56 protein-coding genes and 3 pseudogenes (2 of these 59 cut by a window edge) are annotated in these 55279 nt (G+C 71.0%); 29 read left to right on the forward strand and 30 right to left on the reverse strand.

The genetic code is table 11. The features are described 5' to 3' along the window. Positions 1-865, reverse strand: partial view of a metallophosphoesterase family protein gene (locus ACWC0C_RS09440; RefSeq protein WP_450862865.1) — the 5' portion only. 35 nt of this gene lie to the left of the window's left edge; 865 of the gene's 900 nt are visible here — the first part of the coding sequence; the start codon lies at positions 863-865; its stop codon lies off the left edge, out of view. A gap of 69 nt (positions 866-934) precedes the next feature. Next, positions 935-1246 (reverse strand): hypothetical protein, encoded by a 312-nt coding sequence (locus tag ACWC0C_RS09445; protein WP_449196524.1) that lies wholly within the window; start codon positions 1244-1246, stop codon positions 935-937. A 119-nt stretch (positions 1247-1365) separates the two neighbouring features. Between ACWC0C_RS09445 and ACWC0C_RS09450 the strand changes: the two genes are divergently transcribed. Further along, positions 1366-2319, forward strand: coding sequence for a GlxA family transcriptional regulator (locus tag ACWC0C_RS09450; protein WP_449196523.1), 954 nt, complete (start codon positions 1366-1368; stop codon positions 2317-2319). 43 nt (positions 2320-2362) lie between these two features. After that, entirely contained in the window at positions 2363-2914 is a 552-nt protein-coding gene (locus tag ACWC0C_RS09455; protein WP_450862868.1) for a mycothiol transferase, read from the forward strand. Between the two features lie 273 nt (positions 2915-3187). Here ACWC0C_RS09455 and ACWC0C_RS09460 read toward each other — a convergent pair whose 3' ends face one another. Next, complete coding sequence (locus tag ACWC0C_RS09460; protein WP_450863179.1) at positions 3188-4612, reverse strand: MFS transporter; 1425 nt, start codon at positions 4610-4612, stop codon at positions 3188-3190. Between the two features lie 286 nt (positions 4613-4898). Then, positions 4899-5849: a DMT family transporter gene (locus tag ACWC0C_RS09465; RefSeq protein WP_450862870.1), complete on the reverse strand. Its 951-nt coding sequence runs from the start codon at positions 5847-5849 to the stop codon at positions 4899-4901. A gap of 124 nt (positions 5850-5973) precedes the next feature. On the opposite strand from ACWC0C_RS09465, the gene ACWC0C_RS09470 reads away from it, so the two are divergent. Continuing rightward, the gene (locus tag ACWC0C_RS09470) at positions 5974-6276 is read left to right on the forward strand and encodes a hypothetical protein (protein WP_450862872.1); all 303 of its coding nucleotides are present in this window, start codon (positions 5974-5976) and stop codon (positions 6274-6276) included. Between the two features lie 251 nt (positions 6277-6527). Continuing rightward, the gene (locus ACWC0C_RS09475) at positions 6528-7676 is read left to right on the forward strand and encodes a hypothetical protein (RefSeq protein ID WP_450862874.1); all 1149 of its coding nucleotides are present in this window, start codon (positions 6528-6530) and stop codon (positions 7674-7676) included. Between the two features lie 899 nt (positions 7677-8575). Here ACWC0C_RS09475 and ACWC0C_RS09480 read toward each other — a convergent pair. Together ACWC0C_RS09480 and ACWC0C_RS09485 are read right to left on the reverse strand one after the other, a co-directional pair. Beyond that, positions 8576-8716 carry a hypothetical protein gene (locus ACWC0C_RS09480; RefSeq protein WP_450862876.1) on the reverse strand — a complete coding sequence of 47 codons (141 nt, stop codon included), beginning with the start codon at positions 8714-8716 and terminating at the stop codon, positions 8576-8578. 136 nt (positions 8717-8852) lie between these two features. Next, positions 8853-10073 carry an amidohydrolase family protein gene (locus ACWC0C_RS09485; protein WP_450862878.1) on the reverse strand — a complete coding sequence of 407 codons (1221 nt, stop codon included), beginning with the start codon at positions 10071-10073 and terminating at the stop codon, positions 8853-8855. A 67-nt stretch (positions 10074-10140) separates the two neighbouring features. Here ACWC0C_RS09485 and ACWC0C_RS09490 point away from each other — a divergent pair, with 67 nt between their 5' ends. Both ACWC0C_RS09490 and ACWC0C_RS09495 read left to right on the forward strand, forming a co-directional pair. Continuing rightward, the gene (locus ACWC0C_RS09490) at positions 10141-10761 is read left to right on the forward strand and encodes a TetR/AcrR family transcriptional regulator (protein ID WP_450862880.1); all 621 of its coding nucleotides are present in this window, start codon (positions 10141-10143) and stop codon (positions 10759-10761) included. 115 nt (positions 10762-10876) lie between these two features. Continuing rightward, on the forward strand, positions 10877-11119 hold the full coding sequence (locus ACWC0C_RS09495) for a hypothetical protein (protein ID WP_449196516.1): 243 nt from the start codon (positions 10877-10879) through the stop codon (positions 11117-11119). A gap of 140 nt (positions 11120-11259) precedes the next feature. Here the strand turns inward: ACWC0C_RS09495 and ACWC0C_RS09500 are convergent, their stop codons facing one another. From ACWC0C_RS09500 to ACWC0C_RS09520, 5 genes are all read right to left on the reverse strand, one after another. Then, complete coding sequence (locus ACWC0C_RS09500) at positions 11260-11493, reverse strand: hypothetical protein (RefSeq protein WP_449196515.1); 234 nt, start codon at positions 11491-11493, stop codon at positions 11260-11262. Positions 11494-11798: 305 nt separating this feature from the next. Next, entirely contained in the window at positions 11799-12011 is a 213-nt protein-coding gene (locus ACWC0C_RS09505) for a hypothetical protein (protein WP_450862883.1), read from the reverse strand. Between the two features lie 85 nt (positions 12012-12096). Further along, positions 12097-12417 carry a terpene synthase family protein gene (locus ACWC0C_RS09510; protein WP_450862885.1) on the reverse strand — a complete coding sequence of 107 codons (321 nt, stop codon included), beginning with the start codon at positions 12415-12417 and terminating at the stop codon, positions 12097-12099. Next, positions 12384-12536, reverse strand: coding sequence for a hypothetical protein (locus ACWC0C_RS09515; protein WP_450862887.1), 153 nt, complete (start codon positions 12534-12536; stop codon positions 12384-12386). Before ACWC0C_RS09515 ends, ACWC0C_RS09510 begins: the two co-directional genes overlap by 34 nt. A 66-nt stretch (positions 12537-12602) precedes the next feature. After that, positions 12603-12848 (reverse strand): Smr/MutS family protein, encoded by a 246-nt coding sequence (locus tag ACWC0C_RS09520; protein ID WP_449196511.1) that lies wholly within the window; start codon positions 12846-12848, stop codon positions 12603-12605. Positions 12849-13028: 180 nt separating this feature from the next. Here ACWC0C_RS09520 and ACWC0C_RS09525 point away from each other — a divergent pair, with 180 nt between their 5' ends. Continuing rightward, the gene (locus ACWC0C_RS09525) at positions 13029-14165 is read left to right on the forward strand and encodes an urea transporter (protein WP_450862889.1); all 1137 of its coding nucleotides are present in this window, start codon (positions 13029-13031) and stop codon (positions 14163-14165) included. A gap of 24 nt (positions 14166-14189) precedes the next feature. Here ACWC0C_RS09525 and ACWC0C_RS09530 read toward each other — a convergent pair whose 3' ends face one another. Beyond that, positions 14190-14669 (reverse strand): hypothetical protein, encoded by a 480-nt coding sequence (locus tag ACWC0C_RS09530; protein ID WP_449196509.1) that lies wholly within the window; start codon positions 14667-14669, stop codon positions 14190-14192. Between the two features lie 478 nt (positions 14670-15147). Further along, positions 15148-15630 carry a hypothetical protein gene (locus ACWC0C_RS09535; RefSeq protein WP_449196508.1) on the reverse strand — a complete coding sequence of 161 codons (483 nt, stop codon included), beginning with the start codon at positions 15628-15630 and terminating at the stop codon, positions 15148-15150. Positions 15631-16483: 853 nt separating this feature from the next. On the opposite strand from ACWC0C_RS09535, the gene ACWC0C_RS09540 reads away from it, so the two are divergent. Further along, on the forward strand, positions 16484-17182 hold the full coding sequence (locus ACWC0C_RS09540; protein ID WP_449196507.1) for a DUF899 domain-containing protein: 699 nt from the start codon (positions 16484-16486) through the stop codon (positions 17180-17182). Positions 17183-17267: 85 nt separating this feature from the next. Here the strand turns inward: ACWC0C_RS09540 and ACWC0C_RS09545 are convergent, their stop codons facing one another. Further along, entirely contained in the window at positions 17268-18566 is a 1299-nt protein-coding gene (locus ACWC0C_RS09545) for a phosphatase PAP2 family protein (RefSeq protein ID WP_450862892.1), read from the reverse strand. Between the two features lie 353 nt (positions 18567-18919). Here ACWC0C_RS09545 and ACWC0C_RS09550 point away from each other — a divergent pair, with 353 nt between their 5' ends. After that, positions 18920-21172, forward strand: a complete 2253-nt coding sequence (locus tag ACWC0C_RS09550) for an FG-GAP repeat domain-containing protein (protein ID WP_450862894.1) — start codon at positions 18920-18922, stop codon at positions 21170-21172. A 184-nt stretch (positions 21173-21356) separates the two neighbouring features. Here ACWC0C_RS09550 and ACWC0C_RS09555 read toward each other — a convergent pair whose 3' ends face one another. From ACWC0C_RS09555 to ACWC0C_RS09570, 4 genes are all read right to left on the reverse strand, one after another. Beyond that, positions 21357-22583: an MFS transporter gene (locus ACWC0C_RS09555; protein WP_450862896.1), complete on the reverse strand. Its 1227-nt coding sequence runs from the start codon at positions 22581-22583 to the stop codon at positions 21357-21359. A gap of 348 nt (positions 22584-22931) precedes the next feature. Next, positions 22932-23357, reverse strand: coding sequence for a hypothetical protein (locus tag ACWC0C_RS09560; protein ID WP_450862898.1), 426 nt, complete (start codon positions 23355-23357; stop codon positions 22932-22934). A gap of 109 nt (positions 23358-23466) precedes the next feature. After that, positions 23467-23937 (reverse strand): N-acetyltransferase family protein, encoded by a 471-nt coding sequence (locus ACWC0C_RS09565; protein ID WP_450862899.1) that lies wholly within the window; start codon positions 23935-23937, stop codon positions 23467-23469. Continuing rightward, the gene (locus tag ACWC0C_RS09570) at positions 23934-24467 is read right to left on the reverse strand and encodes a hypothetical protein (protein WP_450862900.1); all 534 of its coding nucleotides are present in this window, start codon (positions 24465-24467) and stop codon (positions 23934-23936) included. The genes ACWC0C_RS09565 and ACWC0C_RS09570 overlap by 4 nt, the downstream gene beginning before the upstream one ends. A 141-nt stretch (positions 24468-24608) precedes the next feature. On the opposite strand from ACWC0C_RS09570, the gene ACWC0C_RS09575 reads away from it, so the two are divergent. From ACWC0C_RS09575 to ACWC0C_RS09595, 5 genes are all read left to right on the forward strand, one after another. Continuing rightward, on the forward strand, positions 24609-25361 hold the full coding sequence (locus tag ACWC0C_RS09575; protein ID WP_450862902.1) for a phytanoyl-CoA dioxygenase family protein: 753 nt from the start codon (positions 24609-24611) through the stop codon (positions 25359-25361). 334 nt (positions 25362-25695) lie between these two features. Continuing rightward, positions 25696-27030: an alpha/beta hydrolase gene (locus ACWC0C_RS09580; RefSeq protein WP_450862904.1), complete on the forward strand. Its 1335-nt coding sequence runs from the start codon at positions 25696-25698 to the stop codon at positions 27028-27030. A 631-nt stretch (positions 27031-27661) separates the two neighbouring features. Further along, positions 27662-29584, forward strand: a complete 1923-nt coding sequence (locus ACWC0C_RS09585) for an ArnT family glycosyltransferase (protein ID WP_450862906.1) — start codon at positions 27662-27664, stop codon at positions 29582-29584. A gap of 103 nt (positions 29585-29687) precedes the next feature. After that, positions 29688-30107, forward strand: a complete 420-nt coding sequence (locus ACWC0C_RS09590) for a YciI family protein (RefSeq protein ID WP_449196497.1) — start codon at positions 29688-29690, stop codon at positions 30105-30107. Between the two features lie 8 nt (positions 30108-30115). After that, complete coding sequence (locus tag ACWC0C_RS09595; RefSeq protein WP_450863181.1) at positions 30116-31261, forward strand: RNA polymerase sigma factor; 1146 nt, start codon at positions 30116-30118, stop codon at positions 31259-31261. An 84-nt stretch (positions 31262-31345) separates the two neighbouring features. On the opposite strand, the gene ACWC0C_RS09600 is transcribed toward ACWC0C_RS09595, so the two are convergent. Continuing rightward, the gene (locus tag ACWC0C_RS09600) at positions 31346-32275 is read right to left on the reverse strand and encodes a LysR family transcriptional regulator (RefSeq protein WP_450862908.1); all 930 of its coding nucleotides are present in this window, start codon (positions 32273-32275) and stop codon (positions 31346-31348) included. A gap of 108 nt (positions 32276-32383) precedes the next feature. Between ACWC0C_RS09600 and ACWC0C_RS09605 the strand changes: the two genes are divergently transcribed. Both ACWC0C_RS09605 and ACWC0C_RS09610 read left to right on the forward strand, forming a co-directional pair. Next, complete coding sequence (locus tag ACWC0C_RS09605) at positions 32384-32686, forward strand: muconolactone Delta-isomerase family protein (RefSeq protein WP_450862910.1); 303 nt, start codon at positions 32384-32386, stop codon at positions 32684-32686. Further along, complete coding sequence (locus ACWC0C_RS09610) at positions 32683-34026, forward strand: YbfB/YjiJ family MFS transporter (protein WP_450862911.1); 1344 nt, start codon at positions 32683-32685, stop codon at positions 34024-34026. Before ACWC0C_RS09605 ends, ACWC0C_RS09610 begins: the two co-directional genes overlap by 4 nt. Here the strand turns inward: ACWC0C_RS09610 and ACWC0C_RS09615 are convergent. Together ACWC0C_RS09615 and ACWC0C_RS09620 are read right to left on the reverse strand one after the other, a co-directional pair. Beyond that, positions 33939-34304: pseudogene (locus ACWC0C_RS09615) on the reverse strand (GNAT family N-acetyltransferase); the annotation flags it as partial. The gene ACWC0C_RS09610 and the pseudogene ACWC0C_RS09615 sit on opposite strands and share 88 nt — an antisense overlap. A 16-nt stretch (positions 34305-34320) precedes the next feature. Continuing rightward, positions 34321-35400, reverse strand: coding sequence for a S1 family peptidase (locus ACWC0C_RS09620; protein WP_450862913.1), 1080 nt, complete (start codon positions 35398-35400; stop codon positions 34321-34323). A 474-nt stretch (positions 35401-35874) separates the two neighbouring features. Here ACWC0C_RS09620 and ACWC0C_RS09625 point away from each other — a divergent pair, with 474 nt between their 5' ends. Beyond that, positions 35875-37077, forward strand: a complete 1203-nt coding sequence (locus tag ACWC0C_RS09625; protein WP_450862915.1) for a permease — start codon at positions 35875-35877, stop codon at positions 37075-37077. 7 nt (positions 37078-37084) lie between these two features. Here ACWC0C_RS09625 and ACWC0C_RS09630 read toward each other — a convergent pair whose 3' ends face one another. Then, positions 37085-37561: an AAA family ATPase gene (locus tag ACWC0C_RS09630; RefSeq protein WP_449196493.1), complete on the reverse strand. Its 477-nt coding sequence runs from the start codon at positions 37559-37561 to the stop codon at positions 37085-37087. Positions 37562-37695: 134 nt separating this feature from the next. Between ACWC0C_RS09630 and ACWC0C_RS09635 the strand changes: the two genes are divergently transcribed. The 5 genes from ACWC0C_RS09635 (at position 37696) to ACWC0C_RS09655 (ending at position 42923) form a co-directional block, all read left to right on the forward strand. Further along, a complete protein-coding gene (locus ACWC0C_RS09635) occupies positions 37696-38868 on the forward strand; it encodes a polysaccharide pyruvyl transferase family protein (protein WP_450862916.1) in 1173 nt (390 codons plus the stop codon). Between the two features lie 33 nt (positions 38869-38901). Continuing rightward, on the forward strand, positions 38902-40311 hold the full coding sequence (locus ACWC0C_RS09640; RefSeq protein ID WP_449196491.1) for an FAD-dependent oxidoreductase: 1410 nt from the start codon (positions 38902-38904) through the stop codon (positions 40309-40311). Between the two features lie 123 nt (positions 40312-40434). Beyond that, complete coding sequence (locus tag ACWC0C_RS09645; RefSeq protein ID WP_450862918.1) at positions 40435-41454, forward strand: sigma-70 family RNA polymerase sigma factor; 1020 nt, start codon at positions 40435-40437, stop codon at positions 41452-41454. A gap of 50 nt (positions 41455-41504) precedes the next feature. Beyond that, complete coding sequence (locus ACWC0C_RS09650) at positions 41505-41957, forward strand: YbhB/YbcL family Raf kinase inhibitor-like protein (RefSeq protein WP_449196489.1); 453 nt, start codon at positions 41505-41507, stop codon at positions 41955-41957. 75 nt (positions 41958-42032) lie between these two features. Then, on the forward strand, positions 42033-42923 hold the full coding sequence (locus ACWC0C_RS09655) for a universal stress protein (RefSeq protein ID WP_450862921.1): 891 nt from the start codon (positions 42033-42035) through the stop codon (positions 42921-42923). Here the strand turns inward: ACWC0C_RS09655 and ACWC0C_RS09660 are convergent. From ACWC0C_RS09660 to ACWC0C_RS09675, 4 genes are all read right to left on the reverse strand, one after another. After that, complete coding sequence (locus tag ACWC0C_RS09660; protein ID WP_450862922.1) at positions 42908-44065, reverse strand: site-2 protease family protein; 1158 nt, start codon at positions 44063-44065, stop codon at positions 42908-42910. The genes ACWC0C_RS09655 and ACWC0C_RS09660 overlap by 16 nt on opposite strands. Before the next feature lie 102 nt (positions 44066-44167). Next, positions 44168-45499, reverse strand: a complete 1332-nt coding sequence (locus ACWC0C_RS09665) for an erythromycin esterase family protein (RefSeq protein ID WP_450862924.1) — start codon at positions 45497-45499, stop codon at positions 44168-44170. A 74-nt stretch (positions 45500-45573) separates the two neighbouring features. Further along, positions 45574-45786, reverse strand: coding sequence for a hypothetical protein (locus ACWC0C_RS09670; RefSeq protein WP_449196485.1), 213 nt, complete (start codon positions 45784-45786; stop codon positions 45574-45576). Between the two features lie 109 nt (positions 45787-45895). Then, positions 45896-47044 (reverse strand): carboxylate-amine ligase, encoded by a 1149-nt coding sequence (locus tag ACWC0C_RS09675; protein ID WP_449196484.1) that lies wholly within the window; start codon positions 47042-47044, stop codon positions 45896-45898. 260 nt (positions 47045-47304) lie between these two features. Between ACWC0C_RS09675 and ACWC0C_RS09680 the strand changes: the two genes are divergently transcribed. Further along, a complete protein-coding gene (locus ACWC0C_RS09680; RefSeq protein WP_450862926.1) occupies positions 47305-48549 on the forward strand; it encodes an LmeA family phospholipid-binding protein in 1245 nt (414 codons plus the stop codon). Between the two features lie 97 nt (positions 48550-48646). On the opposite strand, the pseudogene ACWC0C_RS09685 reads toward ACWC0C_RS09680, so the two are convergent. Continuing rightward, positions 48647-48934: pseudogene (locus tag ACWC0C_RS09685) on the reverse strand (HAD family hydrolase); the annotation flags it as partial. Between the two features lie 156 nt (positions 48935-49090). Here ACWC0C_RS09685 and ACWC0C_RS09690 point away from each other — a divergent pair. After that, complete coding sequence (locus ACWC0C_RS09690) at positions 49091-51268, forward strand: hypothetical protein (RefSeq protein WP_450862928.1); 2178 nt, start codon at positions 49091-49093, stop codon at positions 51266-51268. 203 nt (positions 51269-51471) lie between these two features. After that, entirely contained in the window at positions 51472-51900 is a 429-nt protein-coding gene (locus ACWC0C_RS09695) for a hypothetical protein (protein WP_449196481.1), read from the forward strand. A 379-nt stretch (positions 51901-52279) separates the two neighbouring features. Here the strand turns inward: ACWC0C_RS09695 and ACWC0C_RS09700 are convergent, their stop codons facing one another. Further along, positions 52280-52585 (reverse strand): hypothetical protein, encoded by a 306-nt coding sequence (locus tag ACWC0C_RS09700; RefSeq protein WP_450863202.1) that lies wholly within the window; start codon positions 52583-52585, stop codon positions 52280-52282. A 4-nt stretch (positions 52586-52589) separates the two neighbouring features. Next, positions 52590-52901 (reverse strand): annotated as a pseudogene (locus ACWC0C_RS09705) (methyltransferase domain-containing protein); the annotation flags it as partial. Between the two features lie 23 nt (positions 52902-52924). Between ACWC0C_RS09705 and ACWC0C_RS09710 the strand changes: the two are divergent. Next, positions 52925-53200, forward strand: a complete 276-nt coding sequence (locus ACWC0C_RS09710) for an SbtR family transcriptional regulator (RefSeq protein ID WP_450863183.1) — start codon at positions 52925-52927, stop codon at positions 53198-53200. 162 nt (positions 53201-53362) lie between these two features. Then, positions 53363-53575 carry a hypothetical protein gene (locus ACWC0C_RS09715; protein ID WP_449196480.1) on the forward strand — a complete coding sequence of 71 codons (213 nt, stop codon included), beginning with the start codon at positions 53363-53365 and terminating at the stop codon, positions 53573-53575. A 32-nt stretch (positions 53576-53607) separates the two neighbouring features. Here the strand turns inward: ACWC0C_RS09715 and ACWC0C_RS09720 are convergent, their stop codons facing one another. Beyond that, on the reverse strand, positions 53608-54429 hold the full coding sequence (locus ACWC0C_RS09720; RefSeq protein WP_450862930.1) for a class I SAM-dependent methyltransferase: 822 nt from the start codon (positions 54427-54429) through the stop codon (positions 53608-53610). Positions 54430-54501: 72 nt separating this feature from the next. Here ACWC0C_RS09720 and ACWC0C_RS09725 point away from each other — a divergent pair, with 72 nt between their 5' ends. Together ACWC0C_RS09725 and ACWC0C_RS09730 are read left to right on the forward strand one after the other, a co-directional pair. Further along, complete coding sequence (locus ACWC0C_RS09725; RefSeq protein ID WP_450862932.1) at positions 54502-55092, forward strand: TetR/AcrR family transcriptional regulator; 591 nt, start codon at positions 54502-54504, stop codon at positions 55090-55092. Positions 55093-55221: 129 nt separating this feature from the next. Beyond that, on the forward strand, positions 55222-55279 hold the beginning of the coding sequence (locus tag ACWC0C_RS09730) for an MFS transporter (RefSeq protein WP_450862934.1). 1454 nt of this gene lie beyond the right edge of the window; the window shows 58 of its 1512 coding nt (coding positions 1-58); it begins with the start codon at positions 55222-55224; its stop codon lies beyond the right edge, outside the window.

Raw genomic sequence — 55279 nt, forward strand, 5'->3', positions numbered from 1 at the left:
CCAGGTAGGGGCCGAGCTTGTCGATGACCTCCCGCATCTCGTTCTCGTCGGCTTCATAGACGGTCTGGCCCATTCGGGGATCACGGGCGTGGAGGGTGTGAATGAGCGGGCCGTGCGGTGTGCCGAGCTGGATCAAGGAGGCGGAGGGACCGTGCACCGCGCGCTCGGTGCCGGGGCGAGCCGTGAGGTCGATACGGCTGACGACGCCGGGGGTGACCCAGACCGTGGCCTGCTCCAGATGACCGAGGAGCTGGAGGTGGAAGTGGCCGCAGAGGATGAGCTGCACATCGCTCCCGCGGATCACCGCCGCCAGCTCTTGGGCGTTGCGGAGCCCGAGCGCCCGCTGCACCTCGACGTCCAGCGTGACCGGTGGATGATGGAAAGCCAGCACGGTGCCACGCGGCGCGGGGGTTGCCACCATCTCGCTCAGCCAGTCGAGCTGAGACCGGCTGAGCCGGCCGTAGCCCTTGCCGGGCACCAAGGAGTCAAGCGTCACCAGTCGCCAACCGTCGACCGTGCTGGCAGCGGCCCGCTCATCCTCGGCTCCCTCGTACACCGCCTCAGGGTGGTCATGGCCGACGCCCAGGACCTGGGCGAACGCGCCGCGTTCGTCATGGTTGCCGGTCGTGTAGAAGACGGACGCGCCTCGCTCCCGCGCGTAGCCGCCCAGAATGTCGTGGGCCCGCGCGTACGCCTCGCGGGAACCGTCGTCGGCGACGTCCCCGGTGACGACGACAGCGTCCAGGTCGCGCAGATGGCTCACGTCGGCGAGCATGCGTCGCAGGGCGGCAGTGCCGTCAGCCCCGTCGGCGTCCGGGCCGCCAGCGCGATCGAGGTGCGTATCGGACAGATGCAGGATCCTCATGGGGCCAACTTAGCCGCCCACCAGGTGAGTTGATCAGTAGTCGCTTGCCCCGGATCCGCAGATGCCCTGTCACGCACTGTCCTTGCGTTCCACGACAAGGATGCGGGCCTGCGGCCTGGGGTGGGCCACATGGGCGTCGCCGGGCTCGACACAGCACACCCGGCCGGGCACCAGCCGTTCAACGCGTTCGACACCGTCTACGCGGTAGTGCATGTCGACGGCACCGTCGAGGACCACGAAGACCTCGGGCCCGTCGTTGACGTGCCAGACGTACGGCTGGTCGGTCCAGTGCAGACGGACCGTCGCCGTATCGAGTTCAGCCAGCTCAAGGGCGCCCCAGGGGCGGTCGGCGGTGTGGGACGCGGCGTCAAGGAAACGCATCGGTGTGCTCCTGAACAGGGGGTCAGTACGTCACGGGGTGTCCCGGGACCGCTCCACCATCTCCCGGCGCCGGACCCCACACCAGCGGCAGTAATGCCTGTGTCCGCAAGATTACTGCCATGCATCATGTGGTGGCGCTCGCCCTCCCCCGCGTGGTCGCCTTCGACCTCGCCATACCGGCCCAGATCTTCGGTGATCCAGGCGGGCCGGGCGCCTACCGGTTCACGCTGTGCGCCGCCGCGTCCGGGCCGGTGCCGAGCACCACGGGATTCGACCTCGTGGCGCCCCACGGCCTGGAGGCGCTCGCCGAGGCCGACACCGTGGTCGTCCCCGGCTTCCATCCGCTGACCGCGCCCCCGCCACCCGTCCTCGACGCGTTGCGCTCCGCGGCGGCACGCGGCGCACGCATGGTTTCGGTGTGCACCGGCGCGTTCGCTCTCGCTGCGGCTGGGCTGCTGGACGGCCGGCGTGCTACGACACACTGGATGGACGCAGACGAACTCGCCCGTCGCCACCCGAAGGTCGACGTCGACGCCGACCTCCTCTACACCGCTGAGGAACCCGTCCTGACCAGCGCCGGTTTCGCCGCCGGGATCGACCTGTGCCTGCACCTGGTACGCGAGGACCACGGCGCCCAGGCCGCGGCAGACCTCGCCCGCCGACTCGTCGTCCCGGCTCACCGGGACGGCGGACAGGCCCAGTACCTGACCCGCCCCATGCCCACCGAAGGCACCAGCATGGCTTCCGTGTGCGCCTGGGCCGTCCGGCACCTCGACCGGCCGCTGACCGTCGCCGACCTCGCCCGGCAGGCGGCCGTCTCCCCGCGTACCTTTGCCCGCCGCTTCACCACCGAGACCGGCACGACACCCCTGAGATGGCTCAACGCGCAGCGCCTGCAGGAAGCCCGCCGTCTTCTGGAAGCCACCGACCTGCCCGTCGAGGAGATCGCCCGCCGCTGCGGCCTGGGCACCGCGACCAACCTCCGGCTCCACATGGCCAGGGACGCCGCCACGACTCCCACAGGCTACCGACGCACCTTCCGCGCCCGTGCCACGCCACCGTCCCAGAAATGATCGCGGGTTCCGGGGGCGGTCCCCCTGAGCCCATGATGTGGGCATGCAGATTCCCGACCGACGGATCGAACTGTTCAACGGCACCGGCAGCGAGCACCGGTTCAGCGGCCCCGCGACCGGTGACGAGCGGAGCATGCTCGTGGCTGTGCTGGACGCCCAGCGAGCCACCCTGAAGCTGAAGTGCTCCGGGCTGGGGCCGGAGTTGGCCCTGCGGTCCGTGTCACCGTCCTCGCTCTCCCTGCTTGGCCTTGTCCGCCACCTCGCCGACGTGGAACGCCGCTGGTTCCGGGCCGTGCTCGCCGGGCACGACGTCGAACTGCGTTTCTCCGCCCCGGACATCCCCGAGGGCGACTTCGACGGTGCCAGCCCCGACCCCGACGTCGTCGCGGCGTCCTGGGCGGCCTGGAGCGCCGAAGTCGCCTTCGCGGAAGCGTTCGTCGCCGAGGCTTCGCATCTCGACATCGAGGGCCACGACCCCTGGCGGGGCACGGTCTCCCTGCGCTGGGTGCTCATCCACATGATCGAGGAGTACGCCCGCCACAACGGACATGCCGACCTGATCCGCGAACGCATTGACGGCGCGGTGGGGGTGTGACCGCGGGCGACTGCGCCGGCGGCCCCGCTGCTCTACGGCTCGATCATCCGGAAGTGCGGCCTCCGACCCGCTGATTCGCGCCCGATGCGGTGGGGGGCGTCGGCTCTGTCCGTACGGTTCTTGGCTGCTCGGGTGTGGCGCAGCCCGATCTCGTGCTGTAGTCCAGCCAGGCCTCGTCGTCCCAGGCCCGCGGTACGGCGTGGTTCGTCGAGTTCAGCGAGGGAGACGGGGCAACTCACCGCCGCGCCGGTGCCGTAGGTGCAACCGGCTGGCTCAGTCATGGCGCTGCTTCACCCGGTCGTGACCGCCGTCCTCCCGGCGTCGGCGTGTCTGCCGCGTCCTCCGGTCGGCCGATCGGTCGCGCCCCGACCGGGCGAGCAGATGACCGGGCAGCAGGCCGAGGGCGAGGACGGCGGCGGCGACGTAGAGCAGCGCCGAGCCCAGGGCGACGGTGTGGAAGCCCCGCAGGAAATGCGCGCCGCCGGGCTGGCCGGCGATGGCGCCGGCCACCGCGATGCCGATCGCGCCGCCGGCCTGGCGTGCGGTGTTGTTGATGGCCGAGGCGAGCCCGGAGCGTTCGCCGGGCACGGCGGCGATGGCCGCGGCGACGACGGCGGGGGTGAGCAGGCCCAGTCCGACGCCCCACAGCAGGAATGCGGGCAGCATGGCGCCGTAGCCCGTCGAGGGCGTCACCCGGATCAGCAAAGCCAGCCCTGCCGCCGCGAGAAGCAGTCCGGCACCGTTCGGCAGACGGGCTCCGATCCGGCTGGTGAGCCGTCCGCCGAACGGCGCGAGCACGGCCAGCGGCGCGAACAGCGGAACGATCGCCAGCCCCGCGTCGAGCGGCGAGCGGTGCTGGAGCGACTGCAGGAACAGCATCAGCACGAACAGCGTGCCCAGGGTGCACAGGTTCATCGTCCCGGCCGCCGCATTCGCCACATCGAAGCCCGGCCGCCGGAACAACGCCAGCGGCAGCATGGCCTGATCACCGCGACGCCGCTCGACGAGCACCAGCGAGACGAACGCCGCGACGGCCACCACCGCGGCCGCGAGGACCGGCACCGACCCGGCGCCCGAGCGTCCGCCCTGGATGAACGCGAACGTCGTCGTCAGCAACAGCACGCTCCCCGCCAGCAATCCCGGCACATCCAGACTCCTGGCCTGCGGGGCCCTGCTCTCCCGGACGACTGCTCCGGTCCAGGCGAGGGCCAGCAGCACGATCGGCACGTTGAGGAGGAAGATCGCACGCCAGCCGAAGCCGTCGACCAGTGCCCCGCCGAACAACGGTCCCGCGGGCAGGGCCAGGCTGCCGATACCCGCCCAAACACCGATCGCCTTCGCCTGCGCAGCCCCGTCGGGAAAGGCATCACTGATGATCGCCAGCGTCCCGGGCAGCAGCAGCGCGGCTCCGACTCCCTGCAGCACCCGGGCAGCGACCAGCACCGCGACGCCGGGAGCCAGCCCGCATGCGAGCGAGCCCACTCCGAAGACGATCAGGCCGATCAGCACGATCCGCTTGTGTCCGCGCAGATCGCCCAGTGTGCCGGCGGTCAGCATCAGCGACGCCAGTGCCAGTGCATAGCCGTCCACCACCCACTGCAGGCCGCTCACGTCGGCCCCCAGCCCGGAACCGATCCTCGGCAGCGCGACGTTCACGATCGTCACGTCGAGCAGCACCAGGAAGTAGCCCACACACATCACGACCAGCACGGTGCGCGGTGAGCCACCCTTCCCGGCCCCGGGCACCGTACGCCGCAACAGACTCACAGCGGCACCGGCCACCCGCGCCGCGTACCCGCCGGGGAACGCATCCATTCCCTGGAAGGACACGTGCCCAGAGCCCGGGGGTGCGCCGCGATCGGCCCCTGTGGCGTGTTCGGCGCCTGTGACGCGTTCAGCGCCTGGCGCTGGCGGGACCGGTGGCCTCGGGTCGAGCGGCATCTGCGGCATCTGCGGGACCTGCGGGATCGGCACCGGGCGGTGTTCAGCTCCCGGCGTCGCGGTGTCGCGCCGGGCGGGAGGAGGCGCGGGCGTCTTCCGGGCGGGCGCCGCCGGGCCGCCGCTCGGTCCTCCCGCCCGGGTCGTGGCCCGCCGCGGGCTTGTGGGCGGTGGTGAAGTAGGCGCTGATCAGGATCAGGCCGCACCCTGCGAGTTGCAGCGGAGTGGGGCGTTCGCCGAGGACCACGGCGCCCGGCGCCACCGCGCCTACCGGTGTGAGCAGCAGCAGAACGGCGCCGACGTGACTGGCCAGCTTCGGCGAGGCAGTCGCGACCAGCAGCCAGCCCACGACCTGACTGCACACCGCCACCGCCAGCAGCCAGCCCAGGACCCGCCAACCGGGCGCGCTGTCGAACCCGTACCACGCCAGGCCGGCGAGCAGCGACACCGCCGCGGCCGACACGATGACCACGGTGTACACCTGCCGCACCTGCCCACGGTGGCCGCCGCGACGCAGCAGGTAGAGGAATCCGGAGTAGCACACCGCCGCGAGTACGGCGTGGACGGTGCCCCAGCGCGGGTTGGTGCCGACGGATACGCCATGTTCCAGGAGGCCACCGGTCAGGAGGACGCCGAGGAGCAGCAGCGGCAGCCAGCTCAGGAAGCGAGCGGGGACCGGCTCCCGGTCGACCGCCCAGGCGATCAACGGCACCAGCACCACCTGCACATTCACCAGCACCGTCGACAGCCCCGCTCCCACCTCTGCGATCGCCTGCGTCCACAGCAGCATGTCCCCGGCGAACAGCACCCCTGCCGCGAACGCGAGCCCGTATCGCCGACGGGCCGGCGCACCCTCACGGTGATGTTCCACACCTGCCAGCATCAGCAGGGCGGGCAGCGCCAGGACGCACCGGTAGAACGAGGCCGTTCCGGGCGTGGTGTGCGCCAGGTCGAGCAGAACGGCCGAGGCCGACACGCACAGCGCTCCGATCGCCATACCCCAGCCCGGACGCCGTACCCCCGTCCGCGACGAGTGGGGCAGGCGCAACGGCGACCGGGCTGTCGGCGGCTGATTCCCCAGCCGTGTGCCGTGCGCCCGCCGATCGCCGGTCGGACGGGGCATGACGGTCGCTCCCCTCGTACGATCCGGGCTGTCCACGACGCGTACCCGGGACGGTGCCCGCGACACGAAGAGCGCCTTCGTGCAGATCCTGAGTGTCGTCCTGGGCGCGGGTGAGCGACGTGCGTCGTTCCGCGATCCGCTCCAGTCGGCCATGCGCACCTGTGGCGGCGCCGGATCCAGCGGGGCGATGCGCTCGCCCGTGGCCGGGCAGTCGTTTTCGGGCGGGGTCCAGCAGGGAACCGACCTCACGCTGACGGGGCGATCTGCTCCAGGACACCTCACCTATGCTGTCGTTGCGTGACGAGGCCCTACCGTTTCCCGGGCCTTCGCGGCCCGGGCGGGTACAGCTGGCTCTCGTCACCCACCTGCACCATGACCAAGGGGCGTCCCGGTGGGAACGGCGGGCGGTGAAGAAGGCGTCCGACTCAGACGGAGAGGCCGCTCAGGACCTGGGGAGGGTGGACCGGTGTGCCTGTCCTCGTGCGGGTGCCCCGGGCCGGACAACCGCTGCGTCGGTCATGCCCTCTTCCTGTGTGAGCGAGAGGGGGCGCCATGAGGGCGAGCTGGCAGCGGGGGGTCGCCGTCGGTGTCTGCGGTGGGGTGCTGAGTTGTGGGGTCCTGGCGGGGCCGGCGGCGGCAGACCAAGACCCTCCGACGATCAGCCAGGCGTATGCGGGCCCACGCCCCGGAGAGGCCATCGGGATCGATCTGCTCAACTACACCAGAAAGCCGGGCGTGCACCTGGTGGCCGAATCGCCGGTCTTCGCGGCCCCGATCCCGATGGACGATCCCGCGGGTGACACCAGCGTGGAAGGCGTCAAGGCTCCTATCCCGGCGTCGGCCAAGCCCGGATCGTATCCGCTCGTCGTCAAGGCCCGAGGCAAGGTCGTGGCCCGAGACACCATCGAGGTCAAGCCGCCGAAGCGTCCCTCCATCGACGTGGACCAAGGCGGCGCGAAGCGGCCGGGTACCAAGGTGAATCTGTTCTTCGACGACCTGTACCCCGGAGAGACCGGCAGGTCCTTCTCGGCCCATTCGACGGCGTTCACCTCGCCGGTCCGCCTCGCACACGACAAGGAGTCCTGGAACAACACCCGTAGTTTCAAGGCCCTGGACGTGCCGTTGCGGCGCACCCTCCACGACGGGACGTACGCCGTGTGGGTGACCGATGCGGATGGGAAGCGGAAAGCCGGGACTCGGCTGGAGGTCCGCTCGGCCCACCCCGGTGACGACGATTATCTGGGCAAGGCCACGGGCCCCGCGTTCTTCGGGGAGGCGGGCTATCCGCTCGACGCCCGGGTCAAGGGGTTCACGATCGCGGCGGGCCGGACGGTGTATGTCAGGTGGCAGGACGCGTATCCGGACCCCGGGGAGGAGGAGCGGATGACCGCGACGTCCCCGGCGTTCCAGGCCCCCGCCAAGCTGTCGTTCGATCTCCTCAAGGGCCACGAGGGGGATGACCCGCTCTTCTGGGGCCCGGCGCGGATCAAGCCCGACCTGAAGCCGGGCTCGTACCCCGTCACCATCGTCAGCCACAGCGGGCGAGTGAAGAAGACCAGCTACCTCACCGTTACCCAGGGCTCCGTTCATGACGACGGGGTACCGACGGCCGTGTGGGCGGGCGCGAGCGCTGGAGGCTTCGCTCTGGGCGCCGCCGCCGTGCTGCTGGTACGGAGACGCAGGCACGCGTCCCTCTCCTGAGACCCGAAACGCGCACTTCGCAACTCCCATTTCCGCAGGCCCCGGCCTTCGGCCTCCGGTTCCGCGGCACAACCCGAGTCTTGCCACAAGCCTCCTCGCGAAGCGACACCGCCGCGTACGGCGGTGTCCGCGAGGACCATGTCCCGGCGTCGGCGGGGCCGAGGAACAGCCGGGTGATGCGCTCCATCGGCCGGGATCCCCGGCCCGGGTCCGTGGCCCAGTCCGCCGGTGCTCTTGGCGTCCGCCTCGCCCATGCAGCCCCCCGAGGGCACCGGCCGGCGTACCGGAGGACCGGGCCGGAACCGGCAGCGTTTGTGCCGGTCAGCACGGTGCGCTCCGTCGCGGACAGCTTCCGTTTCGCGGCCCCGCAATCCCCGGGCGGGCCGACCCGGCAGGCTCTGAACCCACGGTCGCGGGTCAGCCGATGCCCAGATTGCCGCCGCGGTTCCCGTTGGACGCCGCCTCGGCCGCCAACGGCTCCGGGTGCCACGTCGGTATCGGGGTTTCCACCGGATCCATGGGCGACTCCAAGCGCTTGCGGCGCGTAAGCACTGGGACCGTCATGTGGTGCCGGTGGAGGGCGACTTCATGGTGACGTAGCTGGTCACCATGGCCACGCCGGGCAGGTCGGCGACCTCGACCAACGCTCGGACGCAGAAGTCCTACGGGTCACAGCGTCGGTGTGGCTGAACCTGCCGCCGCGGCGGTGCCGGTCACGGACACGGCGTCAGCTCACATCCCGCTTGGTGACGAATGACGCCGGGCCCGTCGCCACGGGGGAATGCGACGGACCCGGCCCGCTTCCCACAGTGCCACAGCCTCACGACGCGGCGCAGCCTGTCCGGGCAGAGCGCGCGTGGATAGGGATGGTCCGGCGTTCCCCGACCGCGGACCGAGTCCTACACGCCGATGTTGGTGAGTGGGACATTCCAGTCGTTGCTCTCCACGTCCCGACCGCCGTCGCCGGCTGCGGACGGAACCGCGAGCAGCACCAGCCCAGCTACGGCGACAGCCAAGACCGCCAGTACGCGACGCTTCACAATTCCTCCCGACAACGACGTCACTGACAAACCTTCACCAAGCCGCCATCCCCGCCCGCCCGGACACGCTGCCGAGCCCAGGGATTCAGCCACTCAGCGGTGGCACCACACGCCTCAGGCTCGGGGGGTGGCCTTCTCAAAGGACGGCACCGGCTTTGACCACGTGCCGCAGGTGTCGCTCTGGACGGGTGAGGACGGCCAGGTCCGCCAGGGGGTCACCGTCCACGACAAGCAGGTCGGCGTGCGCGCCCGGCGCGAGGGTGCCGATCTCGCCCTCCATCCGCAGCAGGCGGGCCGCCGTGCTGGTGGCGGAGCGGATCACGTCCGCGGCGGGCTGGACTTCGGCGCGCAGTGTGAACTCCTCCAACTGGGCTGGGTGCAGCGGCCCGAGCAGATCACTGCCGTAGACCAGATTGACGCCCGCGCGGTGGGCCTTCTCCAGTGCGGCCAGCCCATGGTCGCGGACCTGGATGAGCTTGCGGTAGGACGACTCCGGCAGGCCGGACTGCCGCCCGAGCTTCGCCGTCTGTTCGTAGGCGACCAGGGTGGGCACCAGGAAGGCGTCCCGCTCCAGCAGCAGGGCGATGGTCGCGTCGTCGATCAGGTTGCCGTGTTCGACGCAGCGGACGCCGGCCCGCAGGGCCCGATCGATGGCGCGTGGGTGGTAGGCGTGCACGGTGACGTACCGGTTGTGGTTCTCCGCCTCCTGTACGGCGGCGCGTATCTCCTCCTCGCTGTACTGGACGGCCGCGATCTCGTCGTGCGGCGAGGCCACCCCGCCGGAGAGCAGCACCTTCAGATGGGCGGCGCCCTTGCGGAACTCGTCCCGGGCCGCCGCGCGGACGGCGTCGACACCGTCGGCGATCCGGGCAAAGTGGGGGCGGCTCTCACAGCAGGGCACCGAGTCGTCCCCGAGCGGACGCAGGTCGCCGTGTCCGCCGGTCTGTGAGAGCGCCTTTCCGCCGTGGACGAGCCGCGGGCCGAGCGCCAGCCCTTCGGCCAGGGCCCGGGCCATGCCGTGGTCGGCGCCGCCGACGTCACGGACGGTGGTGAAGCCGCGCCGCAGCATGCGTTCGGCCTCCGCGAGGGCCCGGACGGTCAGGTATCCGGGGGTCCAGGAGGCGATGGCGGGCAGGTCGAGGGAGGTGACGAGCAGGTGGACGTGGGCGTCGATGAGCCCCGGCAGCACGGTGGCGCCGGCCGCCTTGAGTACCCGTACGTCCTGCCCGGCGCCGGGCGGGCGGCTGGTGCCGGTGGCGACGATCCGGCCGTCGGCGACCTCGATCCAGGCCCGGTCGGTACGAATGCCGCTCTCGGGGTGGAGCAGGTGGGCGTCGGTGATCAGCAGTCGGCTCATGACGGGTGGTCCTCTCGCGATCTCTTTCAATACGACCCGTATTGAATACACCATGTATCGTGAGGCTGTGAATTCCTCCCCGGTCGAGCCCCGCGCGCCCCGGCCCCCGCGGCGCCGCGTCCACACCAGAGCCCGCATCCTGTCGGCGGCGGGCGAGCTGTTCCTGTCCGCGGGATACGCGCGGACGAGCATCGAGGACATCTGCGCCGCCGCCGGCTACACCCGCGGGGCCTTCTACTCGAACTTCGCCACCAAGGAGGATCTGCTGCTGGCGCTGTTCGACGAGCAGGCGGCCGAGCGGATGACCGAGCTGGAGCATCTGACCGCCGCGGCCGAACAGTTGGGGCCCGAGGAGCGGGCGCGGCGGCTCGTCGAGGCGCTGCTGCGGGTCGAGGCCGCCGAAACCGGGTGGATCCTGCTCATCCTGGAGTTCCGCCTGCTGGCCGCCCGTACATCCGAGCTCGCCGACCGGGTCGCGGCACACGACCGCACGGTGACGGCCGCGCTGGCGGCCCTGCTGGAGCGGGTGCTGCCGGAGCTGGTACCGCCGGGGGCCTCCGCCGAGCAGGCCGCCGAGGTGATCCTGGCCGCACGCGAAGGTCTGCTCGCCCGTACGGCCGCGGGCGGCCCGGCTGCCGAGGAGTTGCTGAACGCGACGACGGCGGTGCTGTCTGGGTTGCTGGGCTGACACATCGGCCGCGGTGTGATCACGCTCGCGGGGGTGAGCCCAGTAGCGGATCTACCCGATCGGGGGGTAAGCCTTGTCGTCGGCCCGTCACACCAGCCGCCTAGGATCCCTGCCCATGGCAGAGGTCCCCGATGAATTGATCAAGCTGGAACGGCTCGCCGAAGAAGAACGCGCCAAGCTCGCCGGCCTCACCGGTGACGAGTACGAAGCCCAATGGCGCCGCTGGCACAAGGCGTCCGAGGCCGTACAGGCGGCCATCACCGCGCACGCCGAAGCCACCGAGGCCGGCCGGGACGAGGTGGAGCGAGCCGTGAAGACAGCCTTGCGGCACGCCCAGGAGGACCCTGCCGTCGAGTAGTGGGGGCTCGAGTCCGCGGACAGCCAGTGCACGGGACCGGGATCCGCGGCTCGCGGCCCACACGGCAGGCAGTCGGGACAGCGGCGTCGACCGGGCGGTGATCCCGTCTCCGGTCGACGCCGCTGCCTGCTGAGACGTAACTACGAACGCAGGAAGCCGTCCCCGTGTGCGCTGATGTGCGCTTCCAAGGCGTTCAGGGCATCCTGGGTCGCCTGTTCCGTGCCAGATCCACGCTTCTCCGCGTAGTAGGCCGCGCCGAGCTTCTTCAGCAGGTCACCTCCGGCCCGTTGGGCCTGCATCTCGTCCACCTTCTCCTTTCCCTGCTGGAGAGCCTGCTGAGCCTGCTCCTTCGCCCTGTCGAGGAATCCGGCCATGTCTGCCTCCACATCGGTGTGCGGTCATCTCATCGGGCCCGGTTGAACACGATGCGCCCTTGCTGTGTCTTTCCCAACTCGGCTGACCTAGTGCGTCCAGGGCTCGAATACCAACCTGCCGAGGTGACGATCGGTCCGGCTGCTCATGGGATACGAGGGGAAGGTGGCGGTGGTGAGGGGATGCGAGTGCGAGGACGGCTCGGGACGCAGTAGCGGCACGCCGGGACGCTGTGCGATTCCCGAGCCGACGACCAGGGCTCGGCGCCACCATCCGAAACGGTGGGACAGCAGACGCGCGGCGGTGCTCAGCGGCCGGTCAGGAGATCGGCGACGAGGGCCGGCTCGACCGGGGGCACCAGGTGGGCATAGCGCAGACAGGTCCGGCTCCACCGCAGATATCCGCTCATCGCGCTGCGCATACAGTCCGCCATCGCCGCGAGGACCGCCGTATCGTGCTGAGACGGGCCGCCCCGGAGTGTGCCCTCCAGCGCGACGAACTCCTCGCACCAGCCGCCCATCAGCCGCTGGATTTCGGTGATCGCCGCGTTGCGGTCACAGCCGAGTTCGTTCTCGATGACCAGGACCAGATTGTGCAGTGTCGGCCTACAGGTGGGGCGGGAGTTCGAAGTCGTACGCCTTCTGGCTCAGATCCAGCATCGCGTAGACGAAGCCTGAATCGCGGCGCAACGCGAAGTGCTCGGCTCGAGTCGGGATGCGGTGCCGCGCACGGTTGCCGGCTTCTTCGGCGTAGGCGTTCAGGTACCACTGCCAGTGCCGCCCGGTGCTCTCCAGCCAGGCAGGCGAGGCTTGGTGCGCCAGGCGGCGCCATACCTGTGCGAACGCGCCGACCAGCGGACCTGCGCCGTCCGGTGCGGCTCCGCCCGAGGTGATCACGTCGGTGAAGGCCCGGCAAGCAGCCGCCACGAGGCGCGGCTGGCGGCCAGGGGACCGTCGAACTGGTCGTCCAGGAACGTGGCGACGACGACGGCGTCCACCGTCAGATCCAGCCGGTCGCCGGCGGCCCGTGGGGCCCACGCCGCCATCAGCCAGGCGATGTCCCAGCGCAGGAAGCGCTCCTGGTCAACAGCCCGCGGACCGTCCTCATTCTGTCACTGGAAGTAGACGAGAATCCGTCCGGCGTTGCCCGTGTCCACCTCACGCCGGACGTACAGCTTCCTGATGTGGTTCTGGTCCAGGAACGCGAGAACGCGAGCCTTCAGGCGCCCGGAACCCTTGCCCGGAATGATCTCCACGACGGGCTCACCCGAGTGGTTGGCCCTGAAGAGGAACTGGCGCAGTGCCAGTTCGATGTCGCGGTTGTTGCGGAAGACCGGGTGGAGATCGAGCGACATCATGCGGAGCCTCCTGGTGGTGTGGCACGGGTGCCCGAGCCCACGGCGGCTCATCATGCCAGGAGCCCGCGGACGTACTCCCCCCTCCGCCCACCTGCTACCCCTGTGCTGCAATGTCGCATTGTGGAAAGATAGTGTCACTAAGCGGAAAAGATCGGTGGGGGCTGGGGTATGCGGCGCCGCATGCGGATGAAGGTCCACGGCTACGGAGATGCGCCCGGGAAGGGGTGGGGCGGGCGAAGACCGGCCCGTTCCCGGGAGCGGGACCAGAGACACGGCCTGGAGTTCGGGGCATGCGTGCTGCGCGGCCTCGCCCAGGTCATGTTCCTGGACAATGCCTGGTCAGGCGCTGTCTTCACCCTTGCGCTGTGCACCGCGGACTGGCGGTACGGCGCCTACGGCCTGGGGGGCGCCGCCCTCGGCACCGGCGCCGCTCGTCTGCTGGGCGTGACCCGCGACCGGGTGCGGTCGGGACTGGAAGGCTTCAACTCCTGTCTGACCGCGCTGTGCTTCGCCGTGTTCCTCGATGCGGCCAGGCCGGCCACGGTACTGCTCACCGTCGCGGCCTGCCTCATGGTCACTGTCGTCACGGCGGCCGTCACCCAGCTGCTGCACGTCTGGGATCTGCCGACGCTGACCCTGCCCTACTGCCTCCTGGCGGGCGCCGTCACCGTGGCCGCGCCCGCCTTCCAACGGATCTGGCCCCCGGGCGAGAACATCGCCGCACTGCCCCGTGCGGCATCCGGACCCACCGTCCTGCGACCGTATGACGTGGCAGGGGCGTTCCTGCGCAATCTGTCCCAAGTCTTCTTCATGGATCAGTGGTACGCGGGGGCTCTGCTGCTCGCGGGCCTTTTCCTGGCGAGCCGGGTGGCGGGGTGGGTGGCCTGTTGCGGCAGCGCGACGGGCATCTTGACGGCTTGGGCGCTCGGGGCGCCGGCCGCACGGATCGCCGACGGCACGATGGGCTACAACGCGGTGCTCGTCGCATTGGCGCTCTGCGGGGTGTTCCTGGCGGCCACCCGGGCAACGCTGCTGTACGCACTGCTCGGTGCCGCGACCGCGACCGCCCTGACACCGGCCGTCGCCGCCCTGCTCGCCCCGTCCGGCGGCCACCCCTTCACATGGCCGTTCGTGCTGACGGCACTCGGCTTCCTGATGGCTGCCCGCTGCTTTCCTCGCATCACCGGTGCAAGCACCCGCCCCACCCCGGACCGCCCCGCCGACCCGCTCGCACGGCAACCAGGCGGCCGCCCACTGGCAGAACAAATCCACCTGAACGAGCTTCCACCCGGCCACCCACAGGCAGGCCTGGACTGATCCCCGGCCCAGCCACCTGCCCCATCACCGCCAGCGACAGCCTGCGCTGTGAAACACGGGTGAGGCTCCGAAGCCACTCGTCGCGGCCAGACGGAACCTATGGCTGAAATTCAGGGGGATGTCAAACGCGAAGAAGTTCTTTCCGTTCTCCGTCCGCGCGCGCAGGCGGATCCGGTGCTCGGCCACCGGCACCGACTCGGGAAGCTGAAGGTTCCACGCCTGCTTCCAAGGCCCGGCGGGCGGCCTGGGGTCACCCGAGAGGCTCGCTCCCACGCCCGCCAGCAGGTCGGGCAGCCTGTAGTTCCTGTCAAGCATTTTCACCGGACCGAACTTCATGACCACATTGCAGGTGACCCGGGTCAGGTCGACGGTCTCTTTGAGGTGGCCGGCCATCTCCCAGCGAATCTGGTGCCCGAGCCGCGGCAGTTCGGGGGTCAAGGTGATGTCAAGGACGTCCAGGACGTAGGTACCGTCACTCACGTCCTCCACCAGGCGAATACTCATGTCACTCACCCCGCAGTGTCACGGATAGGGATGTTGTTGTCGTCACGCGCGGCCGAACCGACGGTGATGCGTCACTCAGGGGCTATGCCGGCGTGGTCGTCCAGTACGGGCGGCCGGTGACATCCAGGTCACTGGGCCGGTGCCGGTGCGCGAAGGCCGTACACGGCAGCAGCACACACAGGCAGCCGCATCCGACGTGCGGCTTGTACCTTCCTCACCCGTTCGGGCTAGGGAAGACGTCGGGAGGGAAGCCGGCGGCCATGGCTCGGGGGCACGCGCCGGGGGAAGCGCGCGGGCCGAAATCGCCGGGCAAGCAGGCTGGCGAACGAATGAATGGCGTACCGGGCACCTGGCGCGCAGCGCTTGGCGTCCAGCTCCGGCAGGGTGTGCACGGCGCGTGCCTGTCGGAGAATGGTAGGGACTAGAGCCCCGGCCCGATTGCGGCGGGCCGGGGCCCCATCTTGCGGTCGGCTCTGGACTAGTCCTCGTGGTGGTGGATCACGCGGAAGCTGGCCACCACTCCGTTCTTGACCTTGATGCCATCGCTGTCACACGCATGGACGCCGAAGCTCGAGCTGTGGGGCCCGACGGTCGCGATGGGAGCGCCGTTGTCACAGACCGCCCCGCGGAAGACCTCCACGGTCTTGTGAGTGTCGTTGCGGATGTTCAGGCTCTTGGCACCCAGGCCGCTGATCACGGTGATGCAGTCGCCCGGGTGGGCGGAGTACGACCGCTCGTTGACCTGGATGCGGCCCTCCTCGCGCTCGTGGCCACCCTTGCCCCAACCCTCGTTGCCCTTGCCCTGTCCGGAGTCGCCACCGAGGGGAGCCGCGGCGGCAGCGGCCGGGGCCGTCTCGGGCGCCGGGGCGGAGGCAGCCGAGGCGTAGGTGATACCTGTGGCGGCCAGGGCTGCGGCAGCCGCGACACCGGCGGTGACTGCGGTGGAACGGGGGAGCTTCATGTCGCTTCTCCTGTCTCCAGTCTCAGAGATGCCGACCCGTCAGCCGGCTCCTGATCAAAAGTACCCAGGGCCGACATGCCGGTCATATCGGAATACCGGCACAAGGGTGCGATCGGGGGATCTACGGCAGCAAATCTCACTCCCCAGACAGCTGACGCGGCATCAAATGAGAGGAGTAAAAAGCAGATTGCCGTACTATTAGGCCTTTTGGATGATCTTCTGACGCCGGCTCACCCCGTGTCGTCAGCGTGTCGCTGCGAACACGGTCAGGTGGGTCGTGTTAGGGCGGACTGGCGGCGCCATGTCCGCAGCCCCGCCCGCCCGGGGAAGCGGTGGCCGTTCCCGGCCGGTCTCCGGTGGTGAAAGCGTTCGCGCCATGGAAGCCGTGAGGCTTCAGAGCGGCAGGAAGGACATCCAAGCCCCGCTCCCCGTAAGGGAGTTCGAACGGTACGGCGGCGGCGAGTCGGTCGAGGGCAGCAGGGCCCCGGGAGGGGACGACGAACCCAGCCACCTTGAACTCGACCGGCGCGACGCGGAGATGACCTTCCAGCTTCTGACCCGGTGCGGAAATGGTCTGGCTCATACGGCAGTACGGGCACTTGCCGGTGCGAGAACGGCACAAGCCCCCCGGCTCAGAGCACCGAGTCCGATCACGGCCTCGGCCGGGACACGCCTCCGGGCGGTCAGATGCGCACACGCCGACGCGGCCAGGCTGCCCGGCTGCACCGCGCCACCTTGGTATCCAGGATCCCCATGCCACTCGGCCCGGTGGCCCCGGGCACCGATGAATTCGACGGCTGGGCGGGGTCTACACCCTGAACACCGCAAGCTGCGCACACGACAGTGAGGGACCATGAGCTTCAACGCACTACCGCCCGTCGTCGACGCCGAAACCTGGCAGCGAGAGCTCGAAGCCCTGCGTGTCCGGGAGAAGGCCGCCACCCGAGAACTGGACGCGATCGCCGCCCAGCGTCGCCGCCTGCCGATGGTCAGGATGCCCGAGTACACCCTTGAGGGCGAGAACGGACCGGTTCGGCTCGTGGACCTTTTCGAAGGCAAGAGGCAGCTGATCGTCTACAACCACATGTGGTTCCCCGGTAAGCAATGGCAGTGTCCGGGCTGCACAGGCTTCACGTCGCAGTTCACCCGACTGGAGTTCCTGGACGCCTATGACGCCCGCTTCGTCATCGTCACGCAGGGGCCGATCGACGAGGCACTCGCCTACAAGCGGCGAGTCGGAAATCAAATGACCTGGTACTCCACGGCGAACAGCACGTTCGGCAGCGACGTCGGCGCACCGCCTGGCGGCGGATTCGCTGTCAACGTCTTCCTCCGTGACGGCGACACCGTCTACAGGACCTGGCACACCACAGGTCGCGGCGTCGAGCAGCTCAGTCACTCCTTCGCGCTGATCGACGTATTGCCGTACGGGCGACAGGAGGAATGGCAGGACTCACCCGACGGGTGGCCACAGGACCCGACCTACAGCAGGTGGAGTTCCTCCGAACACATCGCGGCTCTCTACGGCCCAGGACAGCACGCCCAGGACTGACGGCCGGCCATGACATGGGTTTCCGGCTCGCCGCCGGGGCCTCCTCTGGGGCCCGGCGGCGCCGGTGAAGGCGTGCTCCCCCCGCTCACACGGGTTCGGGTTGCGGCTCCGGTTGCGGCACTGGTGCAGCCTCCGGTTCCCACAGTTTGGTGGTCCGTACGTAGCCGTAGACCACCGAGGTCATCGCAAGAATGAGGAGCGGTCCGAATAGCCACGCGTGTCTGGCCATCTCCAGCGGCAGATAGCGGTATGACGCCAAGAGCGCAGCGAAGACCGTCGCGCCGTAGGCGACCAGCCGGATGCCCGACCGGTCCCAGCCGCGTTGGAGCGAGCGCAGAGTCGCCTCGATCGTGAGCGTGAACACCACGCCGGCAACGAGATCCACGCCGTAGTGATAGCCGAAGCCCAGCGTTGCGCCGAGCGTGGCAATCAGCCAGAACGCACCTGCGAATCGCAGAATGCGTGGGCCCTTGCGGGAGTGGATGAAGATCGCGGTAGCCCACGCTGTGTGCAGGCTGGGCATGCAATTGCGTGGAGTGAGCTCGTCGTATGTCATCGGGTGCGGGGTATTGATCGGCGGCGGCGTGTCCGGCCACAGGTCGGCGATCGCCCAGTGCCCTCCGCCGGTGCCGAAGGCGCCGGTGCCGTAGGCGAAGATCGGTCCGACCACCGGGAAGATCATGTAGATGGCCGGCCCGACAAGGCCGATCACCAGGAAGGTGCGCACCAGATGATGGCCGGGGAAGCGGCGCTCGACGGCCACGTGACGCAGCTGGTACAGCGCGACGGCGACTGCGGCCAGCGCAAGCTGCACGTAGACGTAGTCGAGGACATGGGCGCCGATCGGGCCGCTGGCCCTGACCATCCGGCCTACCAGCCACGACGGATTGCCCAGCGCGTGATCGGCGGTTGCCACGTACTGGTCGAGCACCGCCGATCGGGTCCTCGACGTGATGAGTAGCCAGGTATCGCCGGCCTTGCGGCCGGTCACCAGCAGCAGGCCCAGCCCGACGCCCTTCAGCAGAAGGACACGTTCCCGGCCCGTGCGGCGCGTGACAGCGATGACCGCATGGCCCAAAATCACCCACAACGCGCCGTTGCCGAAGGGGTGGCCGTGGGTCACCTTGACGTCGAGCGCCCACCGCACCAGCAAGAGGGCGATATCGATGCCGATCGCGGCACCGAACGCGATGAACCGTTGCCGCCAGGTGAGCACCACCATCATCAACGCCAGACTGGCGTACAGCAGGAAACCCGATTTGGGAGGGAGTATCACCTCTTGCGCCTGGTTGGTGATCGGTCCGGGCAGGCCGTAGCGACGCGCGGCGATCTCCAGCGCGATGAGGAATCCGAGGACAGCCACACCCGCCGCAGCCCACAGCATGGCCCGTGGCTGGCACCACGCGGGGAACTTAGTCATCCAGTTTTTTCGCGAAAACACCCGCGACGCTATACGTATCAATTGTTTGGCCGATTTATTGGTGGTTAGTTAAACGGGTCACTCTTCGTGCCGGGCAGCATGGCGCTCGTCATGAGTTCGATCATGCTATCGGAGCGGCGTGGGTGGACTTCGCGAAATCACGGATGCCGCGAGGATCGGCCGGTCGGATCGGTGAGGCTTGCAGTGGGCGGCCTCGCGGCGGGCAGCGGCGGGCAGCGGCGCCGCCGGAGTGTCACACCCGTCGTATAAGATCCACACACTTTGATCACAAAGTGTGGAGCATGGGGGGCCGGATCGTGAATTCGCATGTCATCAGAGGGGCTTTCGCGCTCGTGCTGAGCGGCAGCCTGGTGGGGGCACCGTCCGCCGAGGCGGCAGCCGCGGACACCGCGGCCGGGGCGACGGCGGGGAACGCCACGGTGACCACCGACCCCGTACAGCCCGGCGTCTGGGGCACGGCCACCGAGCTCGCCCCCGCCGCCCAGCACCGTTTCCTGGGCCTGCAGGCCCGCGCCGACGGTGCCCTCGTCGCCCTGCGCGACCAGCCGCAGGACCCCGCGCAGAGCGCGGAGGTCCGCCGGCTCACCATCCAGGTCCGTCCGGCGGGCAGCACCACCTGGGCCGCGCCCCAGACGCTGTCCACCGACGCCGACTACGTCTACGACGGCAGCAGCACCCTCGCCCCGCAGGCCGACGGCTCCTTCGTCGCCTACTGGCGCGAACGCGCCTCCGGCGGCCAGAACGTCTTGAAGGCCGCCACCCTGGCCCCCGGTGCCACCCGCTGGTCCGACCCGACCACCGTCGGGACCCTCACCTGGATCGATGTTCCTCCCGTGGTCTTCGGCAGCGCCACCGGCCGCCTCACCGCCGTCTGGGCCGTCCCGGTCCAGGGCGGACGCGAGCTGCGCATGTCCGAGCGGCCGGCCCCCGGCGAGGCCTGGTCCGAGCCCACCGTGTTCGACACCGTCAAGAGCGACACCGAAGACGGCGAGTGGACCCTCACCGGGCTGTACGCCACCGTCGACAAGGCGGGCAACGCGGCCATCGCATGGAACCTCGACGACGCCCTGCGCGAGGGAGGCGGCTTCGCCCGCTCGACCGGGGCCGAGGTCTCTTACCACTCCCGGATCATGGAGCGCAAGGCCGGCACGACCGCGTGGGGCGCTACCGAGGACCTGACCCCCCTCACCGGCACCCAGCCCGGTGCTCTCCGCCTCGACGCCGACCCGGCCGGCGGCCTCACCCTCCTGTGGGCGAGCAGCAGCGGCCCCGTCCGCTTCGCCCGCAAGGGCGCCCCCGGTGACGCGTGGAGCGCCACCGAGCAGACCCCACTCACCGGCTGGTACGCCCCCCGCCTCCTGCCCCGTCCGCTGATCGCCCCGAACGGCGACGTCACCCTCGTCGACACCGCCGCAACGGCGGTGATCTCCACCACCCGCTCGGCGCGCACCGGCGTCTGGGGTGCCGTCGAACAGGCCGACGACCGCCGTCCCTTCGGCTCTCCCCACCATGCCGTCACTTCCGGCATCGCCGACGACGGCACAGTGCACGCGGGCTGGGCCGTGTCCATCGGCAACGGCTCGTACCGGTTCGTCGCCGGATTCCGCACCCGCGGCGGCTGGTCGGCCCCCAAGACGCTGGGCACCACCACCGGCAACCGGGCGATCGGCGGCGCCCTCACGGTCGCGGGCACCCGTCCCACCGCGCTCTGGTCCGACAGCTCCGCCCTCGGCGGCCCGCTGTACACCGTCTCCGGCACCACCCGCGCGCTGCCCCGGGCCCGGGACTACGGCGACGACCGCCGCGCCGACGTGCTCGGCCTGAGCGGCACCACCCTGACCCGCTACGACGGCGACGCCGCGGGCCACCTCGCGACGGGCTCCGTGCACAGCGGCGCGGTCACCACCGGTTGGCCCGCCGGCACCCGGTTCACCGGCTTCGGCGACCTGAATGGGGACCGCCTCAACGACGTCCTCGCCGTGCTGCCGACGGGCGAAGCCCGCATGTACGAGACCCCGGCGGGCCGACTGCCCGCGCCGGGCTCCCCGTACAAGAGGACCAGCAGCGACTGGCGCGGCTACGACGTCCTCACCACCCCCGGCGACCTGACCGGCGACGGCCGCGCCGACCTGCTGGCTCGCTCCGCCGCGACCGGTGACGTCTATCTGTACGCGGGCAACGGCAGCGCCGGATTCGCCGCACGCGTCAAGATCCGGTCCGGCTGGAAGGCGTACACCCGGGTGATCGGCGCCGGGGACCTCAACGGAGACGGGCACGGCGACGTGCTGGCCCTCGACGGCTCCGGCGAGTTGTGGCGCTACAACGGCACCGGCACCGGCAAGCTCGCCGACCGCGTGCTGGTCTTCCGCGACTGGGGCAAGACCTACCGCCAGGTCCTCGGCGCCGCCGACCTGAACGGCGACGCCAAGGCCGACCTGCTCTCGGTCGACTCCGACGGCGTGGCCTGGCTCAACCCGGGCACCGGCCACGGCACCTTCGGCAGCCGGGTCCGCGTCGGCTCGGGCTGGAGCGGCCGCACCCTTTCCTGAGCGGCAACACCCTTGCCCGATCGGCAGCCCGCACCGGAGGAGCACCCCCTGGTGCGGGCACCGGCGCGCTTGAGTCGGCGCCTCGTCCGAAGTGGCGTGCAGGGTACTCATGCGATGCCGCTGATCCGGAGTCGTCCCACAGCGCTCCTCCGATCGCGTCGGACGACCAGCAACTCCGTTGACCTCAGCGTCGATTGGCCCTCATGACGGCGAGCAGCACGACAGCCAGCACCTGGATGGCGACGACCACCGTGATCAGCAGGGGAATCGAGTAGCCGTAGAGCCCGCCGGTCAGGGCGCCGCCGGCCAGGCTGGCCGCGCCCACGACGCCCGCGAACAGGCCGTAGGCGGTCGCGCGCCGTCCGCTGGGCACCAGGTCCGCGACCGTGGCACGCAGGGTGGACTCCTGGATGCCCATGGCGGCGCCCCAGAGCAGCGACCCGGCCACCGCGATCGCGAGGGTGCCGGTGAAGGCCAGCGCCACTACGGCGGCGGTCAGGACGGGCAGGGCGATCAGCACTCGTGGGCCGTGCCGGTCGTAGAGCCACCCTGTGGCCAGCGCGGCCACGGCGTCCACGGCCATCGCCGCTGCGTACAGCACCGGGACCCACGCGGCGGTCAGCAGGTGCCGCTGGATGAGGTGGTAGGAGAGCACGCCGAAGGTGGCGAACCCGGTCGTGGTGACTGCCGTGAAGGCGGCGTACGTCCAGAACGCCCTCGGCAGACGGCCGTTGTGCGCGTCCGGTGTCGTGGGTGCTGCGGCTGTCAGTTCACGTTCGTAGGCTTCCGGGTCCGGCACCCGGGACCGCAGCCAGAACAGCAGCATCAGTACGGCGATGCCGGGGACGGCGAGCACGCCGAGCGCGGGGCCGTAGTCGTTCCCGGTCAGCGCGAGCACGCCCGCCACCAGCAGCGGGCCGACGAGGGCGCCGATCTGGTCCATCGCCTCATGGACGGCGAAGCCCCGGCCCCGGCCGGTGGCGGCGGTGGCGTGCGAGAGCAGCGTGTCCTTCGCGGGCGAGCGCACCGCCTTGCCGACCCGTTCGGCGATCACCAGCACGCAGGCGGCCCACAGCACACCGGCCACGCCCAGCAACGGCACCGAGACGACCGTCAGGGCGTAGCCCGCGATCGCCAGACCCCAGAAGCGGCGGGTGCGGTCCGCCATCGGGCCGGAGACCAGCCGCAGCCCCAGCGCCGCCGCCTCCCCGGCGCCGGTGACCACACCGACCACCAGGGCGGATGCGCCCAGGGAGGCCAGCAGGGGCCCGGTGATCGACCGGGCGCCCTCGTACACGACATCCGCGAGCAGACTGACCGTGCCGAACCAGACCACGAACCGCCACGCCCCCATACGGGCCGGCGGGATGTCCGCTCCCCGCTCCTCGGACACCGGCTCATTCACACCCACCCAGAGCACCTCCGCGCCCGGTCGATCAGATGGAGATCGACATCGACATCCGTCGTCTCGCAGTCGAGGTGCAGAGTAACGCCCGTCCCCCGGGCGATCACTGGTGGCGTCGGGGGCGTTGACCAGGCCAAGCCAGACGGAGCGTCCGCCGGGCCTGCGGGCGGATCCCCGTTGCTGTCGGGGTGCCCTCGGTGAGGGTGTCGGCCTTGTCCAGCGCCGCCGCATCGACCGTCCCAGACGCTCCCCCACCACGGCCGATTTCGCCCGCGGCAGCGTCGCCCGCAACGCCGCGCCGAAGGCCAGAGAAGTTCCCAGCCGCTTGTGGCGGCGTTGGCGAGGCCCAAGACGTCACGGGACGGGGTCCTCCTCGGGTACCGGGAGGGGCTGCCGGCACGGTGTTGACCTGTCGAGTTTGGATGCGCCTTGGACGAGCGACCGAACCGTGGTCTCCGACTCCGCGCGGGTCGGCACGGAGACGGCCAGGAGGCGGAAGGGCGCGGACGGCCGGAGCTCGACGCACACGACGGGTCCACCGGGCCGTATCACCACGAAGTCCGCCCCGGCGTGATGGCCGCGCGTGCCGATGCACCGGGCGCCGGGAATCCAGACGCCGCGCCGCGGGACTCCGCGCAGGGCACGCCACCAATCGGGTTCGACCGTCACCCGGCACACCGCCGTCAACGGCACGCGCACATCGCCGCGGCGCGCGGCTACCCGTTCGCGCAGCGACAGGTGCACGACCACGTCGTCACCGTCGACCAACATCCGTGCCATCACTCGGCTCCTCCGTACCATCCTCCTTCAGAAGGCGGCCGGATGTCCTGCGGGGGTCATGGGAGCCCAGCACCGGGTGCGCGCGACCGCTGTCGGTCACGGGTCGAATTCAGCTGACCGGCAGGTGATACCGCAGCTTCTCCTTCGCCTGGGCTCCCAGCCGGTCGTAGAACCTGATCGCGTCCGTGTTCCAGGGCGGGGTCTGCCACTGGACCTGTCCGAGCCCCAGTGCACGCGCTTCGGCCACGACGGCCTCCACCAGCAGGGGGCCGACCTTCAGGCCCCGGTGACCGTCGCGCAGGAACAGGCAGTCCATATGGAGGTACTCCGCCCCGTCCCATGTGGACACCTCCGGGGCACACGAGGCATAGCCGATGATCTCGGCCCCGTTCAACTCGGCGACGAAACACCGCAATCGGGGGGGCTTCGTGCCGAACAGCAGCGTCTCCAGCCGCCGAGCCAAGTCCGTGGGCGGAGGCGCCGCTCCTTCGTAGGCGGCGTGCTCGGCTGCCAACTGGGCGACATGAGGAAGATCGGCAACGCGTGCGCGTCGCACCCGGGCCGGTCCGGCGCCGGTCACCGGACCTCGCCCTCCAGCACATCACCGCGCCAGGCCGCGAGCCGCTCGTCGACAGGACCCAGGCCGTCCAGCACGTGGCGGGTGACGGCATCCCGCTCGTGCGCCAGCACCGCCGCCTCCCACACGCATGGGGCAAGGCCCGTCCGGCCGGGCCGGAGTTGCGTGGCATCGCCTGCCGGACCGGTGAAGACGGCGAGGTCGGACATGTAGCCCTCGATCCAGGTGTGCACCAGGATGTAGTCGCCGTCGCCACCGGCATGGACGAGCAGCACGGAGAGCCCGAGAGAACCCCGCAGGTGCGCCGACGACAGGTAATCGGCGGCGACCCGCACCGCGGTCTGCACGTCCTCGTCCGTCACACTCCGTCCGGGCGCCTCGATCGCATAGGGCTTCACCAGGTGCCCGGCAACCGCACGACTGCCCAGTGGTCGCACCGTGCGAGCGTGAAAATCATCGGCCAGCGCCAGCAACGCTTCCGGATCGACAGCGGTCAAAGACTGGCTGAGCTGGGGATCTGCAAAATCGGCCATACAACCATGATGCACGCCTGTGCTGTGCACCCCGCGAGGGCAGTTCCTGGTGGACCGGCAATGAGGCCGCGGGCTGGCGGCGCTTGGCTTCGGGCGGAAATCCCTTCGCTGCAAGGGATATTGTCCCTCTAGGTTGATCGAGTGCTGACCGACAGTCAGATCAACGAGTTCGCCGAGCGGGGCTTCGTCCTGGTTCCGCGGGTGGTGCAGGACGATCTACTCGACCAGGCGGTTCGGCGGATCGACGAGGTCATCGCCGATGATCCACCCGCCGCCGACAAGTACGGCAGCCACTTCTACTTCCTGCGGACCAAGGACGAGCCGGCGCTGATGGCACCGCTGACCGGCAGCCCCGCCTTCGGTCTCGCCGAACAGCTGGCCGGGGCCGGGACACTGCAGGTCCCTTGGCAGGTCCAGGTCGCGCTGAACATCCCGCCGTACTCACACCGTCCCGGCCGTCCCCACATCGACGCCGGCAACCCGGAGCCAACCAGTGCGCCGGTCCGGGGCACGTTCACGCTCCTGGCCGGAGTCCTGATGTCCGATCAGCTCACGGAGAACGCCGGCAACCTCTGGGTCTGGCCGGGTACGCATCTCACACACTCCGCATACTTCCGCGATCACGGCCCGCAGATGTTCTGCGCCTACCCACCGATCGACCTGCCCGAGCCCGAGCAGATCAAGGGACGGGCCGGGGACCTGCTGCTCGCGCACTACCTCCTCGGCCACAACGTCGGCGGCAACTACGAATCCGAGCAGACGCGACGCGCACTGTACTTCCGGATCAGCGCTCTGGATCATGCTGCCCATCGAGGCGAGTTCCTCCAGGACCCGTGGCTCGACTACGAGCCCGTCCGGTCCCGGTCAGCGACATGGTCGTCCGGCGTCAGGTGAGGCGGCGCAGGACCTGGACGACACCGGCCATACCGACGGAGCAATCCCCCTCCTGCGACCCACAGCGGAGGCGGGGTTCTTCGAAGCCCAATCAGCCCTCTCCACGCAATATGAGTGAGTTCCGCGACCCGGAGCCCGCACACTTATGTCGGGGGCCGCCAGCCTCCCCCTGCCACCGCCGGAGGCACCATAGGTCGGGGCCACGCGCGGCATTTGCCGGTATCGCGGATCTCCGCGGTAAACGCGTGGCCGACAACTCCGTTGGTCCGGGCGGCGGTACGGTGTGCCCCTGGCAATTGCCGGGCCAATGGCCCGTGATCACCAAAGGAGTTTCATGCAACACCGCAGACCGCGCCACCGCCGCAGACTCATAGCCCGAGCGGTCGGTACCGCAGGTGTGCTCGCCGTCGCCCTGAGTGCCGGGATGACGCCGGCGATGGCCGCCGGGAAGACGTCCGACAAGCCTGCGGCCACCGGGGCGTCGCCCGAGCAGCCGGCCACACCCTGGGCGCCCGAGAACGACAGCGCTCCCCTGCCCAAGGGCGACCACCCGGCTGCCACGCTCAGTCGAGGCCGCTCCGCTCTTCAGCTCACGCTTCCCGCGCCGAGCGGGCGCTACCCGGTCGGGACCTTCAGCCAGCACCTCGTCGACAAGTCCCGCACTGACCCGTACGTCCGCGGCCGGCGGGTGCGCGAGTTGATGGTGACGTTCTGGTACCCGGCCTCCTCCACCTCCGGGCACGCCCCGACGCCGTGGATGCCGTCGCTCTCGGGCAATCACTTCCTCCACTCACGCGGCCTGTCGCCGCAGCAGGTCACACTGCCGCAGACCGCCGGCCACCTGCTGGCCCCGGTGAACACCAAGCTCGGCAAGCTGCCCGTGCTGCTGTACTCGACCGGGCTGCACTCGGACCGCGCGATGGGCACCGTACTCGCCCAGGATCTCGCCAGCCGCGGCTACCTCGTCGTCACCGTCGACCACACCCACGACGCCGGCGAGGTGCAGTTCCCCGGCAACCGGCTCGAGGTCAACGCCATGCCGGCCGGCACGCACTCCTCGGACACGCTCAACGTGCGTGCTGCCGACGTCCGCTTCGTCATCAACCAGCTCGGCACCATCGCCAAGGGCGGCAACCCGGACGTCGACCACGCCAAGCTCCCAACCGGGCTGTCGCAGTCCGTGGACATGTCCCGGATCGGGATGTTCGGCTGGTCGCTGGGCGGCGCCGCGGTCGACACCGCCATGCAGCTCGACCACCGCATCGCGGCGGGCGCCAACCTGGACGGCCAGTTCTTCGGGACGGCGCCGAGCAAGGACCTGAGCCGCCCGTTCATGCTCTTCAGCGCGGGCTCGCACAACCGCAACAACGACTCGTCGTGGCGCACGCTGTGGTCGCATCTGAAGGGATACCGGGTCGACATCCAGCTGCACGGCTCGAAGCACCGGTCCTTCAGCGACAACGAGGTGATGGTGCCACAGGAGGCGGGCCTGCTCGGGCTCTCCAAGGCTCAGCTGCAGCAGCAGTTCGGCACGATCGCTCCCAACCGGGCGGTCGAGGTCCAGCGCGTCTACCTCGCCGCCTACTTCGACCAGGTGCTGCGTCACAAGCACAGCACCCTGCTCGACGGGCCCGACAAGAGCTACCCGGAGATCTCCTTCGTCCGCTGACGTCACCGTATGACCAGCTGGCTCAGGTCCTCCTGAGCCAGCCTCCGAACGGATCCCGCGCACGAGTGGCACAGGGACACATGTGATTTTCGTGTGATCTCATGCGGCTAAAGTGTGCGCTTGTCGAGTATTCGAGCGCTCGTCGCCGGTTGAGAGAGGATCCGCTGCCCTGCCCACCGCTGCCCGGGCGCCGCGCCACAGCGCACCCTCCGCCCCGCCGCCCGACCGCTGCCCGGCGAGTGCACCCGCCAGGCGCTTCGCTGCCACTCTCGAAGCGCGTCGCCATCGGTGCCACCACGTCAGCGGGGCGCCGTACCGCCGACACGTCCACGACGACCGGCACTGCGACTCCCCGCTCCGCCGCCGCCCCCGGCATCACCACCGCCGACGGCCCGGCGTCGTCGGCCGCGGCCGTTGACCACTGCGGCAGGTGCCCGGGCCTCCACGGCCGGGTCCGCCAGGTCCGCCCGAGCTTCCACCCCGGTCGTTCCGCCGTCGGCGGCACGACCATGGGCGGTCTGCCGGGCGGCGTACTGCCGGACGCCACGCACCTGCCGTGCCTGCGGGTTCCGAGCAGCCTGCCGCCCGTAACCCGCCGCTCCGCCTGACCACTGATCCGAGGACCTCCGCCATGGCCACCATCCCCACCGCCCAGAGCACCGACCCCCAGGGCCGTCGCCGGACGTCGCGCCGCCGCGGCGGTCGGCCGGAGGCTCCGGCGCCCTGGGAGCGCCCGGCGCTGGCCGCGGTGCTGGCCGTCGCCGCACTGCTGTACGCGTGGGGCATGGGGCACGCCGCGATTCACCCCTACTACAGCTCGGCGATACGGTCGATGGCCACCAGTTGGCGGGCCTTCTTCTTCGGCGGTCTCGACACCAGCGGTTCGATCACCCTCGACAAGCTGCCCGGCGCCTTCTGGCCCGATGCCATCTCCGTCTGGATCTTCGGCCCGCACACCTGGGCGGCCGCGTTGTCGCAGGTCGTCGAGGGCGTCGTCACCGTATGGCTGCTGCACCGGATCGTGCGCGCGTGGGCCGGGCCGTTCGCCGCGCTGATCGCCGCGCTGACGCTCACCTTCACGCCGGTCACCGTGGTTCTCAACAGGGCCACGATCCCGGACACCGCACTCACTCTGCTGCTCGTGGCGGCCGCCGGGGCCCTGCAGAAGGCAGTGCAGACCGGGCGGCTGCTTCCACTGATCACCTGTGGCGTCTGGGTCGGGCTCGCCTTCCAGACGAAGATGCTGCAGGCATGGCTGGTGCTTCCGGTCTTCGCCCTCGTCTACCAACTCGCCGCGAGCAGCGCGCCGTTGCGCCGGGCCCTGCACCTCCTGCTGAGCGGTGCGGTCGCGCTGGCCGTCTCCTGCTCGTGGGCGCTGATCGCGTGGGCGACGCCCGCCGCGGACCGCCCCTATGTCGACGGCACGTCGAACAACAATCCCTTCAGCCTGGTCTTCGGCTACAACGGCTTGAGCCGCTTCAGCGACGACGACACCGCGTTCGGTGCCGTTTCGGGGACCGCCGCCAGCCGGACCTCCGAAAACACCGGCTGGGGCATGCTGGTCAACCACATCGTCGGCCCGCAGATCGCCTGGTTCCTGCCGCTCGCCGTGCTCGCCACCGTACTGGGCCTGGTCTGGCGCGCCCGCGAACCGCGGACCGACCTGCTGCGTGCCGGATTCCTGCTCTGGGGCGGCTGGCTGGCCGTCCATGCCGTGGTGTTCAGCGTCTCCAACGGCAATCACCCCTACTACACGGCCGTGCTCGCACCGGCTGTCGCCGCGCTCGCCGGGGGCGGGCTCGCCCTCTTCCGGTCCGAGCACGAGGCAGGCGGTCGGCGTCGGCTGTTTCTGCCGTCGGCCATCATGCTGACGGTGGCCTGGGCGCTGGTACTCGACGGGCCGACCCTGTTCGCCTCCTGGCTGCTGTTGCTCGCCGTGGGCCTTGCCCTGTGCGGCGTGCTGGGCCTGTGGACCAGCGGGTCTCGCGGCTCCCGAGCGATGGTCCAGGGCTCCCTGGCCGCCGGAATCGCGGCCACACTGCTCCTGCCTGCCGGCTGGGCCGCATCCTGCCTCAACCCGCTCTACGCCGGTGCCTCCACGTCGCCGACAGCCGGTCCGGTCGGCAAGGTCTACCACAACGCCGTCCACCACCGGTCCGCTCTCCGCCGGGTGGGTCTCGACCAGCCCAGCGACCGTGACACCGCATTGCTCGACTACCTCACCGCGCACCGCCACGGCGAGAAGTACCTGCTCGCCACCCAGGCCGCCTACCCCGCGGAACGCCTGCTGCGCGCCGAGTCCCAGCCCATGCTCGTCATGGGCGGCTTCACCGGCAAGACCCCCTTCCCCAGCGCCCAGCAACTCGACACCCTCGTTTCCACCCACCAGCTCCGCTACGCCCTGCTCACCCCCGAGCGCCCCACCACCCCCGCCACGACCTGGGTGAAGTCTCACTGCACGCGTATCCGCTCCAAGGCCTACGGCTGGCGCACCAAGGGCAGCTTCCGCCTCTACGACTGCGGCCGGCAGGGCCAGCAGGGCCGGCAGGACTGAAATCCAAAAAAATTCTGGCGGCGATGTCGAGAACCCGTGGCCGGCTCCGTCCCTGGGGTGAACGCGACCACAATGGGTCGCACCAGTATCGAGGAGAAGCACCATGGCCAAGTACTTGCTGCTCAAGCACTACCGCGGCGCCCCGGCTGCGGTCAACGACGTACCGATGGACCAGTGGAGCCCGGAGGAGATCTCGGCGCATGTGCAGTACATGAACGACTTCGCGGCCCGGCTGGAGAAGACCGGCGAGTTCGTCGACGGTCAGGCGCTCGCCCCCGAGGGAGCGTGGGTCCGCTACGACGGTGAGGGGCGCCCGCCGGTCACCGACGGACCGTTCGCGGAGACCAAGGACCTCATCGCCGGCTGGATGATCATCGACGTCGACAGCTACGAGCGCGCCGTCGAGCTGGCCGGGGAACTGTCGGCCGCCCCCGGGGCGGGCGGGAAGCCTATCCACGAGTGGCTCGAGGTACGCCCGTTCCTGGCCGCTCCGCCCACCATCACGGAGTGTTCTTTCAAGTGACCTCTCGGATGGACGAGGCCCTGCTGCGCAGCCTCACGCCGAGCGTGCTCGCCGTCCTCGTCCGCCGCGGAGCCGACTTCGCGGCGGCCGAGGACGCCGTGCAGGACGCGCTGGTCGAGGCGGTCCGCGTCTGGCCGGCCGACCCGCCGCGGGATGCGAAGGGCTGGCTGGTCACCGTGGCCTGGCGCAAGTTCCTCGACGCGACCCGGGCGGACGCCGCCCGCCGTCGGCGTGAGGACCGCGTCGACGAGGAGCCAGCGCCCGGACCCGCGCCCGCGGTGGACGACACGCTCCAGCTCTATTTCCTGTGCGCCCACCCGTCGCTGACGCCGTCGTCCGCGGTCGCACTCACGCTGCGCGCCGTGGGCGGGCTGACCACACGCCAGATCGCCCAGGCCTACCTGGTGCCCGAGGCGACCATGGCGCAGCGCATCAGCCGGGCCAAGCGCACCGTCTCCGGCGTGCGGTTCGACCAGCCCGGCGACGTCGCCACCGTGCTGCGCGTCCTCTACCTGGTGTTCAACGAGGGCTACTCCGGCGAGGTAGACCTCGCCGCCGAGGCCATCCGGCTCACCCGGCAGCTCGCGGCCCAGGTCCACCACCCCGAGGTGGCGGGGCTGCTCGCCCTCATGCTGCTCCACCACGCCCGGCGCGCCGCCCGGACCGCGCCCGACGGGAGCCTGGTGCCGCTCGCCGAGCAGGACCGCGGCCGGTGGGACACCGAGCTGATCGCCGAGGGCGTCGAGATCCTGCAAGCGGCGCTCGCGCGCGACCGGCTGGGCGAGTTCCAGGCCCAGGCCGCCATCGCGGCACTCCACGCCGACGCGCCCACCGCCGAGGAGACCGACTGGGTGCAGATCGTCGAGTGGTACGACGAACTCACGCGCCTGACCGACAGCCCGGTCGTCCGGCTCAACCGCGCAGTCGCCGTCGGCGAGTCCGATGGACCGCGCGCCGGGCTGGCGGCGCTCGCGGAGCTGGACACCTCAGTGCCCCGCCACGCCGCGGTGGCGGCGTACCTCCACGAGCGCGACGGCGATCTGGGGACGGCGGCACGGCTGTACGCCGAGGCGGCCCGAAAGGCTCCCAACCTCGCCGAGCGCGACCACCTGATACGCCAGGCCGCCCGGCTCAACTCCAGCCGGAGCCGCTGAAGGGTCGCGCTGGGAATGCCCGCTGCACCCGGGGGCCCGGGACTCGTCTCCTCCCGTCCGGGAGGCGCAGGCTCGCAGTGCGGCTCAGTGCGGAAGGGCGTACGGGTCGTCGGCCGGTAGCCAGGCGTCCGGAGCGTGGATCCCGAGGTCGCCGACGCCGTCGCACAGGGCGTCGACGGTGGCCAGGACCCCGGGGCGGTCCTCGTTCTCCCGCCAGACCAGGGACCAGGTCCAGTACACCTTCGGTGCGACGACCTCGCGGCGCACCAGGTCGGGTGGGAGTGGCGTGGTCTGTCCCTTGGGCGAGTTGAGGACGGGGCGGGTGCAGCGGCGGACGTGGTCGAAGTAGGCGGGCCCGGTGATGGCGCCGTCGGAGATGCGCACCGCGCGGGCCCCGGTGACCTGCGTCAGCTCTTCGGCGTACACGTTCCAGGAAGCCCAGGAGGTGATGTCGTCGTCGATGAGGACGTCGGTCTCCCGGGCCGGCAGGTCGCTCGTGCCGGTGCCCTTCGCGACCGCGTAGAGCCTGTCTGCACCGATCAGCCGGGCGCGCAGCCCGAGCCGCTCGAGATCCTCGGTCCGCACCCAGCAGACGGCGAGGTCCAGGCTGCCGTCGGCGACGCGGGCGGCCTGGGTGTGTGAGGGGGCGACCCATGCGTCGATGTGCACCCGGGCCACCGCGGCGGTACGCGAAGTCAGGTCCTGGGGCAGCCAGTTGACGTAACCGAGGCGCACCGCCTGCGAACCCGACAGCCGGCCGGCCCGGCGCTTGAGGTCGTCGGCCCGTTCCAGCAGGGCGCGGGTGTGCGGGAGGAGGGCGGCGCCGGCCGGGGTGAGGGAGACCGAGCGGCGGTCGCGGTCGAACAGCCGGACGCCCAGGTCCCGTTCGAGCGCCTTGATCTGCTGGGAGAGCGAGGGACCAGCGATGAGCAGCCGCTCGGCGGCCCGGCCGAAGTTCAGCTCGTCGGCGACCGCGACGAAGTACCGCAGCTGACGCAGTTCCACGCGCGGCATGCTACGCGCACTGGGAGGCTGCGCCTCTCAGCAGCGAGGAAGCCGGTCGTGGCATCGGTGCTGGTGACGGGCGGACGATGAGCTGACCAACGGCGAACGGAGCACGGCATGCAAGAGTTCCTGGTCGAGATCATCACGGCCGTCCCGGAGGGCACCGGTCAGGACGAGGTCGACCGGCGGCGGGCCGCCGAGGCCGTTCGCGCGAGGGAGCTCGCCGCCACCGGCAATCTGGCCCGGCTGTGGCGCCCTGCGGGCGAGTCGCGCAGCATCGGCGTATGGCGGGCGGGCGACGAGGAGGAGCTCCACGAGAAGGTGCTCGGCACGCTGCCGCTGCGGCCGTGGATGACGGTCACCGTCACTCCGCTGGAGTCCCACCCCAACGATCCGGGCCGGGTCGACGGCACCCGATGAGCGCTCCGTCTCCCTGGACCCATGTCGCCCGGGCCGCCGCCGCGCTCGCCGCGGGCATGGGCGTCGGCCGCTTCGTCTACACGCCGATCCTGCCCCTGATGCAGGCCCAGGCGGACCTGTCCGCCGGGGTCGGGGCGAATCTGGCCACCGCCAACTACGTCGGCTACCTCGGCGGCGCACTCGCGGGCACCCTGTTGCCCGCGCTGGTCCGTTCGCGCGCCGTCCTGCGCGGCTCCCTGCTCCTGCTGACCGCCACCCTCGCCGCGATGCCCCTCACCCACAGCACGGCGGTGTGGGGAGTGCTGCGGCTGCTGGCCGGGGCGGCGAGCGCCTCGGTCTTCGTCGTCGCCGTCGGTTCCCTCCTGCACCACCTGCGGGAACACCCACCGCACCTGCCCGGCTGGGCCTTCGGCGGCGTGGGCGCCGGCATCGCGCTGTCCGGCCTCCTGGTCCTTCTGCTGAGGTCCGTCGCCGACTGGCGGGCCACCTGGTGGGCCGCCGCCGCGCTCACCGCGGTGCTCGCCGCGGCCTCGTGGAACCTGCGGCCCGAGGACGCGCCCGCCGCCGCGGTGGCCGGAAACCGGGCGACGGTCCGGACCCGTCGCTGGTTCGGCGCGCTGTTCGTGAGCTACTCCCTGGAAGGCGTCGGCTACATCATCGCCGGAACGTTCCTGGTCGCGGCGATCGGGCAGGGCTCCCCGGGCTGGGTCGGCAGCGGCGCCTGGGTGCTCGTGGGGCTGGCCGCCGTACCGTCCTCGGCGCTGTGGGCCCGGCTGGGGCGCCGGTGGTCGCGCCCGGGCCTGCTGCTGACCGCGCTACTGGTCCAGGCGGTCGGCATCGCCCTGCCCGCGTTGACCGGGGGTACGACCCTCGCCCTCGTCTCGGCGCTGCTGTTCGGCGCCACGTTCCTGGGCGTCAGCACCCTCGCCCTGGCCACGGGGGCCCATCTGCGCTTCCCCCGCTCGGTCGCCCTGCTGACCGCCGGATACTCCGTCGGGCAGATCCTAGGCCCCCTGGTCGTCGCCCCGCTGCTGCGTCACGGCTACCACCAAGCCCTGCTCCTGGCCGCCCTGGTGGTGCTCGCGGCGGCCGCGGGGGCCGCCGTTCTGCGGGTCGGCTTCCCGCACGGCATGGCCGTCACAGCCGTAACAGGAGACACGGTGTCCAAGCGCACGGCGCGGTCCGTGTGCACGGGCAGCCCGTCGACCTCGCTGTTCCCGGTCTCGAGGGAGAACCCCATGGCCCGGTGGAATGCGATGGATCCCGCGTTCAGCGGCGAGGTGATCGCACGGATCTCCGTGCGGCCTTCTTCGGCGGCGTGCTGGAAGAACGTCGAGTAGAGGCGCCGGGCCATGCCCTGTCCGTGCAGCTCGGGGTCCACTCCCACGAAGTGGATGTAGGCCTCGGTGTCGTTGTCGGCGGCGTAGAAGCCGATGAGGAAGGCTCGGATGTCCGTGCCTTCCTCGAGGATCAGGCTCGTGCAGGAGAAGAACTGCAAGAAGAGCCTGGACAGCAGCAAGGACAGCTCTCGGCCCTGCTCGGGGGTGCGCGAGTCGCCCCACCACTGCTGCATATGGAAAGGCCTCAACCGGCCCTGAGTGTGGACCGGTTGAGGCATTCCTCTCCTGTGGCGGTTACGGAAGAGTGGCCCCCTCCGCTTCCAGCGCCGCCGGTACCGGCTGGAAGAAGGTCTCGCCGCCGGACGTGCAGTCGCCGCTTCCGCCCGAGGTCAGCCCGAGGGCCGCGTCGGCGTCGAAGAGTGCGCCGCCGCTGTCGCCGGGCTCGGCACACACATCGGTGTCGATGAGTCCGGAGACCGATCCCTCCTCATAGTTGACGGTGGCGTCGAGCCCGGTGACGGTCCCGCCGTGGAGACCCGAGGTGCTACCGGAGCGCTGGACCGATTCCCCCACGTAGGCGTCGGCGGCGTGGGTGATGTCCTGGCTGCCGCCGTCGTAGAGGTCGACGACGCTCGCGTGGTCGCTGCCGGCGTCGTCGTACTGGACCAGGGCGTAGTCGGTGCCGGGGAACTGCGAATCGACGGTCTGGCCGGCCTCGTCACCGCCCTGCGAGTCCGACCATGTCGCGGAGGCGTTGCCGCAGTGCCCGGCGGTCAGGAAGTACGGCGCGCCGTTCACCGTCACGTTGAACCCGAGGGAGCAGCGGACACCGCTGCCCCAGATGGCGTCGCCGCCCGCGATGAGCGGCTTGAACGCGGAGGCGGCCCGACGCACGACGACCTTGCCGCCGAGCGAATTGACCACTGCGTTCAGCCGGGTGCGCTTCGCTCCGGTGACCGTCGGGTCGACGGTCACGACCACTCTGTCCCGGCGGGGGTCGATCGACCAGGCGGTGCCCGCGATCCGGGCGCGCTGGGTCAACGTGCCCAGTGCGCCGCGCAGTTGGGTGGTGGAGTAGCGCACGGTTCTGGGGACGGCACCGGTACGGCGAACCTGGCCGGCCGCGGACGGGTCGGTGATGTTGACGACGAACCGGTGGGCCGAGGAGTCGTAGTAGGACCCGGCGGCGCGGTCGCCCAGCCGTACGACCAGGGCGGCGGATGCGGCGCGGGCCGCGGCCGGGGTGATCGCGGCAGAAGCCGGGGCGGCCGTGGCCGAGCCGACGCCGGGGAGCAGGGCCGCGCCGGCCGTGAGGACCACGACGCTCGCTCCGGTGAGCGTGCGGGTGGTGAGAGCTGTTCGGCGTTGCGTCATGTGGAGCCTCCAGTGGGGGTTGCCCCGCCCATGCGACGGGCCGGGGCCGGAGGGATGACAGAGACGGGGACGCCCCGACCCTCATGGATCGGACGTGCCCATGCCAAGCGCCGACGAGTATGGCGATGCGATCCCGTCGCAACAAGGAAGGATTCCGGCCGGAGGACCGGCAGCGCGGGCAGGCGGGGGCTGCGGCCATCTCCGCACTCCGAGACCCCGGCCTGATGTCCGGCGTCACGCACGGTACCTGCCGCCGCGTCACGCCTTCCACGCTCGGTTCACCTACGGCTGGCCGACAACCATCCATTCCGTCCGGAACCCGAACCAGCTGTCCTTGATTTAGACCGCTCTTGGCTCACCGATGACCTGATGCAACCAAGCCGCCCGCATCCGGCACTTCACTTGAAGCATATACCCCTAGGGGGTATATGATCGGGGCCTGATGACCGCCAGACCCCGGCGAAGGGTGGCACCATGCATGCGATCGGACACGCGTTGTCCATTGCCGGGTCGATGACCTGGGAGATCACCTGGGCGTTGATCCTCGGCTTCACCCTGTCCGCCGTCGTCCAGGCAGTGGTGCGCCGCGAGACGGTCGTACGACTGCTGGGAGACGACAGGCCCCGTACGCTCGCCCTGTCCGCGGGGCTCGGCGCGGCCTCGTCATCCTGCTCCTACGCTGCCGTCGCACTCGCCCGCTCCCTGTTCCGCAAAGGGGCCAACTTCACCGCGACCATGGCCTTCGAGATCGCCTCGACCAACCTGGTGATCGAACTGGGCGTGATCCTGGCGCTGTTGATGGGGTGGCAGTTCACCGCCGCGGAGTTCGTCGGCGGCCCGGTCATGATCGTCGTACTGGCCGTACTGTTCCGGGTCCTCCTTCGTGAGCGGCTGCTCCGGCAGGCGCGGGAGCAGGCCGAGCGGGGGCTGGCCGGGTCGATGGAGGGGCACGCGGCGATGGACATGTCCGTGCGCGGCGAGGGCGGCTTCGCCCGCCGGCTCCTCTCCCGCGACGGCCTCACCTCCGTCTCGCACATCTTCGTCATGGAGTGGGCCGCGATCCTGCGCGACCTGGTGGCGGGGCTGCTGATCGCCGGGGCGATCGCCGCGTGGGTGCCCGACGACTTCTGGCGCGGCTTCTTCCTCGCCGACCATCCGCTCGCGGCCAAGCTGATCGGACCGCTGGTCGGGCCGCTGGTGGCGATCGCCACGTTCGTCTGCTCCATCGGCAACGTCCCGCTGGCCGTGGTGCTGTGGAAGGGCGGCATCAGCTTCGGCGGTGTCATCGCCTTCATCTACGCCGACCTGCTGATCCTGCCGATCCTGAACATCTACCGGAAGTACTACGGCGCCCGGACGGCCGCCTTCCTGCTGGGCACGTTCTTCGCCGCGATGGCGGTGGCCGGCTACGTCGTGGAGTTCGCCTTCGGGGGTCTGGGCCTCATCCCCGACCAAGCCGACGCGAAGATCCCCCAGGAGGGCATCAGATGGAACTACACGACCTGGCTCAACCTCGCCTTCCTGCTGCTGGCAGCCGCCCTCGTGGTCCGCTTCCTGCGCACCGGCGGTCCGGCGATGCTGCGGATGATGAGCGGCTCACCGGACCACGGCCCACACGAGCACGAACACGAGCACGGCCACGCGCATGGGCAGGGCGAACACCACCACCGTCACTGAGCCCGCTTCAGTCACCGCACTGTCCCAGACGTACCTCGAAGCCGCCCCGGCCGTCGAACCGCACCTCGCGCACCTCGTCGAATCCGTCCGCCGTCGACGGCTCGCGCAGCCGCTTCATCGTGGCCAGGACGCCGACGTCCGGGACGCGCTCGCGGCCCTCGCGGATCGCGTTGCGCCGCAGCGAACCGGCCGCGTCCGGCGGAAACCAGTACGCCGTCACCGTCGCCCCGTGGGCGTGGGCCACCGCCACCAGCGGGCTCCACTCCTGCGGCGACGGATTGGTGTTGTCCACCGTCACCGGTCTCCCCGCCGCCAGGTGCTCTGCCACGAGCCGCATCTGCCGCTGCTGCTTGTTCCTCGCGCCCCGCGGGAACAGATCCTTGCTGACCAGCGCATACCGGTCGGACAGACACTGCTCGTAGAACGTGGATTTCCCGGACGCCTGCAGCCCGACCAGCACGGCCACATCCACTCCAGTCGTCATGACCGCCACGATGACACACGACCGGCGGACAGCAATCTGGTACAGACGCGCCGAAATGGGGCACAAGGCAGACGGCTACCTTCCCGCACTCGAGTCGTGGGAGCACTTCTGGTGAACGTCGCGAGGGAGCCGTCATGGACAACGCAGACAGCGTGACCGTGGGTGTGCTGGGCTCCTACGGGGGCCGTAACGTCGGTGACGAGGCGATCCTCACCGCCCTGCTGGACCGCGTTCGGGCCGGGCGGCCGGAGACTCGTTTCGTGGTCTTCTCCCGCAATCCCGGGCACACCCGCAGGGTCCATCCGGATGTCGAGGTCGTCGGCTGGGAGGGGGTGTGCCGGGAGGGCATCTCAGAGCCGCTGCGCCGACTGAGCGTGCTGGTACTCGGGGGTGGCGGAATCCTTTACGACACCGAGGCGCGCCGCTACCTGCGGCTGGCCCGCACCGCCCAGGACCTCGGCGTACCCCTCTTCGCCTACGCCGTGGGGGCCGGTCCGCTGACCGACGAGGCGGACTGTGCGTGGGTCCGCGCGGCGCTCTCCGACGCGGTCGAGGTGACCGTCCGTGACGAGGAGTCGAAGCTCGTGCTCGAAGAGGCCGGGCTGACCCGGCCCGTGTCCGTCACCGCCGATCCGGCGCTGCTGCTGGAGCCCGGCGACCGCGGTCGGGCGCTGCTGCGGGCGGAGGCCGTGCCACGCGGGATGCGCCTGGTGGGCATGAGCGTCCGCGAGCCGGGGCGTGCGGCCGAGCATCTCGACGAGGAGGGGTACCACCAGCTCCTCGCGAGTGTGGGGGATTTCCTCGTCCACCGCCTGGACGCTCATGTCGTCTTCGTCTCGATGGAACGAGGCGACATCCGGCACGCGCACGCCGTGGTGTCCCGCATGGCCACAGCGGACCGCTGCACGGTGCTGCACGGCGACTACGGGCCCCAGCAGGTCCTCGACATCGTCGCGCAACTGGACCTGGCCGTCGGCATGAGGCTGCACTTTCTGATCTTCGCAGCGCTCGCGGGCATCCCCCTGCTGCCCCTGCCCTACGCCGGCAAGGTCTTCGACTTCGCCCAGCAGATCGGCGCACCCGCCCTGCGCGGCGTGATCAGGGAGACGACGGGGCTGCTGCTGGCGGAAGTGGACCGCCTGTGGGACGAGCGACCCGCCCGGACGGCGGACACGGCCGCTCGCACGGCGGCCCTGCGGCTGCGGGCGGCCCAGACCGCCGACCGGCTCCTTGCCCATCTGGACGGGGCCCGTGCCCACCAGGTCGTCCAGGACAGCACGCCGGTGCCCGCCGCCACCGCGGGCTGAAGCCGGCAGCCACCGGTTTTCGAGGGAGTGACCGTGTCCTACCTGATGCCACCCCGCGTCCCCAGGAGAGTCGAGCTTCCGCCGCGTGAGGCGCTGCACGCGGGGTCCACCCAGGTGCTGGTGGTCGGCGGCGGTCCGGCCGGCCTCGGCGCGGCCCTCGGCGCCGCGAACGCGGGCGCCGAGGTGGTCGTCGTCGAGCGCTACGGCTTCCTCGGCGGCAACGCCACCGCGGCCCTGGTGATGCCGCTGATGAGTTTCCACAACGAGGTCAAGCAGGCGGTGGCGGGCGACACCGCACGCCTGCTGCCGCCGGACCACGGCGAGGGCGAGCCGGTCGTAGCGGGGGTGCTCTGGATGCTGCTCGACCGGCTCGTGCGAGCCGGCGCGGCGATCCGGCCCTCGCTGGAGACGGGCTACACCGTTCCCTTCGACGCGGAGCTGTTCAAGCTGGTGGCGTACGAGCTGCTGGAGAGCCACGAGGTCCGCACGCTCCTGCATGCCTTCGCCTCCGACGTCCTCAGCTTGCCCGACCGGGCGCGTGCGGTGTTCGAGACCAAGTCGGGTCCCCTCGTCATCGACGCGGACGTGATCGTCGACTGCACGGGGGACGGCGACATCGCCGCGGCGGCGGGGGCACCGTACGAGATCGGCCGGCCGGAGGACGGCTGGACGCAGCCCATGACGCTCATGTTCCGCATGGTCCGCTTCGGCCACGAGGAGTTCACCGCCTACACCCGCGCCCACCCGGACCAGTGGAGGGGCGTGCACGGGCTGTGGGACCTGGTCCGCACCGCCTCGGACGCCGGGGAACTGGACCTGCCGCGCGAGGACATCCTCTTCTTCGCCACTCCCCACACCGGTGAGGTGGCAGTCAACTCCACCCGCGTCACCGAGGTGCTCGGCACGAGCGTCTGGGACCTCACCCGCGCGGAGTTCACGGCTCACCACCAGATGGCACAGATCGCCCGTTTCCTGCGCGACCGTGTGCCGGGCTTCGCCGACTCCTACGTCGTGCAGAGCGGCGTCCAGGTCGGCGTCCGTGAAACGCGCCGGGTGCTGGGCGATTACCTGCTGACGGGCGAAGACGTGCTCACGGCCCGCAAGTTCGACGACGCGATCGCCCGCGGCGCCTATCCGGTGGACATCCACAACCCGAGCGGCCGCGGCACCACGCTCAAACGGCTGCCGCGCGGCGAGTCCTACGACATCCCGTTGCGCTGCCTCCTCCCCCGCGACCTGGACCGGATCCTGGTCGCGGGCCGCTGCATCTCCGGCGACCACGTGGCCCACTCCTCCTACCGCGTCATGCCGATCTCCATGGCCACCGGACAGGCGGCGGGCGTCTGCGCGGCCCTCGCCGCGATCCAGAGGCGGCTGCCCCGGGACATTCCGGCGAGCGCGGTCCAGCGAGAACTCCGCGTCCAGGGCGCGAGCCTTCACTGACACTTCCGCGGCGCCGTCCCCCGCCCCGGCACGCGCGCACACGGGTGACGCTCCGGCCCGCAGGGGTACTCGTCACCTCGCGGACGTACAGAGTCGAAGCGACAGGAGTCGGAGGCGGCAACCATGCCTGCCCAGGCACGATCCGCTGTGGCGGACCCCCGAGAACGCCGCCGTGCCGCGGCCCGCGCCGCACGCCCGCGGAGCCGGGTCCCGGAGACCGGCGAGGAGCCGGATCTGCTCGGCCAGTACCTGACCCAGATCGCCGCGACCCCGCTGCTCGACGCCGAGGGCGAGGTACGGCTGGCGCAGCGCATCGAGGCCGGTGTGCACGCCGCCGAGGAGCTGGAGCGGGCGGAGACCGGCGTGGGCGGGCTGTCGCCGCGGCGGCGCGGTGCCCTGGAGGAGGCCGTACGGCAGGGCCGGCACGCGAAGGACCACATGATCCGCGCCAATCTGCGGCTGGTGGTGTCGATCGCCAAGCGGCACGCCCATCGCGGCGCGCCCCTGCTCGACCTGATCCAGGAGGGCAACCTCGGGCTGATGCGGGCCGTGGAGAAGTTCGACCACACCAAGGGCTTCAAGTTCTCCACGTACGCCACCTGGTGGATCCGTCAGGCGATCGAGCGGGGCCTGGCCCAGCACGCCCGTACCGTAAGACTGCCGATGCACGTCGTGGAGGAGCTGCAGAAGCTCGCGAAGGCCGAACGGCGCCTCCAGCTGCGCCTCGACCGCGAGCCGACGGACGACGAGGTCGCCCGGGAGAGCGGGTTCGACCAGGGCCGGGTCGCCTGGCTGCGCCGGGTCGGGCGGCAGACGATCAGCCTGGACACGCCCGTCGACGAGACCGGCGAGACCGTGGTCGGTGACCTCATCCCCGCCACGGACATCCTCCAGGCTCCCCAGGTCGCCGAGTACCGGGCGCTCGCCGAGGACCTGAGGGACGCCCTGGGTGAGCTGGCACCCCGCGAGGCCATGATCCTCAGCCTGCGCTACGGGCTGCACGACGGGCACCCGCGCACGCTGCAGCAGGTGGCCGACCAGGTGGGGCTGACCCGGGAACGTGTGCGCCAGCTGGAGAAGCAGTCCCTGATCCGGCTGCGGGCGCCCGAGACGGGCGAGCGCCTGCTGGACTGGGCGAGCTGACGCGAGCCGGCAGTCGTGTGCCTGCGCCCGGGCGGGGTACTCCGTGTCGCATGGCCGGTATCGAACTCAGAAGCGCAGCCTTCGGTGATCACAGCATGATCCCGCGCCATCACGCCCATGACGCGGACAACGTCTCTCCACCGCTCACCTGGTCCGGGGTTCCGGAGGACGCGGCGGAGCTGGCCCTGTTGTGCGAAGACCCGGACGCACCGTCCGGCACCTTCGTGCACTGGCTCGTCACCGGCATCGACCCTCACCTCGGGGGTCTGGACGCCGGCGAGACGCCCCGGGGCAGCCATACGCATCGCAACGGCTTCGGGGAGCGAGGCTGGGGCGGCCCGCAGCCCCCGGTCGGCGACAACGCCCACCGGTACTTCTTCCGCCTCTACGCCCTTCCCGCCCCGGTCTCGCTCCCGGACCGCGCCAGCGCCGACGACGTGCACGCGGTACTCGACCGGGAGCAGCTGGCCAGCGGCACCTTCGTGGGCCTGTACCAGCGCTGACCGCGGCGGCCCGGGCCCTGCGATCCGGCCGTGGCGCGCAGGAGAACACGGCCGCCGGACAGACGGGGAGGAACGATGACCCCAGCCGGCCGCTCCGGCACCGTGCTTGTCGGCCTGGACGACACCTCGGACGCCTGGCTGGCCGTCGAGTGGGCGGCCGCCGAGGCCGAGCTGGGCGGTGATGCGCTGCGGATCCTCCACGCCGTCGATCTCGGCGCAGAGCCGGTGGGTGCGGATCAGGACAGCGACACGCGCCTCGTGCAGACAGGCGTCGGGGTCCTGGACGACGCCCAGGCCAGGATCGCCCTCGCCAGGCCCGGCCTCGGGACGGACGTGGTCCTCGCCCGGGGCCATCCGGCCGAGGCGCTGCTGGAGGCCGCGCGGGATGCCGACGCCCGGCTGATCGTGGTGGGGACCCGCGGTCGGGGCGGTTTCACCGGACTGTTGCTGGGGTCGGTGAGTCTCAAGCTCGCCGCCCATGCGGACCGTCCGGTGGCCGTCGTCCGGGGGTGGCGGAACGGGGATGCGGCGCATGACGTGGTCGTGGTCGGCATCGCAGACGAGCGGGACGAGGACGTCGTGCGGTTCGGCCTCGCGGAGGCGGGACGGCGTGGTACCGCGGTTCGTGTGCTCCACGCCTGGACGCCGCTGTCCCAGGCCGGCCTGATGGTGCCCCAGGTGAGCCAGGTGGACGACGAGCAGCGCCTCCATGAGCAACTGCTCGATCGCGTCCGTCGGCTGTTCGCCGAGCACCCGAGGGTGCACGCGGACACGGAACTGGTCATCGGCTCGGCTGCCGGCGTGCTCGTGGAGGCCTCGGCGAGGGCCGGTCTGGTCGTGGTGGGGCGCCGTCCGCCTCGCGGTCGGCTCGGATTGCGGCTGGGAGCCGTGTCGCATGCCGTACTGCACCATGCGAGCTGTCCGGTCGCCGTGGTGCCCGTTGCGGCGGGTCAGCCCGAGGGCTGAACCCGGTTGGTACCCGTCGGCGGGGCCGAGGTGAGCCAGTTGGTGACCCGGCTGATGTCGGACTGGGTGAGGATGCCGACGAGCCGCTCCCCGGACAGGACGAGCGCGCGGTGGGCCGCGGCGGCCTGGACGGCGGGCAGGAGGTCGATCAGCCGGTCGTCGGGGCGGGCGGTCGGGAGGGCGTCGAGAGGCACCATCACGTTCGTGACGGTCGTACGCTCGCGCTCGTCCAGGGTGACCTCTCCTGCCTTGCCGACGCTGATCAGGCCCAGGGGCAGTCCGGCGGGATCGGTGACCGGGAACGCCGAGTGACGGTAGACCCAGGACGGGCCGCTCAGGAACTCCTGGATCGTGGTGGCGGCCGGCACCGTCGTGGGGTCCGGGGTCATCGCGCGGCGGACCGGCACCGAGCCGAGCAGTTCCCGCATCTTCGCCTGACCGCCCTCGGCCGTCGCCATGGCTGCCATGAACCAGCCGATCAGCATGAGCCATGCTCCGTCGGCCGCGGCACCGGCGAAGACCAGGTACACACCGGCGGCGATGAGCAGCCAGCCGAGGCCACGGCCGGCGGTGGTGGCGACCTCGGTGGCCCGCAGACGGCTGCCCGTGCGCCGCCACACGAGGGCGCGCAGCAGCCGCCCGCCGTCCAGCGGCGCGGCCGGCAGCGCGTTGAACACCGCCAGCAGGACGTTGATCCCGGCCAGCCAGCCCAGCGCCTCGACCAGCAGCCCCGGCCCGCGCACCCGGTCGCACAGGATGGTCAGCAGCCCGAACACCACACCCAGGGCGAGGCTGACCAGGGGCCCGATGCCGGCGATGCGCAGCTCGGCCGCCGGGGTCGGCGCCTCGCTCCTGAGGCGGGCGGCTCCGCCCAGCAGCCAGAGCGTGATGTCGTCGCTGTCCACGCCGTTGCGGCGGGCGACGATCGCATGTGCCAGCTCATGGGCCAGGAGCGACAGCAGGAAGACCACGGCGGTGGCCAGCCCCACGACGACGTACAGCCAGCCCGGACCGCCGGGGTGGGCGTGCGGCAGACGATCGGCGGCCAGTCCGACGACGATCAGGACGAAGATGACCAGGACGCTCCAGTGCGCCCTGATGCGGATGCCCGCCAGGCGTCCCAGCGAGAGCGTCGGCCCCATGTCAGGCACCTCCTGTACCGGCGTACGTGGAAGCGCCCCTGCAGGTGCACGCCCCGGCACGTACCGGTCCCGACCGGCGAGTACCCCGCACGGGAATCCGCGTCACACGCCGACCGGCCAGGTCTGCTCCTCCCTGCTCCCCGCGGACAGCGGGTGCAGGGGCGTGAGCGCGTGGGTGTGGTCCAGGTAGCAGAAGGCGTCGTAGCGCTGGGCCAGAACCGTGGGGACGTAGTTGCCGACGCGCTCGTACTCCGGCCGGTACACCACGCCGATCGCGCGGTGTCCGTGTTCTTCGTGGAACCACTCGCCCCGGCCGGAGGAGGGCGGCCGCTGCAACTGCACGTGCGGGAAGACGAACAGCGCCCGCTCGTCGGGCAGCGCCTGGTGCAGCAGATCCTCCAGGCTGCCCGTGCGGGCGGGCGGCACGTCCATGGTCCTCGGTACGTCACCCCACGCGCCCGCGGCGGTCACGGTGCCGGAGTGGGAGCCGAAACCGACCAGCACCACGCCCTTGCCCATGTGGCGTTCCCGCACCAGCTGGCCGACGTTGACCTCGCCGACGTCGGCCATGTCCGTGCCCCGCGCATCACCGATGTGGGTGTTGTGCTCCCACACCACAGCCTTGGCGTCGGGGCCGTAGTGCTCCATCAGCCGGTCCAGCGTGTCGGCCATGTGGTGGTCGCGGATGTTCCAGGACTCGGGCCCGCTGTCGAGCATGGCCCGGTAGTAGCGCTCGGCGCCGGCCAGCACCTCGGCGTTCTGCCGGGCGGCGAACTCGGCGAGCGAGCCGTCCAGGCCGGCCGTCCGTGCGGCCCGCCGCCGCAGCTCCGTGAGCAGGGACACCACCTGTGCCTCGCAGCCCTCCGGCAGGTAGTGGGCGGCCAGCGCGTACGACTGCGGGTCCTCGGCGTACGGCTCGAAGCAGCGGTACGCCTCCAGGGCGTGCTCCACCTGGTCGGGGTCGTGCTCGCGCAGATGGGCGAACACCGCGTCCAGCGACTCCCACAGGCTGTAGACGTCCAGCCCGAAGAAGCCGACGCGCCGTTCGGGCGGCAGTGCCTCGTTGTACCCGCGCAGCCACCGGGCGAAGGCGGCCACGTCGGTGTTGCCCCACATCCACGTCGGCCAGCGCCTGAAGCCGGCCAGCACCTCGGCGGGGTCCTCGGGCGCGCCCGGCGCGGCGACCACGGCGCAGTGCACGGCCTGGCAGTCCGGCCAGTCGCCCTCCACCGCGACGAAGGAGAACCCCTTCTCCTCGATGAGCCGGCGTGTCAGCAGGTCACGCAGCTGGTAGTAGTCGGCGGTGCCATGGGAGGCCTCGCCCAGCAGCACATAGCGGGCGTCGCCGATGCGCTCCAGCAGCGGGTCCAGCGACGCCTGATCGGTCAGGGGCAGGGCTTGGTTCCGGATGCGGTCCTGGTCGATGTCGGGCACGGCGTTGTCCCCCTTTTCCACGGGGTGCGGCACCGGGTTCCCGCGGTACCGCACTCCGAAACGGTGCCCCGGCGTCAGCGGGCGCAGCCGACGTCCAGCACCTCGACCACGTCGCCGTGGATCGTGTACACCAGCCAACACCACTCCCCGAACGCGGCCGCGAGGTCCGGCGCCTGGGTCTCGGTGTCGTCGGTGATCGCACCGATGAGTCTGATGATCTCTTCGTGCATTCCGTCCGGCACGTCGAAGAGAACGTTGGCGGCCCTTGGGATCATTTCGACTTTCATGGCACCCCCCTGGACGAGCAGAAGCGGCCCTCGGAACCACCGTAAACCCGCCAGGCGCCCATGGACGTCAACGAATCCTCCGACCCGGCAAAAACACGGCGGAGCTCCTTCACGGAAGCTCGACGGCGAGGTCGTCCACCACGGCTCGCAGATCACCGTCCTTCTGCTCCGCGACCCGCCTCTGGCGCGCGGAGCCGGTCCCTTCGCGCTGGACCGCGCTGAGCCAGTCACCGACGCGCTGGTCGTCGCCGTACCGGCTGAGGTGTGGCTCGATCCGTTTCCACAGTTCCTCGAGCAGCCGGCCGACGGCCATGGGGGCGCAGTCGCGGGTGTGGGTGCCCGGCTGGGTGCCGGTCGGCCCGTGCCGGGCGGCCTGCCAGCACGCCGCCCTGAGCAGCAGGTCGGGGACGTCGGGCGCGCATTCGCCGGCCCGCACCACCTCCACGGCGTACCCGACGAGGGCGCGGACCAGCAGCGCGTACGCGGTGGCCGTCGCGGCGTCGGGCAGCACGTCCGCGATGCGTATCTCGAGGGTGGGAAGGTGCGCCGAGGGCCGGACGTGCCAGTAGACCATGGCCGGATCCAGGGCCGCCCCGGTGGCCACGAGCCGGTCGACCACCCATGCGTGGTGGGCCGCGCTGCGCAGGTAGGGAGGAGGTCCTGCCGAGGGCCACCGGCTCCAGACCATGGTGCGCCAGCTCGCGTATCCGCTGTCCGCTCCGTCGCTGTACGGGGAGTTGGCCGTGAGGGCCAGCAGCAAGGGCATCCAGCCGCGTAGGTGGTTGACCGCCTGTACGGCCTCCTCCCTGTCGGCCACGCCGACGTGCACGTGGCAGGCGTTCACGCCTTGCCCGTGGACCACGGGCCCGAAGCGGTCGGCAAGGGCGCGGTAACGTGCCTGGTCGAGGAGGGGCGGTGGGCCGGAACGGCCGAGGACGGCCGTTCCGCTGGGCACCAGCAGGCAGTCGTGCTCGGCTGCTGCGGCGGCCGCGCCGGTGCGTAATCGTGCGATTTCCGCCTCCAGTTCGACGGCGGTACGGCACACCGCGCTGACGGTCTCCACCTGGGACTGCGACAGCTCGGGTGCGGCATGGGGCCCGCCGAGGTGAGCACGGGCGGCACACACCACGGAAAGAGACCTGTAGACGGCCGACCTGCTGTGCCGGTCGGCCAGGACGAACTCCTCCTCCACGCCCACCGTCGGCGGTAGGACCGTCTCCGGTGAGAACCCGGACCCGCCGGCGGCAGCGGGGGTCACGGCATCAAACGGCTCTGGCACATCCAGCCCTTTCCGGAGACACGGGACACCGGCAACCACTCGTCGTCGGCTCAACGGGTGGGAACCGACATGCTGAGCCTTCGACCCAATCCGCGGCAAGCGGTTGCCAAGCCACCATCGTGGCGCGCCGAACACCGGTGACCTGCTGATGCGTGGTGCAAGTCGCGAAGTGACTGAATTCGCCTCTTACTTCAGGTAGGACTTGCAGACGTGGTGTGACTATGTGATGAAATCTGCTGATGCGTACCCCCCACATACAGACGCATCACACTGCCCACTCGGACGGGCCTGCCCCCGAGGAGGTTCCACGCGGCCGTAACCCGTACGACGAACTGGCCTCGTTGGCGGACCATCCGCTGGACGAGTTCCTCGTCGAGGACAGCCGGGCGACCCGGCAGGACGAGGACGCCGAGGAGCCCTGGGAACCGCCCAATCACCGGCGTGGCAGCCGCCGTCGCAACCGCGCCACCGGCCTGCCCACCCTGGTGCGCCTCCTCGCGTGGGTGCTCACCCTCGCCTGCCTCGTCACCCTCGCCGACCGCTGGGCGCTGCTCTACGCCGAGCACAAGACCTCCGAAGAGCTCAAGCACAAACTGCATCTCGCCGCCGCCCCCGAGGTTCACATCGGGGGCTTTCCCTTCCTCACACAGCTGGCTTCCCAGCGCCTGGACTCGGTCTCGGTCACCGTCCCCGACATCCCGGCCCAGCGGGTCACCCTCACCCAGGTCACGGCCACCGCCAGCGACATACGCATCGACGGCGACGGGCCCACCACGGTCCGCGGCGCGCTCGTCCGGCACGTGCGCGGTCAGGTCCTGCTGTCCTTCGCCGACATGAACCGCGAACTCGGTGCCTCGCAGGTGGCGTTCACGGCCCAGGGACCCGGCCGTGTCCAGGCCCGCGGCGCCCTGCACATCGCCGGCCGCGACCTGGACGTGCAGGCCGCCGCCCACATCCGCCGAGTCGGGGACCGCGGCATCGCCACCTCCGTGGACGGCATACGGCTCGACATCGACGACCTCGCGACGTACCGGCCCGGTACCGGGCCCACCGAGGGCCTCCACCTGACCCGCGCCTCAGCTCAGCGTCTCACCCGGGAGGCGGAGAAGATCAGGAGCTTGCTGACCGTCCCGGAGATCGTCCATCGCCTGGGCGTCCCCGACAGCGCGGTGCGCGCCGCGCTCCACGACGAGGACAGACTCCATCAACTCACCGGCGCGCCGCGCTTCCTGCACGACCTCACCAGCATCAACCTCCTGGACACGGCACTGGCCCACCCCAGGCTCCTCAAGCAACTCGGCCTGGACCTGTCCCTGCTCACCGCGCTGACCAAGCTCACCCGCCCGCAGATCGCCGACCACTTCTCCTTCGCCGTCCAGCTGCCGAAACCGCCCGGGGGCAGCCTGCACCTGCAGCGCGTGACGGTGGGCAAGGACGGCATCCGCGCGAACGTGTCGGGGACGGGGCTGCTTCTGGGCCGCTGACGTACCGGCTTGTGCGGGCCGCCGAGCGGCGCGCGGTCGAGGCGGGTCGCACCCCGACCCGCCTCGACCGCCTGGTCCTGCGTCACATCGCGCGCACCGGCGTGAGCCCGCCTGCGTAGCCGAGGGCGCGCATGCCGGCGGCGCGAGCGGCCTGGACTCCAGGGCGGCTGTCCTCACCCACGTCACAGGCGGCCGGAGCGACACCCATCCGCTGGGAGGGGATGGCGGCGTGCGAACGCCCGATGAACCGGGCCACCACCTCGTCTTCGGTGAGCGGCCAGCCCAGTTCGGCGCCGAGCGCCACCTGGACGTGGACAGCGATGCGCTCGCTGTCGACGAGCACCCCGTCGCAGTCGAATACCACCAGTTCGACCGGCTTGATCACCGAGCAGCATAGAGCTGCCACCCGCCGCTCACGGTCTCGTGAACGGCCCCACGAGCTCCGGCAGTTGCCCAGGTGGGGCCCGCCGCCGGCCACCGCGCACACGTCGTCGGCGAAAACCGGGTGCGCCCGCTCGCTCCGCATTGGGACCATGCCCGCATGGTCCACCGTCTCCAGCCCCTGATCATCCGGCATACCCACCGCCTGCCCTCCCCCGCGGGACCCGCCGGGGAAGGCGCCGTCGCGGCACGGCAGTTCGACGCCGCGTTGATGTCCGTGGGCTTCAAGCTCTCGGCGGAGCTGCTGGAGCACCTGTCGCGGCTGACCGAGGATGTGGTGGTCGACACCGCCGTGGCGACGCTGGCCACCGTCCGTGAGATGGTCGGCGACCACGTCCGCCACAACGTGTACTTCGTCGACTTCCCGGCCAACGTGCCCGACACCTTCGACTTCTGGATGCGGTGCATCACCGGGGCGCTCGCCGACGACAGGACGCGCGCGAGCGTGCTCGAGCAGCTCAGCACCGGTGTGGTGAACCTGCTCACCCTTCCGTCGTACGGCAACTACCGGCACACGTACGCCGAGATGCTCGCCCGGCACGACGAGCTGATCGCCGCCGCGGGGGACCGTATGACGGTCCTGCACCTGGGCGGCCCATTCGAAGCCGAACTCACCTCGCTGTACGTCGCGTTGGCGGGCAGCCCCACACCGCTGGGCGAGGACGGTCTGCGGGATCTGCGGGACCTCGCCGGCCACTGCGCGGACGGGCCGCAGCCGCAGGAGATCCCGGTGCGGGAGAACCGGGCCGTGGTCAACCAGGCCCGGCTGATGGCCGGTGCGGGTCTCCTGCTCGACACCGTGACCGACGTACTCCGCCTTGCCTGCGCGCTGTCGGGCGGTGACGTGACCCTCCAGGAGCCCACGCGGCTGCGGGCACTTCCCCGTGCGGCCCGCCGGGCGCTGCTCGCGGGCCTCGACGCGGTCGTCGCCGCGGCGCCGGCCAAGCTCGCCGATGTGCACGCGCACCGGGAGATGTGGAAGCGGCTCGGCGAGCGGCTGCACCCTCACGAGTACCCGCAGTGGCCGTACGCGGCCGACGTGTTCGCCGTCGCCCGCGGCGAGAAGGAGGCGCGCTCCCTGGACGGTCGGGTGGAGGAGCTGCTCGGCGTGGGCGACACCACCGGCGCGGCCGAACTGCTGAAGGCCGCGCCGGGCAGGCTGTTGCGCTCCCTGGACCGGTTGCTGCGCGCCACCTGCACGCAGGACGAGCGCGAGGCCGTCGTGGCCGCCGCCGAACAGGTCGTCTCCGAGGCCTCCGGTCGGGTCCTGCTGTCGGTGCGCGAGCACCTGCACAACCGTGCGCAGGAGACCGGTGAGCGGCGGGTGTTCGTCAACCGCCTCGGCCGGGCCTGGGTCACCGAGGACACCCGCGCGCCGGTGCCCGCCCCTGAGCGCAAGCGGCTGATCGCCGTGCTCGACGCGGAGCTGCGCCGTCGGCTGCCCGCCGCGGACCATCTGCTGATCGACCCGGACGTCCTGGACGTGGCGCTGCCGTTGAGCGGCAGGGCGAGCGGCTGCGGGCTCGGTGTGCTGCCGCGCGGCTCGGTGTCCCCCGTCGACGGGGAGCTGCTGCGCTTCTTCGTCTACTGGAAGCAGACCGAGCGCACCACCGACTTCGACCTGTCGGCGCTGCTGCTGAACGGCCGCTACGCGACCGCCTCCTGGCTGTCGTACACCAATCTGCGTGAGGCCGAGGGCGAGCACTCCGGCGACATCACGGACGCGCCCGACGGGGCCTCGGAGTTCATCAACCTGCGGCTGGGCGCCGTGCGGGGCAGCTACATCGTCCCCCAGGTCAACATCTTCTCAGGAGAGGGCTTCGAGGAGGTCGAAGAGTCGTTCTTCGGGTTCATGCTGCGCGAGACCGAGCAGCAGGGCCGCCCGTTCGAGCCGCGCACGGTGCGCATGAAGTCGGAGCTGCGCGGTCCGGGGCGGGTCGCGCTGCCGCTGGCGTTCCTGCGCGGGGCCGACGGCCGGTGGCGCGCCAAGTGGCTGCACCTGTACCTGAAGGGGAATCCGGCGTCGAACCGGGTCGAGGGCAACCGGGTGACGGTCGCGACGCTGCTGCGCGGCATCATCGAACGCGAACAGCTCACGGTCCGGTATCTCACCGACCTGATGACCCGCGGCGCGACGACCATCACTGTGTGGGACGGGAAGGGGACGGCAGTCCCGGCGGGACCCGTCACCTACATCGGCCTGGAACGGCCCGACGGGCTGCACCCGGACTCACGGATCGTCACCCCCGAAAATCTGCGCGACCTGATCCCCGCCTGACTGTTAGCGTTGGCCATGGCGAGGCCATGAAGGGGCTTCCTTCTCACCAATCCTTGAATCTAGCTTCTTCGCTCTCCTCGCCACCGGCTTGCGCCCTCCGGCCGTCCCGCCGCACGCGGGGCTGCCGGAGGGCGAACGCCGGGCCGAGTGTGGCGTGATGGCCGGTGCCGCATGCTGCACCTCGGTCACCTATGATCATGAGCATGTCTGCCCTCCGCGAGCGTTCCGCCCTCAGTCAACTGGCCCCTGGTGAGCAGCTCTTGGGGTACGGCAGCGTCGTCCCCGCGAGGAGCGCCAAGGGCGTCGGCTTCGGCGTCAGCGGGGCGATCGCGAACGACCTGGTCAACAGCGTCGGCGCCCAGTCCGGCGGAGCCGGCAGCATCGCGGCGGGCATGCCGCGTACGTCCGGCGCGCTCCTCCTGCGCGTGACCGACCAGCGCGTCGGACTGGTCCAGCCGCTGGACGGCACACCGGTGTGGGAGGTGCCGCGGGCCTGGGTGACGCGGGTCGAACGCCGACCCCGGACGCAGCTGATGGCCCGGTTCCGTGTGCACTACGCCGACGGCTCCTGGCTCGCCTTCCTCACCATGCGGCGCCGTACGATCGAGCAGTTCCGCTCCCTCATCGGCTGATCTTGGGGGCGTCGGACTCCCTGGGGCCTAGGACCCGAGCGGGTCAGTATGACCTGGACCACACCTGTGTAGGTCTTCCGTCACGGCCGATGGAAGCGTAGGTTCCGGTTACCCCGCGAGGGCGCCTCGCAGGCGCCGGTCCGCCAGTCCCGGGGTGGCGGACCAGCGGGGGCCAAAAACTGCACACCTCTTCAGCGTGATCACCGAGGTGCGTGGCACCCCGGTGTGGTGGGGCGGTATGCCCACCGCACCGCACGCGTTCCCGATCGAACCTGTTTGACCCAGGCACGCCGGCCGGGAGACCGCCGCCGTACGGCATCCCGCCCGTCGCTCTCCTCGACATCGCCCACCCGCCAGGAGCGGCGGATCACCCCCTGCCCTACCGCGTCCGCCTCCCCTGGACGTAAACCAGCCACGGTCGCACATCGCCACGCCCGCTCAGCTCGAAGCCCGCGTCCGTGACGAGCCCGTCCAGCAGATCCACCCGGTTATGCGCCATGGCATGACCCACCCCGCCGTGCACCAGACGGCGGCCGATGCGTGTCCTCGGCGGCCGGAACTCCACGACCAGCAGCCGCCCGCCGGGCCGCAGGACGCGGTACATCTCCCCCAGGGCCGCCGGCCGCAGCTCCTCCGGCAGCGACCGTGTCGAAGGAGGCGTCCGGCAGGTCGAGGGACTCGGCAATGCCCTCACGGTAGGTGCAGGGGGCGCTGTCGGGGCGCCGCTTCCCGCTACGGGCGTAGTCGAGGACCGGCGGTGAGGGATCCACGCCGGTCACCGCACCGTCCGGGCCGACACGGGCCGCCATCCGCCGGGTCAGACAGCCCGTACCGCATCCCACGTCCAGGACACGGTCGCCCGGTGCGGCGCCGCTGAGCTCCGCCAGGCGGGCGAACGCGCGGCCACGGCGGCCGGCGAAGCACAGGGCACCGAAGAGCTCGTAGGCGCGCGGGGCCGCGATCGTCACACCGGGGGTGCCCGCGCGCGACCTGCCTTGCATGAGGCGTCGCCGACGCCACCGCCCTGGCCCACGACCCCGACCTCGGCCAGGCCCTCCGCCAGGTCCACGAGCACCTGGCCGACACGCTGGCCGGCCTGCTCCGTCGGGGCCAGGCCGCCGGTGACGTCCGCGACGACATCGACCCGCACACCGCCGCCTGGTGGCTCGTCTCACTCCTGGCCGGCCGCTCCTTCCGCGCGGCCGTCGTCCAGGACCACGACACCGTCGAGGCGGAGCTGACCCGGATGGCACTGGAGTCACTGCGCCCGCGGCGCCCCGAAAGCCCGAGGGGCGCGTGACCGTCGCCCACCACACCCACGCGCCACCACACCACGCCAATCCGGGGTGAGCGGCGGGGCCATCAGGGTGTTCTCGGGCGGTGTCGTGCGGTCGGTGCGGGTCCGTTTGGCCATGCTGGGCCAGGGGCGGCACTCACCTTTCCCTGCGACAAGGAGCACGGCATGCCGAAGGATTCGATCGATCGATTCCTGGCGGCCCTGGACCCGGATCACCGGGAGGCCGTCGGCGCCAAACCGCGCGAGGAGCAGGAACGGCTGGCGGCCGCCTGGGAACGGGAACTGGAAGCGGACACCGAGCTCGACACCCTGGACGAGCTGTCCCCGCCGGCCGCGGAGGCCGAGGCTGCCCGCCGCGTCCTGGACCGCGAGGCCTGACGGAAGCCGGCGCTCGCCACGCCCGAGTAGCCTCAGGAGACGCGGACACTGGTGAGCACCAGCGTGGTGTAGTGCATCGTAAAGGCGCCGCCCATCGCGTCGATCGCGTCGCCGATGCCGGTGAGGACCGCCTCCAGTTCGTCCGGCGGGAGTTGGCCGTGGCCGCCGAAGGTCGGCACCTGGTCCAGCCATGCGTCGCGGGTGTAGTGGCGGTCCCAGTCGAAGTGCCACTCCTCGGGCTCGGTGAACGCACCTGACTGCCGCAGCCCGTCGGAGGCCGGGGCGATCACGACCGAGTAGCTCTGCGGGCCGGCCATCCCGCGCTGGTAGACGGGCGAGTCGGGGAGCACCCGGGCGTAGACGGCACCGAACGCCTCGGCCACCTCGGGGGCGGGCCGGAACGCGTTCCAGAAGAGTGCCAGTCGGCCGTCGGGCCGCACCGTGTGGGCTGCCTTGACCGCGCCCGCCACCGGGTCGATCCAGTGCCAGGCCGTCCCGGCGATCAGTATGTCGAAGGTCCGGCCGGCCGGATCCCAGTCCTCGAAGGTGGCGACCTCGACGTCAAGTCCTTTGTGGCGGGCGAAACCGGCCATACGGGCGTCGGGCTCGACCCCGAGCACCGTGCAACCGGCGGCCTGGAACGCCAGTCCGGCGATGCCGGTGCCGGCGCCCGCGTCGAGGACGTGACGGCCGGGGCTGGTGGCGACGATGCGCTCCACCATGGCGTCGGGGTAGCGGGGCCGGGTTCGGTCGTACCGCTCGGCGTCCATGCCGTAGGACTGCGCTACTCGCCGTTGCGTATGTGTCTCGTTCCCGGCGAGGCGGCCAGGATGCGGGGGAGGTAAAGTGGGCATGCGCCCACTCTAAGTGGGCGTATGCCCACTCGACAACCGGGTGAGCCGGAATCATGAAAGGGAAGGAGCGCGGTGCCGACCGGGATCGCTCTGCGCGACGCTCGTGAGCAACTGTTCGCCGCCGCCGAGCGCGTCCTGCTCCGGGACGGGGCCAACGCGCTGACCAGCCGGGCGGTCACCACCGAGGCGGGCGTCGCCAAGGGCCTGCTGCACCGGCACTTCACGGACTTCGACGACTTCCTCACCCAGTTCGTGCTGGCCCGCATCGGCCGGATCGAGGCACAGGCCACCGCGCTACGCGAGTCCGCGGGCACCGGCACCGTCGTGGGCGCCCTGACCCGCGCGCTGACCGACCTGTTCGATTCGATCACCCTGAGCATGGTCGGCCTGGTCGTCTCCCGCGACGCCGTACGCACCAGACTCCGCGAGGCCACGGGCGGCGGCGTACCCGTGCTGAGGCAGGCCACCGGCCTGATCCACTCCTACCTCGACGCGGAGCGCGACCTGGGCCGGCTCACGGCCGACGCCGACATCGACACACTCGCACCCACCCTCATCGGGGCCGCCCACCTGCTGTTCGCCGGACGCGATGGCGCACCTCCGGCGGCCGGGGAGGTCGAAAGGATCGTCACCACGGTCATCGTCGCGGACGTCGTGGCCTAAGTCAGGCCGGCGCGGGACTCCTCCCGAGGGGCGCCGGTTGATGTCCGTGGTGTGTGGTGTGTGCTCATGCCGCGGCGCGGGAACCTGTTTCACTCAGGTGCGGTCCTGGTGATCCGGAGAGGAGCGCATGTGACAGCGTCAGCGGCAGGCGGTCCGCAGCCGGGCCTGCGGGAGGACGGGTACGAAC

The organism is Streptomyces sp. NPDC001709, from assembly GCF_053596375.1.

What these genes read in the sequence shown, in the direction of transcription:
- ACWC0C_RS09470 (WP_450862872.1), top strand. Translation starts at nt 5,974, where the DNA reads ATGACGGTCGCTCCCCTCGTACGATCCGGGCTGTCCACGACGCGTACC.
- ACWC0C_RS09620 (WP_450862913.1), bottom strand. Translation starts at nt 35,400, where the DNA reads ATGACGCAACGCCGAACAGCTCTCACCACCCGCACGCTCACCGGAGCG.
- ACWC0C_RS09515 (WP_450862887.1), bottom strand. Translation starts at nt 12,536, where the DNA reads ATGGCGGCGTGGGCCCCACGGGCCGCCGGCGACCGGCTGGATCTGACG.
- ACWC0C_RS09670 (WP_449196485.1), bottom strand. Translation starts at nt 45,786, where the DNA reads ATGAAAGTCGAAATGATCCCAAGGGCCGCCAACGTTCTCTTCGACGTG.
- ACWC0C_RS09625 (WP_450862915.1), top strand. Translation starts at nt 35,875, where the DNA reads ATGCATGCGATCGGACACGCGTTGTCCATTGCCGGGTCGATGACCTGG.
- ACWC0C_RS09460 (WP_450863179.1), bottom strand. Translation starts at nt 4,612, where the DNA reads ATGTGTGTGGGCTACTTCCTGGTGCTGCTCGACGTGACGATCGTGAAC.
- ACWC0C_RS09645 (WP_450862918.1), top strand. Translation starts at nt 40,435, where the DNA reads ATGCCTGCCCAGGCACGATCCGCTGTGGCGGACCCCCGAGAACGCCGC.
- ACWC0C_RS09525 (WP_450862889.1), top strand. Translation starts at nt 13,029, where the DNA reads ATGCGGATGAAGGTCCACGGCTACGGAGATGCGCCCGGGAAGGGGTGG.
- ACWC0C_RS09455 (WP_450862868.1), top strand. Translation starts at nt 2,363, where the DNA reads ATGCAGATTCCCGACCGACGGATCGAACTGTTCAACGGCACCGGCAGC.
- ACWC0C_RS09530 (WP_449196509.1), bottom strand. Translation starts at nt 14,669, where the DNA reads ATGAGTATTCGCCTGGTGGAGGACGTGAGTGACGGTACCTACGTCCTG.
- ACWC0C_RS09475 (WP_450862874.1), top strand. Translation starts at nt 6,528, where the DNA reads ATGAGGGCGAGCTGGCAGCGGGGGGTCGCCGTCGGTGTCTGCGGTGGG.
- ACWC0C_RS09570 (WP_450862900.1), bottom strand. Translation starts at nt 24,467, where the DNA reads ATGGCCGATTTTGCAGATCCCCAGCTCAGCCAGTCTTTGACCGCTGTC.
- ACWC0C_RS09695 (WP_449196481.1), top strand. Translation starts at nt 51,472, where the DNA reads ATGTCTGCCCTCCGCGAGCGTTCCGCCCTCAGTCAACTGGCCCCTGGT.
- ACWC0C_RS09595 (WP_450863181.1), top strand. Translation starts at nt 30,116, where the DNA reads ATGGACGAGGCCCTGCTGCGCAGCCTCACGCCGAGCGTGCTCGCCGTC.
- ACWC0C_RS09585 (WP_450862906.1), top strand. Translation starts at nt 27,662, where the DNA reads ATGGCCACCATCCCCACCGCCCAGAGCACCGACCCCCAGGGCCGTCGC.
- ACWC0C_RS09660 (WP_450862922.1), bottom strand. Translation starts at nt 44,065, where the DNA reads ATGGGGCCGACGCTCTCGCTGGGACGCCTGGCGGGCATCCGCATCAGG.
- ACWC0C_RS09690 (WP_450862928.1), top strand. Translation starts at nt 49,091, where the DNA reads ATGGTCCACCGTCTCCAGCCCCTGATCATCCGGCATACCCACCGCCTG.
- ACWC0C_RS09715 (WP_449196480.1), top strand. Translation starts at nt 53,363, where the DNA reads ATGCCGAAGGATTCGATCGATCGATTCCTGGCGGCCCTGGACCCGGAT.
- ACWC0C_RS09605 (WP_450862910.1), top strand. Translation starts at nt 32,384, where the DNA reads ATGCAAGAGTTCCTGGTCGAGATCATCACGGCCGTCCCGGAGGGCACC.
- ACWC0C_RS09445 (WP_449196524.1), bottom strand. Translation starts at nt 1,246, where the DNA reads ATGCGTTTCCTTGACGCCGCGTCCCACACCGCCGACCGCCCCTGGGGC.
- ACWC0C_RS09485 (WP_450862878.1), bottom strand. Translation starts at nt 10,073, where the DNA reads ATGAGCCGACTGCTGATCACCGACGCCCACCTGCTCCACCCCGAGAGC.
- ACWC0C_RS09540 (WP_449196507.1), top strand. Translation starts at nt 16,484, where the DNA reads ATGAGCTTCAACGCACTACCGCCCGTCGTCGACGCCGAAACCTGGCAG.
- ACWC0C_RS09630 (WP_449196493.1), bottom strand. Translation starts at nt 37,561, where the DNA reads ATGACGACTGGAGTGGATGTGGCCGTGCTGGTCGGGCTGCAGGCGTCC.
- ACWC0C_RS09495 (WP_449196516.1), top strand. Translation starts at nt 10,877, where the DNA reads ATGGCAGAGGTCCCCGATGAATTGATCAAGCTGGAACGGCTCGCCGAA.
- ACWC0C_RS09500 (WP_449196515.1), bottom strand. Translation starts at nt 11,493, where the DNA reads ATGGCCGGATTCCTCGACAGGGCGAAGGAGCAGGCTCAGCAGGCTCTC.
- ACWC0C_RS09505 (WP_450862883.1), bottom strand. Translation starts at nt 12,011, where the DNA reads ATGGGCGGCTGGTGCGAGGAGTTCGTCGCGCTGGAGGGCACACTCCGG.
- ACWC0C_RS09600 (WP_450862908.1), bottom strand. Translation starts at nt 32,275, where the DNA reads ATGCCGCGCGTGGAACTGCGTCAGCTGCGGTACTTCGTCGCGGTCGCC.
- ACWC0C_RS09580 (WP_450862904.1), top strand. Translation starts at nt 25,696, where the DNA reads ATGCAACACCGCAGACCGCGCCACCGCCGCAGACTCATAGCCCGAGCG.
- ACWC0C_RS09520 (WP_449196511.1), bottom strand. Translation starts at nt 12,848, where the DNA reads ATGATGTCGCTCGATCTCCACCCGGTCTTCCGCAACAACCGCGACATC.
- ACWC0C_RS09465 (WP_450862870.1), bottom strand. Translation starts at nt 5,849, where the DNA reads ATGGCGATCGGAGCGCTGTGCGTGTCGGCCTCGGCCGTTCTGCTCGAC.
- ACWC0C_RS09650 (WP_449196489.1), top strand. Translation starts at nt 41,505, where the DNA reads ATGGCCGGTATCGAACTCAGAAGCGCAGCCTTCGGTGATCACAGCATG.
- ACWC0C_RS09590 (WP_449196497.1), top strand. Translation starts at nt 29,688, where the DNA reads ATGGCCAAGTACTTGCTGCTCAAGCACTACCGCGGCGCCCCGGCTGCG.
- ACWC0C_RS09545 (WP_450862892.1), bottom strand. Translation starts at nt 18,566, where the DNA reads ATGCTGTGGGCTGCGGCGGGTGTGGCTGTCCTCGGATTCCTCATCGCG.
- ACWC0C_RS09450 (WP_449196523.1), top strand. Translation starts at nt 1,366, where the DNA reads ATGCATCATGTGGTGGCGCTCGCCCTCCCCCGCGTGGTCGCCTTCGAC.
- ACWC0C_RS09635 (WP_450862916.1), top strand. Translation starts at nt 37,696, where the DNA reads ATGGACAACGCAGACAGCGTGACCGTGGGTGTGCTGGGCTCCTACGGG.
- ACWC0C_RS09720 (WP_450862930.1), bottom strand. Translation starts at nt 54,429, where the DNA reads ATGCCCACTTTACCTCCCCCGCATCCTGGCCGCCTCGCCGGGAACGAG.
- ACWC0C_RS09680 (WP_450862926.1), top strand. Translation starts at nt 47,305, where the DNA reads ATGCGTACCCCCCACATACAGACGCATCACACTGCCCACTCGGACGGG.
- ACWC0C_RS09610 (WP_450862911.1), top strand. Translation starts at nt 32,683, where the DNA reads ATGAGCGCTCCGTCTCCCTGGACCCATGTCGCCCGGGCCGCCGCCGCG.
- ACWC0C_RS09655 (WP_450862921.1), top strand. Translation starts at nt 42,033, where the DNA reads ATGACCCCAGCCGGCCGCTCCGGCACCGTGCTTGTCGGCCTGGACGAC.
- ACWC0C_RS09560 (WP_450862898.1), bottom strand. Translation starts at nt 23,357, where the DNA reads ATGGCACGGATGTTGGTCGACGGTGACGACGTGGTCGTGCACCTGTCG.
- ACWC0C_RS09535 (WP_449196508.1), bottom strand. Translation starts at nt 15,630, where the DNA reads ATGAAGCTCCCCCGTTCCACCGCAGTCACCGCCGGTGTCGCGGCTGCC.